The sequence below is a fragment of the Tardiphaga sp. GW821-FHT12E02 genome (assembly GCF_058807155.1).
Genome location: NZ_JBXAQK010000001.1, coordinates 2,526,350 through 2,584,020 on the forward strand (window position 1 = coordinate 2,526,350; position 57,671 = coordinate 2,584,020).

Genomic DNA, 57,671 nt, shown 5'->3' on the forward strand with positions numbered 1-57,671 from the left:
CGGATCGCAGCACCTTCGCGCAGGAATTCGGGGTTGGAGGCGACGGCGACATCGGCGGCCGGATTGGCCTCGTTGATGATGCGCTCGACCTCGTCGCCGGTGCCGACCGGGACGGTGGATTTGGTGATGACGACGGTGAAACCGGTCAGGTTCTGCGCGATCTCGTGCGCGGCGGCATGGACGTAGGACAGGTCCGCATGGCCGTCGCCGCGGCGGGACGGGGTGCCGACGGCGATGAAGATCGCATCGGCCTTGGCGACGGGATCGGCGAGATCGGTGGTGAATGCAAGCCGGCCGGCCTTCACATTGGCGGCGACCAGGGCGTCGAGGCCGGGTTCATAGATCGGGATTTCACCGCGTTTGAGCGCCTCGATCTTGTTGGCCGCTTTGTCCACGCAGGTCACGTGATGGCCGAAATCGGCAAAACAAGCGCCCGATACCAGTCCGACGTAGCCCGTGCCGATCATCGCAATACGCATCAGTCGCTCCAGCCTCTTCAAATGCCCCAACGATGCTGCATCGCACCGATGGGTATCCATCTATCACGCGGTTCCGACAGGAGCGAGACAGGCTGCCCCCATAGTTGCGGGTCGGCCGGGCGAATGGACCATGTTCTCGCATTAATCGTGAATCCCGACGACGAAAATGAAGACCATTTCGTCAGTGGGCAGCGTATGTTACAGAGTGGGCAGGGGGTGTGTCTGCCCACTCCTCGCCGCCAGGCTGCCGCAAGCCTGCCACATGTTCTGCCGCTAGAAAGCCGCAAGAAATTCAATGAAGAACGACCAGATCCTCGGAATCATCTCGGATTTCTGTCGCCAGGCGGAGATGGCGGAATCGACCTTCGGCCGCCGCGCGGTAAATGACGGCAAGCTGGTCGCGCGCCTGCGCGAGGGCAAGCGGATCACCATCGATACGCTGGAGCGGATCCAGGCGTTCATTGCCCAGTCGATGCCGGAAGGCGTGCCGCCGCCGCCAGGCCTGGAGGCGCCGATCGAGCGCCGCGATCCGCGCAGCAATTTTCGATTCTTCGAAAACCGGCAGAAATACCTGCTTTTTGTGCATACCTGCTCGGAAAAGCGGGTAATCGCCGATCGCGTCGCGCTGGAGCTCGCCAACATCCATCCGCGCCCGCCGGCGCTGCGCGTGTTCGATGCCGGCGTCGGCGATGGCACCGTGCTGTCGCGCGTGATGCGGTCGATGCACGGCCGTTTTCCGCATATGCCGTTCTATATCGCGGGCAAGGAACTCAGCCTTGAAGATGCCCGCCTGACCCTCGACAAGATCCCGGATCGCCTGTTCGAGCATCCAGCCACGGTGTTTGTGCTCACGAACATGCACTATGCCGAAGCCCCAAGCCTGACCCCCGCATCGCCGACTGCCGCCGCCGCCATGATCTGGCACGAGGTTCCGCTGCGCGGCGGTTCCTCGGGCGAATTCGCCGACCAGATCGCCGGTCTTGGAGCTTTTCTAGAGGACAATTGGCGCGCCAGCATCAATCCGCGCTCGGGCATGCCGACCTATGAGCGCCCCGTCGCCCTGATGGTCTACCGCGAAGATCACCGTTTTTTGCTCGACAGTATCATCCCCCGCGCAGGGCGTACCGAGGCCAATTTCGACCTGATTATCGCGTCCCAGCCCTATCGCGCGAAAAGTTCTGTCCAATTTCGCGCCCGCCGCATCATAGCTCCACTGGCCCGGGCGCTGCGGGCAGGTGGGCGGCTGATTGGCATCCATTCGCATGGGCAGGACCCCGGTATGGAGATCGTCCAAGCCGTCTGGCCCAAAGAAAATCCTTTCGCCGTCTCGCGGCATGAGCTATTGCGGGCAGTGAAATACGAGCTGGGCTCCGCCGGCCGCGATCTGAACTTCAATGCCTATTCCGACCAGCGGTCGATCTTTCGCTACGCCATGGAGGCGCTGCCGAACGAGGTCACCGGTTCGATCGGAACCTCGACGGCATTCGCAGCCTGGAACGCGGCGGTCTATGTGGCCCAAATCGAGGATGACCGTTTGACGGAAGTGACGCAGAGCGGCCGTTATCTGGATGCCACGAGAGAGGTTTTGCGCAAGCACAACGGTCTCTGGTTCTACGACGAATCCTACGTCATCTCGCGGCGTCGCGACTGACACATCGAACAAGCCGAAACATCCAACGAACTGCCGTCCCCGGCGCAAACACAGAGGATCAGTTGATGCGCGCGTCTTATCTCTTCACCAGTGAATCCGTTTCCGAAGGCCATCCCGACAAGATCTGCGATCGCATCTCGGACGAGATCGTCGATCTGTTCTTCCGTGAAGGCCCGAAGGCGGGCATCGATCCCTGGGACATCCGCGCCGCCTGCGAAACCCTCGCCACCACCAACAAGGTCGTGATCGCCGGCGAAACCCGCGGTCCCTCGACCGTCACCAATGATCACATCGAAGCCGTCGTTCGCGCCGCCATCAAGGATATCGGCTACGAGCAGGACGGTTTCCACTGGCAGAAGGCCGATGTGCAGATCCTGCTGCATCCGCAGTCGGCCGACATCGCGCAGGGCGTCGATGCCAAGCAGCCGACCAATGCCGAAGAAGGCGCCGGCGACCAGGGCATCATGTTCGGCTACGCGTCGAACGAAACCCCGGAACTGATGCCGGCCCCGATCTTCTATGCGCACAAGATCCTGCGTCTGATCTCGGAAGCCCGTCATGCCGGTACCGAAAAGGTGCTCGGTCCTGACTCCAAGAGCCAGGTCACCGTTCAGTATGAAAACGGCAAGCCGGTCGGCGTGCGCGAGATCGTCGTGTCGCATCAGCATCTCGTCGAGGACATGACCTCGAACCAGGTGCGCGAGCGCGTCGAGCCTTACGTCCGCAAGGCGCTGCCGGACGGCTGGATCACCGACAAGACGATCTGGCACATCAACCCTACCGGCAAGTTCTTCATCGGCGGTCCCGATGGCGACGCAGGTCTGACCGGCCGCAAGATCATCGTCGACACCTACGGTGGCGCAGCGCCGCATGGCGGCGGCGCGTTCTCGGGCAAGGATTCGACCAAGGTCGATCGCTCGGCTGCCTACGCTGCCCGTTATGTCGCGAAGAACATCGTCGCTGCCGGCCTCGCCGACAAGGCGACGCTGCAGCTCGCTTACGCCATCGGCGTGGCGCGTCCGCTGTCGATCTATGTGGACACCCACGGCACCGGCAAGGTCGCTGACGATGTGATCGAGAAGTCGGTCGCCGCGTCGATGGATCTGACGCCGCGTGGCATCCGCAAGCATCTCGATCTCAACAAGCCGATCTATGCCCGCACCGCGGCTTACGGCCATTTCGGCCGCACGCCCGATGCCGATGGTGGCTTCTCCTGGGAGAAGACCGACCTCGTCGATGCGCTGAAGCGCAACGTCTAACAACACCCTCGTCGTTCCGGGGCACATGCGCATCTTCGCGCATGTGAACCCGGAACCTAGCAGTGACTATCACATCGGGATTCCGGGTTCGCTCGCGAAGGCGCGAGCGCCCCGGAATGACGACATCAGCAAGGATTTGAACATGACCGCTCCCGCCGGTTTCACCGACTACATCGTCAAGGACATTTCGCTGGCACCCTTCGGCCGCAAGGAGCTCTCGATCGCCGAGACCGAAATGCCCGGCCTTATCGCCACCCGCGAAGAATTCGGCCCGAAGCAGGTGCTGAAGGGTGCCCGCATTGCCGGCTCGCTGCACATGACCATCCAGACCGGCGTGCTCATCGAGACGCTGAAGGCGCTCGGCGCCGACATCCGCTGGGTCTCGTGCAACATCTATTCGACCCAGGATCACGCCGCTGCCGCGATCGCCGCTGCTGGCATCCCGGTGTTCGCGGTCAAGGGCGAATCCCTCACTGAATACTGGGACTACACCGCAAAGCTGTTCGACTGGCATGGCGGCGGTCACCCGAACATGATCCTCGACGACGGTGGCGACGCCACCATGTATGTCCATCTCGGCCTGCGCGCCGAAAACGGCGACACGGCGTTCCTGGACAAGCCGGGTTCGGAAGAAGAGGAAGTGTTCTTCGCGCTGCTGAAGAAGCAGCTCAAGGAAAAGCCGAAGGGCTACTTCAAGGCGATCGCCGAGAGCATCAAGGGCGTGTCGGAAGAAACCACCACGGGCGTGCATCGCCTGTACGACATGCAGAAGGCCGGCACGCTGCTGTGGCCTGCCATCAACGTCAATGACTCCGTCACCAAGTCGAAGTTCGACAACCTCTATGGCTGCCGTGAATCGCTGGTCGACGGCATCCGTCGCGGCACCGACGTCATGATGTCGGGCAAGGTCGCCATGGTTGCCGGTTTCGGTGACGTCGGCAAGGGCTCGGCCGCGTCGCTCCGCCAGGCCGGCTGCCGCGTGCTGGTGTCCGAAATCGATCCGATCTGCGCGCTGCAGGCGGCGATGGAAGGCTATGAAGTCGTGACGATGGAAGATGCAGCACCGCGCGCCGACATCTTCGTGACCGCCACGGGTAACAAGGACATCATCACCATCGAGCACATGCGCGCGATGAAGGATCGTGCGATTGTTTGTAACATCGGTCACTTCGACAACGAGATCCAGATCGCGACGTTGAAGAACCTGAAGTGGGACAATATCAAGCCGCAGGTGGACGAAATCACGTTCCCGGATGGCAAGCGCATGATCCTGCTATCGGAAGGCCGCCTGGTGAATCTCGGTAACGCGACCGGCCATCCGTCCTTCGTGATGTCGGCGTCCTTCACCAATCAAACGCTGGCGCAGATCGAACTGTTCGCGAACAACAAGGACAGCAAGTACAAGAAGGAAGTGTACGTGCTGCCGAAGTCGCTGGACGAGAAGGTGGCGCGCCTGCATCTGGCGAAGATTGGCGTGAAGCTGAGCACGCTCAGCACCGAGCAGGCCGCTTACATCGGCGTGAAGCAGGAAGGCCCGTTCAAGGCCGAGCACTATCGCTACTGAGTTCGGCTTGACCGATTGAATAAGAAAAGCCCCGGAGCGATCCGGGGCTTTTTGTTTTTCACTCCAACTGTCGTCACCCGGCTCGACCGGGTGACCCAGTAGACTCAAACGGTAGCGTGTACTGGATCGCCCGGTCAGGCCGGGCGATGACAGTAGGCGTGTTACTTCAGCATCTCCCGCACCATCGGAATGACCTTGGTCCCGTAGAGTTCGATGCAGCTCATCAGCTTCTCATGCGGCAAAGGGCCTGCGCTGTATTTCATGTCGAAGCGCGACAGGCCGAGCGCCTTCGCTGTCTTCGCGATCTTCTTCGCCACGGTCTCCGGCGATCCCACATAGAGCGAGCCGTGATCGACCTCCTGGTCGAATTCGCGCCGTTCCATCGGCGGCCAGCCCCGCTCCTTGCCGATGCGGTCGCGCATCTGCTTGTAGTCGCCCCAGATGTCCTCCCGCGCCTGCTCGTCGCTGGCGGCGACATAGCCGGGTGAATGCACGCCGATCGGCTTCACGGGGCGCTTAATCTCGGCATAGGCGCGGTGATAGAGATCGACATAGGGTTTGAAACGCTCGGGATCGCCTCCGATGATGGCGAGCATCAATGGCATGTCGTAGCGCACGGCGCGCACCACGGATTGCGGGCTGCCCCCGACGCCGATCCAGGTCACGAGGTTGCCGGTCTCGATCGGCGGATAAACGTGCTGATTGGCCAGAGGAGGGCGGGTGGTGCCGCTCCAGGTGACTTCATCGCTATTCACCAGCTCCGCAAACAGATCGAGCTTGTCCTCGAACAGCGTCTCATACTGATCGAGCTTGAAGCCGAAGAGCGGGAAGGACTCGGTGAACGAGCCGCGGCCAAGGATCACTTCGGCGCGGCCGTTGGATGCAGCATCGACTGTCGCAAAGCGCTGGAAGACACGGATTGGATCGTCCGAGCTCAGTACCGTTACGGCTGATCCCAAACGTATGCGTTTCGTGCGCGCAGCAATGGCGGCAAGCACGACTTCAGGTGCGGACACCGCGAAGTCGGCGCGGTGATGTTCGCCGACGCCGAAGAAATCAACGCCGAGTTGATCGGCCAATACGGCTTCGTCGATGACGTTGCGGATGACCTGTGCATGCGACAGCATCTGGCCGTCAGCGCCGCGCGTGACGTCGCCAAACGTGTCGAGGCCGAGTTCGAGTCTCATGTGATGTATCCCGGGCTGAAAACGACAAAGGCCGCGCAGGATGCGCGGCCTTTTTGATTTTTCTTGGCTCGTCCAGCTTTGCTGGCGCTTACTTGGGTTCGCTGATCGCGAAGTTCAAGGTGCCGATGCCGTCCACGCCGCACTCGACCTTGTCGCCGGGATTGAGCGCAGCGACACCTGCCGGCGTGCCGGTGAGGATGACGTCGCCGGCGCCGAGTTCGACCTGCAGCGACAGCTTCGAGATGATCTCTGCGATGTTCCAGATCATTTCCGACAGGTCGCCCTTCTGGCGCTCGGTGCCATTCACCGACAGCCAGATCTTGCCCTTGGAGGGATGACCGGACTTCGAGGCCGGGATCAGCGCACCCGTCGGGGCCGACTGGTCGAACGACTTGCCGATCTCCCAGGGCTGCTCTTTCTTGCGCGAGATCGTCTGCAGGTCGCGGCGGGTGAGATCGACGCTGACGCCGTAGCCCCAGACGTGATCGAGGGCCTGTTCGGGCGAGATGTTGAGACCGCCGCTCTTCAGCGCGACCAGCAGCTCGACTTCGTGCTGCATGTCCTTGGTGAGCGTCGGATAAGGGATCACGCTTCCATCGGCCGCGGTCATGTCGGCGTGCTTGGCGAAGAAGAAGGGAGGGTTGCGCTCGTCATTGCCGAGTTCGCGGATGTGCTCGAGATAGTTGCGGCCGACGCACCAGACGCGGCGGACCGGAAATTTGGCGGTCTCGCCCTGAACGGCGATAGCGGCCTGCGGCGGCGGAGTAATCACGTAGGAAGCGGTCATGAAAGGTGTCTCAGACTGGTTGCAAGTGACATTGATCCGCTGCGAGGCGGCCGGAGAGGTTCTTACGCCGATGCGTCGAGCGGCGCCAGCGGGGAGGCTTCACGATGCTGCAAGCGGAAGAAGGACGCATAGCGGCCATCCCGGCGCAGCAGGTCATCGTGGCGGCCGCGCTCGACGATCTCGCCGCCTTCGACCACCAGGATCGCGTCAGCATGCATGATGGTGTGCAGGCGATGGGCGATGACGATGGTGGTGCGGTTCTGGCAGAGATGCTCGATGGCTTCCTGCACCGATTTCTCGGATTCGGAATCCAGCGCTGCGGTGGCCTCGTCGAGCAGGATCAGTGGCGCATTCTTCACCAGCGCGCGGGCGATGGCGATGCGCTGGCGCTGGCCGCCCGACAGTGTGGTGCCATGTTCGCCAACCGGCGTGTCATAGCCCAGCGGGAAGCTGAGGATGAAGTCATGGGCGCAGGCGGCCTTGGCCGCAGCAACGATCTCGTCCTCGGTCGCGCCTGGCTTGCCGAAGGCTATGTTCTCGCGAATGGTGCCGCGGAACATATAGACGTCCTGGCCGACATAGGCGGCCTGGCTGCGCAGCGAGTGGCGAGAGACATCGGCGATGTTCTGGCCGTCGATCACGACCTGGCCTTCACTGACGTCATACATGCGCAGCAGCAGTGCCAGCACCGTGGACTTGCCGCCGCCGGAGGGGCCGACAAGGGCGGTCATCTTGCCGGGCTCGGCGACAAAACTCATCCGATTCAGCACGATCTCGCTGGGGCGATAGCGGAAAGTGACGTCGCGCAATTCAACGCGAGCGTCGGTCAGCTTTAGCGGAGGCTTGTGATCGTCATTGGGCTCGGTGGCCGGGCTATCGACGATCTCCAGCAGCGTGTGCGCGCCGATCAACTGGCTGTTGAGATCGATGTTCAGCCGCGCGAGGCGCTTGGCCGGCTCATAAGCGAGCAGGAAAGCGGTGATGAAGGAGAAGAACTGGCCGGGCGTCGCGCCCATCGCCACCACGCGGTAGCCGCCATACATCAGCGCGCCGGCAATGGCGAAGCCGCCAAGGCTTTCCATCAGCGGCGAGGAGCGGCTGGAGACGCGCGCCATCTTGTTGGCGTTCTGCTCGACGGAGGTGATGCTGGCTTCCATGCGCGCCTGCATCGTCTGTTCGAGCGTGAAGGCCTTGACGGTGCGGATGCCCTGCAGCGACTCCTGCATCACTTCGAGAATTTCGGCCGTGCCGGTGAACTGGTTGCGCGCGAGGCCTTTGATGCGGCGGACCAGCTTGCGCAGCACCAGGATCGCCGGTGGCGCCACCAGGAAGCCGGTGATCGCCATATAGGGATCCTGCATCACCATTACGCCGACCAGCGCGATGAGCGACAGCAGATCGCGGCCGACGGCATTGATCAGCAGGTTCAGCACCTGCGTCACCGAATTGGCGCCGGCGGTGAGGCGCTGCAGGAATTCGGAGGAGTGGCGCTCGGAGAAGAAGCCGATGCTCTCGCTCATCAGCTTGGCGAACAGCCGGCGCTGATTATTGGCGACGATGGCGTTGGAAATCTTGGACAGGATAACGGTGTGGCCGTAGGTCGCCGCACCCTTGACCAGGAAGATGATGACCACGAAGCCGGAGAACAGCGCGATGCGCTCAATGCTACGGTCCACATAGGCCTGGTTGATGACCTCGCCGAGCATATAGGCGGAGGAGGCGGTGGCGCCGGCGGAAAGGGCCATCAGCAGGAAGGCGGCGAGGTAGCGGCGCCAATAGGTGGCGGCCTGTTCAGTGACCAGGCGGCGGATCAGCGCCCAGGCGCCCGAGGGATCGTCGGTAACTTTGCGTGTAACTTTGGCCATCCGCGGTCCAGAGGCGCTGAACGGAACCGCCCGCGGCAGTGTGCCGGGCGCCCGGTCGGCGTTGCGAAACAGCCGCCTGATTGCCTGTTAAACCAAGGATTTTCAAGCCAAAATAGGGCTTGTCAGGACTTTGTTAACCCGTACGTCGAACCGTGGCTCGGGCCTGAATCAGGCCGATTGTGCCATCAGTTCGACCCCGAAGCGCTCCCGGGCGAGTTTCTCCTCCCATGCGAGCGCGTGGCGGGCGATGGTTTCAAGGTCGTCGTAAACAGGTGTCCAGTTAAGGGTGGCTTGGATGCGGGATGTATTGGCGATCATGGTCATGATGTCGCCGTCACGGCGTGGGGCGTATTGAACCGCGAAGTTGCGGCCGGATGCACGGCGCACGGCCTCGATCGTCTCCAGCACCGAATAGCCGCGGCCATAGCCGCAATTCAGCGTTGTCGAGGTGCCGCCCTCGCGCAGATAGCCGAGGGCGGCGCGATGCGCCTGGACGAGATCACTGACATGGATGAAATCGCGGATGCAGCTGCCGTCCGGGGTCGGATAATCGGTGCCATAGACGTCGATCTTGCTGCGCTGGCCGGTGGCGGCCTCGACGGCGATCTTGAGCAGGTGTGTTGCGCCCATGGTGGCGAGGCCGGTGCGTCCTTGCGGATCGGCGCCGGCGACATTGAAGTAGCGCAGCACGACGAATTCCATGCCATAGGCCGGCGCGATGTCGTGCAGCATGATTTCGGTCATCAGCTTCGATGAGCCGTAGGGCGAGAGCGGGCGCGTCGGCGCATCTTCAGCAACCGGTGTGAAGTCAGGATTGCCATAGACCGCGGCCGTCGATGAGAAGATGAACCGTTTGACGCCGCACTTTACCGCTGCATTGAGCAGGTTGCGTGAGGTCGCGGTGTTGTTGCGATAGTAGGCGAGCGGATCGCGCATGGATTCCGGTACGACGACGGAGCCCGCGAAATGGATGATGGCATCGACGCCGTGGGCATTGATCACGCCCTCGACGAGATTCTCGTCAGCGACATCGCCGATGAACAGCGGAACGCCTTCGGGCAGATAGGTGGAGAAGCCGGTGGACAGATTGTCGATGACAACGACATTCTCGCCGGCTTCCACCAGCGCATGCACCATGTGACTTCCGATGTAACCAGCGCCGCCGGTGACCAGAACCGTCATGTGGATTGTCTCACTCTCCCGTTTGGAGAGACGATAGACGTTTTGCGGTGAAGGGCGGGTTTCGGCGTGTGGTTACTGGTCTCTATGCTTAATGTTGCGTATAGGAACCGGGGCGAAATGGAGTTCTCTGTGCCGATTGCGGGCAAAACAGCCGGAAAATTGCAGGTGATCATCACCAATCTGCATTGGCGCTACTCCGGTGTGACGGCGACCAACCGCATGGTGGCGCCGAAACTTGCCGACATGATCGATGCTGCGTGGCTCGGTTCGGATAAGCCTACCGGCATCGCACGCCTGAGCTTCGCTGGACTTCCGAAATTATGGATGCGGCGAGAGCCGATCATCTGGCATGCGCGCCGCAACAACGAGATGATCGTCGGGGTTCTTCTCCGCGCGCTGGGCTGGCCGCTGAAGCTGCTGTTCACCTCGGCCGCGCAGCGTCATCACAGCTGGATCACGCGCTGGCTGATCCGCCGCATGGACGCGATCATCGCGACGTCGGATGCGTCCGCGTCTTATCTCAGGCGCGCGGCGACCGTGGTGACGCATGGCGTCGATACCGATCGCTATATGCCGCCTGTTGATCGCGCGACTGCTTTCGCCGAGGCCGGGTTGCCGGGACGTTACGCGATCGGCTGCTTCGGCCGCGTCCGCGCGCAGAAGGGCACCGATCTGTTCGTCGATGCGATGTGCGCTCTGCTGCCGCGCTATCCGGATTTCTCCGCGGTGATCGTCGGCGCCATCACGCCGGATCAGATCGTGTTCGCCAATGAGCTGCGGAAGAAGATTGCAGAGGCGGGCCTGCAAAATCGCATCATCATCACCGGCGAACTGCCGATCGCGGAAGTCGAGCGCTGGTATCGTCGCCTGACGATTTATGCATTCACCTCAAGGAATGAGGGCTTTGGCCTGACGCTGATCGAGGCGATGTCGGTGGGGGCTGCACTCGTTGCGACGCGCGCCGGTGCGGCCGAGATTGCGGTTGAGGACGGCGTCACCGGAACGCTGGTGCCGACGGGCGATGCAAAAGCTCTGGCAGATGCCATCGCGCCGCTGATGCGCGATCCGGATATTGCGCGGACCATGGGCGAGCGGGGACGCCAGCGTGTGCTCGACAAATTCAGCCTGGATGCTGAAGCGAGCAACATCGCGGACGTCTATCGCAAGCTTGTCTGACCTTTCAGGATATCGGCTACAAACGCATCGAGATCGCCGCCGGCAAACAGGAAGCCCGGGAGATGCGCAGCTTTTGCCGCCTCGATATCGCTGTCGCGATCGCCGATGACAAAGCTGCCTTTTGATATCACCGGCCAGTGCTGCATCAGGTCGAGGATCATGCCGGGCTTTGGCTTTCGCCAGGGGTGATCCTCGCGATAGGCCTCGACCGTGGCGGTCGGATGATACGGGCAGTAACGGACGTCATCGATACGAGCGCCGTCTTTTGCGAGTTCGCTGCGCATCCAGTCCAGCAATGTAATGAGCTCGGCTTCGCTGAAATAGCCGCGCGCCACGCCGGACTGATTGGTGAAGAGGAAGACGTGATAGCCGGCATCGTTGAGCCGCTTCACTGCCTTGGCCGCATTCGGCATCCAGCGGATTTTCTCGGGCTGGCCGACATAGTTGTCGTCATAGTTCAGCACGCCATCGCGATCGAGAATGGCGGCGGGCTTTGGCTGCTTGATCAAAGTCATGAGGACACGCTGTTGGCTTCGGCTTTCGCCATCAAATTCTGGATGATGTCAGCCACATCCTGAGCCGGGATGTCGCGCATGCAGGCATGGTTGTTCATATGGCAGACCGGCGTGTGGCACGGCTGGCACGGCACAATCGTCTTGGTCTGCACGGTGGCTGCGAGGGGATTGAGCGGTCCCCACAATTGCGGGCTGGTCGGGCCGAAAATGCCGATGGTCGGCGCGCCCACTGCGGCGGCGATATGCATCAGGCCGGAATCATTGGCGACGGCCACTTTGGCGGCGGCCATGCCGATCACGCCGTTGCGCAGATCGTTGGTGGTGAGGTCCTTTGCCTTGGGGCCTGCTGCAGCGATGATCTCGTTGGCGAGATTTTTTTCGCCGGGGCCGCCGATCACCCAGACATCGTAGCCGCGTTCCACCAGAAGCTTCGCCGCCTCCGGGTAATAGGTCCAGCGCTTGGACGAGCCGACGGAGCCGGGGCCAAGGGCGACCGCGGGGCCGGTGCCAAGCCCATTAGCCTGCCGCCAGCGGGCGATCTCCTCGGCGGGAACGCGGAAATCCGGCACGGGCCAGTCGGTCGGCAGTTCCGTGCCCGGCGGCAGTGCGAGTGCGCATTTGCGATCGATCATGCGCGAAAGCTTCTTTTCGCCCCAGCGCCAGTCAGTGAGCAGGCCGAAGCGAACCTCGCCGACAAATCCGACACGCTCGGGGATGCCCGCAAGGGCCGGGGCGAGGGCGGATTTCCATGTCCGTGGCATGATCAGCGCCGTGCCGTAGTGGCGCTCGCGCAGCTGGGCGGCCAGATCGCGCTGTTTTGCGATCGCCAGCGCCCCGCGCGGCAGGTCCCAGACGATCCCGGAGCGCACGCCGGGCATGTAATCCACCAGCGGCGCCACCAGTTTTGTCACCAGCAGATCGATCGGCCGGTTCGGCCAGCGCTCTTTCAGCACCCGCACCACCGAATGACCGCGCACGAAGTCGCCGATCCACATATAGGGCACGATCAGGATCGGCCGGGTATCCGCCGCATCCACCGTCACGCCCGGGTATGGGGTATTTTGGATCATGGTTTCAAAGGCTTCGCGTATGGCTCGAGGCCAGTCGGTAGCCGGTCCGTCGGGGCCAGACAAGCGGTTTGGAAATGTGTCCGCCGATGTCCCCATGCGGTTTACGACATCTCGGCGCCCAAGTTGCCTGTCGGGCAGGAGTGGGGCAAAGGTGGCGCTGTAGGATGAAAATGGGGAATCCATGCTGCTGGTGACCGGAGGAGCCGGTTTTATCGGATCGAACGTGGTTGCGGCGCTGAATGACGCCGGCCGCGCCGACGTCGTCGTGTCCGATTTCCTCGGCCATGACGGCAAATGGCGGAACCTGGCCAAGCGGCAGCTGGCCGATGTGGTGCCCCCCGGTGAGCTGATGCACTGGCTCAAGGACCGCCGGCTCGATGCCGTCATCCACATGGGCGCAATTTCTGAGACAACGGCGACGGACGGCGATCTGGTCATCGAGACCAATTTCCGCCTGTCCATGCGACTGCTCGACTGGTGCACGACCCATGGTGTGCCGTTGATCTATGCCTCCTCGGCGGCGACCTATGGCGATGGCGAGCAAGGGTTCCGCGATGCCGACACCGTACCGGAGCTGAAGACGCTGCGGCCGATGAATCTCTATGGCTGGAGCAAGCACCTGTTCGATCTGGCGGTCGCCGAGCGCGTCGCCAAGGGCGAGCCGATGCCGCCGCAATGGGCCGGGCTGAAATTCTTCAACGTGTTCGGGCCGAACGAATATCACAAGGGCGGCATGATGAGCGTGCTGACCAAGCGCTTCGACGACATCAAGGCCGGCCGTGGCATCCAGCTATTCAAGTCGCATCGCGAGGGCATCGCCGATGGCGATCAGCGACGCGACTTCATCTATGTGGAAGACGTCATTCGCGTCATCCTGTGGCTGCTGGCGACGCCGCGTGTCAGCGGCATCTACAATGTCGGCACCGGTACTGCGCGCAGCTTCAAGGATATGATGCTGGCGACCTATGCGGCGCTCGGCACCACACCGAACATAGAATATATCGATATGCCCGAGCAGATTCGCGGCAGCTATCAATATTTCACGCAAAGTGAGGCCGATCGGCTGCGCGCGGCCGGCTATAATGGCGGCTTCACGCGTCTGGAGGATGCGGTGACGCAGTACGTGACGCATTATCTCGATACGCCCGATCGCTTTCGCTGACGTCCAGGTTCCGGTGTGATGTTCGACTTTGACACTTTGTCCCATGCGTTTCCGAAGCAGACGGTGCTCTGCATCGGCGATCTCATGCTGGACGAATTCGTCTATGGCGAGGTGTCGCGGATTTCGCCGGAGGCACCGGCACCGGTGATCGCCGCGCAGCGCAGCGAGATCGTGGTCGGAGGTGCCGGCAATGTCGCTCGCAATATCGCAGCGCTGGGCGCCAAGTGCATTTTCATCGGCCTGATCGGTGCAGACGACGCGGCGGCGACGCTGCAGCGGCATCTCGCGCAGGAGAACGGCATCGAAGCGCTTCTGGTGACCGATGCATCGCGGCCGACGACGCGAAAAGTGCGTTTCGTCTCCGAACATTTCGCGACGCATATGCTGCGTGCCGACTGGGAGGTTGCGGCGCCGGCCTCGGCCGAGGTCGAAAAGCAACTGCTCGACACCATCCTGCCGCAGATTGCGCGCGCCGACATCGTGCTGTTGTCGGACTACGCCAAAGGCGTGCTCACCGCGCGGGTGATCCGCAATGTGATCGACAGCGCGAAGACGCTCGGCAAACGCGTGATCGTCGATCCCAAGAGCGCGAACTTCGCAATCTATCGCGGTGCCACGCTGCTGACGCCGAACCGCAAGGAATTCACCGAGGCGACACGCAGTCGTGCCGATCGCGACATCAATATCGCCGCTGCACAAGAGGCAATGATCCTGGCCGATTGCGCCGCGATGCTGGTGACGCAGAGCGAACACGGCATGACCCTGGTGGTGCGTGATGGCGACGCTATTCATGTGCCGGCGCTGCCGGTGAAGGTTCGCGACGTCTCCGGCGCCGGCGACACGGTGGCGGCGATGCTGGCCGTGGCGCTGGCGGCCGGTGCGGAATGGGAAGTTGTTCTTCGCCTGGCATCAGCCGCCGCTGCCGTGGCTGTCGGCAAGAAGGGCACCGCCGTGGTGCTGCCGGACGAGTTGCGCCGCAAGATGCTGCCGGACGCGACGCTTGCGGCCGAAGATAAAATCGCCGTTGCCGGCGATCTCGCAGCCCGGCTCGACGAATGGCGTCATGAACAGCTGCGGGTCGGTTTCACCAATGGCTGCTTCGACATCCTGCATCCAGGCCATGTGAAGGTGCTCACCGCGGCGCGGGCGACCTGTGATCGCCTGATCGTCGGTCTCAATAGCGACGCTTCGGTGAAGCGCCTCAAGGGGCCAGAGCGGCCCGTACAGGACGAGCGCGCGCGTGCCGAAGTGCTGGCAGCGCTCGAGGCCGTGGATCTCGTCGTCATCTTCGAGGAGGACACGCCGATCAAGCTGATCGAAGCGATCCGGCCATCGACGTTGGTCAAGGGAGGCGACTACACCCGCGACCAGGTGGTCGGCCATGAGGTCGTTGCCGCGAATGGTGGCGAGGTTGTCATCGTCGATATTCTGCAGGGGCACAGCACGACGTCGCTGATCGAGCGGTCGCGTAACAGGCAGCCATGACGCGTATTCTGAATTTCACCATCCGCAATTGGATCATTGCGGTCCATGATGCCATTGTCACAGCCGCGGCGGTGATCCTGGCTTTCTTGCTGCGCTTCGACGGTGAGAACCTGTGGGATCGCCTGCCGCTGCTGTTGACGATCCTGCCATACTTCGTGCTGTTCAGCTTCCTCGTCTGCTACATCTTCAATCTGACGACGACGAAATGGCGCTTCATTTCGCTGCCGGATCTCCTTAACATCATCAAGGCGGCGACGGTGTTAACCGGCGCGCTGCTGGTGCTCGACTACATTTTCCTCGCGCCGAACGTCTACGGCACCTTCTTTCTCGGCAAAACCACCATCATTATTTACTGGTTTATCGAGATCTTCTTTCTTAGCGGCTCGCGCCTAGCCTATCGCTATTTCCGCTACACGCGGACGCGCAACAAGGCACGGGCAACAGATGCATCGCCAGCACTGCTGATCGGGCGTGCCGCCGATTCCGAAGTGTTTTTGCGCGGTATCGAGAGCGGTGCGGTGAAGCGGATGTGGCCGGTCGGCATTCTCTCGCCGTCGGTGTCGGACCGCGGACAGACGATCCGGGGCGTGCCCGTGCTGGGCAACCTCGACGATCTCGACAATGTCATTGATGACTTCAAAAATCGCCAGCGTCCGATCGAACGGGTGGTGATGACGCCGTCCGCCTTCGAGGATGAGGCGCATCCGGAATCGATCCTGATGCAGGCGCGCAAGCTTGGTCTTACCGTCAGCCGGATTCCGACGCTGGAAGAAAGCCGCGACACGCCACAACTGGCCCCGGTGGCGGTGGAAGATTTGCTGCTGCGGCCGAGCGTCAAGATCGACTATGCGCGGTTGGAGAATTTCGTCCGCGGCAAGGCGGTGGTTGTCACCGGCGGTGGCGGCTCGATCGGTTTCGAGATCTGCGACCGTGTCACCACATTCGGCGCGGGACGATTGCTCATCATCGAAAATTCGGAGCCCGCACTCCATGCGGCAATCGAGAAATTGTCGGCGAAAGTCACGAGTGCGACGATCGAAGGCCGCATCGCCGATGTGCGGGACCGCGAGCGCATCCGCCAGCTCATGAGTGCCTTCAAGCCCGACGTCGTGTTCCACGCCGCGGCGCTGAAGCATGTGCCGATCCTGGAGCGTGATTGGGGCGAGGGCGTCAAGACCAACATCTTCGGCTCGGTGAATGTCGCCGATGCGGCGCTGGCGTCGGGCGCCGAAGCGATGGTGATGATCTCCACTGACAAGGCGATCGAGCCTGTCTCGATGCTCGGCCTCACCAAGCGCTTTGCTGAAATGTATTGCCAGGCCCTCGACGGTGATGTCGCAGCCGGCACGACAGGCAAGCCACGCATGCGGCTGATCTCGGTGCGGTTCGGCAATGTGCTGGCGTCCAACGGTTCTGTGGTGCCGAAGTTCAAGGCGCAGATCGAGGCCGGTGGCCCGGTGACGGTGACGCATCCGGATATGGTGCGTTATTTCATGACGATCCGCGAAGCGTGCGACCTGGTGGTGACGGCCGGAACGCACGCCATGAACGCGCAGCATTCCGATGCGTCGGTCTATGTACTGAGCATGGGGCAGCCGGTGAAGATCGTCGATCTCGCCGACCGCATGATCCGGCTGTCCGGCCTGCAGCCGGGTTACGACATCGACATCGTGTTCACCGGCGTGCGTCCGGGCGAGCGCATGCATGAAATCCTGTTTGCCGAGCAGGAGCCGACCGCCGAGATCGGCCTCGCCGGGATCATGGCTGCGAAGCCGAAGGAATTGCCGCTGGATGTGCTTAATGCATGGCTGGCCACGTTGCGGACGGCGATCGAGGCCGATCAACACGAGGTGGCGGTGGCGATACTGAAGGACGCCGTGCCGGAATATCGCGTTCCGGCCGAGTAGAATGTCAGCTCTGCGGTGTTGAGAACCGCCGCAGCACCAGCGCCGTGGCGCCGATGCCGGCAATGAGCACAGCGATGCTGATCGGAGCGGATTTGAGATAGATCGACAATCCCGCCAGTCCAGCGAGAATGATGTTCAACCCAAACACATGTCGCACGACCTCGATCACTGAAAAGCCGTTGTCGGTCGCGCGCTGGTAGAAATGCGAGCGATGGGCGAGCCAGAACGGCTCGCGCCGCGCCATGCGTCGTAGCAGCGTCACGGTGGCGTCAGCGAGATAGTAGAGCGGCAGCAGGATGGCTGCTGCAAGATGTTCGGCGAAGGCGAGCTGCAGCAGGCACCAGGCAATCAGGAGGCCGATGGGCAGGCTGCCCACGTCGCCGAGAAACATTTTGGCCACCGGCTTGTTGAACGGCGCGAAGCCCAGCATGGCGCCGCAAAGCGCGGCAGCAATGAGCGCTGCTGGAAGAGAGAACGCGCCGCTCAGGCACAGCAGTGCCAAACTCGCCGTCACCGGTACGACCTCGGCCACGGTGATCCAGTCGAGGCCATCCATGAAGTTGGTGAGATTGACGAACCACAGCATGCCGACCAGCAACACGACACGTTCGAGCCACAGCGGCACAGCCGGTGCGATCTGAAGGTCGGCCGGCAATGCGACGAGCGCGGCAGCAACGCACAAAGCTTGCAGCGCGAAGCGCGGCGCGACCGGCAGCGGCCGCAGATCGTCCACTGCGCCGACCATGGCGATCACGCAGGTCGCTGCGAATAACACCCAGAGCGAGATGGTGATGGTTGCGAACCAGGCGATTGCAATGGCTGCCACCAGCAATGTCGTTGCGATCACCGCGATGCCAGCCCCCTGCGGTGTTGGCACCTTGTGCGACGACCGCGCGTTCGGCCGCGCCAATGCGTAGCGGATCAGCAACGGGCGGATGGCCCGGATGCAGAGCGCGGAGAGGGCGGCGGCAGCGACCAGCGCAAGGAGCAGGGCGATCAGTTCGGTTGACGACATCGGAATGACAAGGTGACCAGTTTTTTGGACGGTTCAAGCGAGCTATGCGTGGCCGCCTTCATAGCGGGTTTCTCCGGCATGGCCACGCCGCGAGGTCGCGGTTCTGACGCAATCGGGTGCTGCGATACCGGACTATTGCAGCATTCGCGGCCTCATGGCTAATAGACTTCGGCCCACTGGGCCAGCAATGCGGTCCGCGCGGCAAATCTGGGGACATGATGTCTGAACCTTCCATCCTCGTCACTGGCGCCGCTGGCTTCATTGGCTTTCATGTCACGCGCCAATTGCTGGAAGAGGGCCGCACCGTGGTCGGCCTCGACAGCGTCAATGACTATTACGATCCCGCGTTGAAAGAGGCTCGGCTCGCCGAACTGGCAGGCCGGCCGAATTTCACCTTCGTCAAAGCCAATCTGGCCGATCGCCCGGCATTGCTGGCGCTGATGGCCGAGCACAAGTTTCCGGTGGTGATCCATCTCGCGGCTCAGGCCGGCGTACGCTATTCCATCGATAATCCGCATGCCTATGCCGACGCCAATCTCGAAGGATTCCTGAATATCCTCGAAGGCTGCCGCCACAATGGCTGCAAGCATCTGCTTTATGCCTCGTCGTCCTCGGTCTATGGCGCGAACAAGAAGAAGCCGTTCTCTGTCAGCGATCGGGTCGATAATCCCATCAGCCTCTATGCCGCGACCAAGAAGGCGAACGAGCTGATGGCGCATTCCTACAGCCATCTCTACCGGCTGCCGACCACGGGACTGCGCTTCTTTACGGTTTACGGCCCCTGGGGCCGGCCGGACATGGCGATCTTCCTGTTCACCAAGGCGATCATCGATAAGCAGCCGATCAAGCTGTTCAATCATGGCGACATGCGGCGCGACTTTACCTATGTGGACGATGTCGTCGGTGCTATCAGCCGGTTGATCGATCATGTTCCTGCTGGCAGCGCCGACGAGGCGCCGGCGCGGATCTACAATGTCGGTAACCACAAGCCGGAAGAGCTTTTGCATGTGGTGCAGGTTCTTGAGAAAGAACTTGGACTGGACGCGATCAAGACCATGCTGCCGATGCAGCCCGGCGATGTGCCCGAGACCTTTGCGGATGTGGATGACCTCATGCGCGATGTCGGATTCAAGCCGGATACCAGCATCGAGGAGGGCATTCGGCAATTCGTGGCCTGGTATCGCAGCCATTACGGCAATCTCGGCGCAAGCCGCTAAGTTAGCTTCCGGACGAAAGAGAGCGAGCAGCCATGAGCAAGCGCATCATTCCCCTGATCATGTGCGGCGGCGCGGGTACACGCTTGTGGCCGTCGTCGCGCGAGGGGCGGCCAAAGCAATTCCTGCCGCTGTTCGGGCCGCGCTCGACGTTTCAGGATACGATTCTGCGGATCGCCGATCCCGCTCTGTTCGATCGGCCGATCGTCATCACCAGCGAGGCCTATCGCTTCATGGTGCGCGAACAACTCGCCGAGATCGGCCACGAGGCTGATATTCTGCTGGAGCCGGCGCGCCGTGATTCCGGGCCGGCCATTGCCGCGGGCGCGGCCTTTGCCCTGACGCGCGATAGCGATGCGGTGGTGCTGGCTCTGGCGGCGGACCACGTCGTGCGCGACGTGCCGGCATTTGTTGCGGCCTGCCGCGCCGGACTTGTCGAAGCCGGTAACGATCACATCGTTACGTTCGGTGTCACACCGGAACGTCCCGCCGTCGAATATGGCTACATCTCTCCGGGCGATGGGCTTTCGGGCGATGTGAAGCGTGTCGCCAAATTCGTCGAGAAGCCGGATCTGCCGACGGCCACACGTTATGTCGAGGCTGGCTATCTCTGGAACAGCGGCAACTTCATGTTCCGCGCAACCACGCTGCTCGATGAGTACCGTTCCGTGGACGCGGACAGCGTCACGACCATTTCGGATGCCGTCACCAAAGCCGGTCGCGATCTCGGCTTTTTCACCCTAGACGCCGACGCTTTCAAGCAGGCGCGGGCCATCTCGGTGGACTACGCTGTGATGGAGAAGACCGCCAAAGCCGCCGTGGTGCCGGTCTCTTGCGGCTGGTCAGATGTCGGCTCCTGGCTCGCCGTGTGGGAACTGTCCGCCAAGGATGCCCACGGCAATGCCGCACAGGGAGTTGCGGTGTTCGAGGATACCCGCAATTGCCACGTCGCCAGCGACGGCCCGACGGTCGCGCTGGAAGGCGTCGATGATCTCGTTGTCGTGGCGACGCAGGATGCCGTATTGGTGTCGCGGCAGAAGGACCCCAACAATCTGAAGCGTCTCGTGACCAAGCTGAAAGTTGCAGCTCCGCGCGTCACCGAAGATCATCTCAAGACCCATCGTCCATGGGGATCGGTGCAGGCGCTGGAGACCGGCGAGCGCTACCAGGTGAAGCGCCTGGTGGTGAAGGCGGGCGAGCGGATTTCTCTGCAGATGCATCACCACCGTTCCGAACACTGGATCGTCGTTCGTGGCACGGCCAAGGTGACGTTGAACGACCAGGTGAAGGTGATGCAGGAGAACGAGTCGATCTACATTCCGATCGGCGTCTCGCATCGCCTGGAAAATCCTGGCAAGATTCCGCTGGAATTGATCGAGGTGCAGACCGGCAGCTATCTCGGCGAGGACGACATCGTGCGCATCGAGGACGACTACAAGCGAACCTAAGCCGAGCGCCGTCCGTCGTTTGAGGGCTTGGCCATGTTGTCGAACTTCTTGTAGATCCAGCGGCGGCCATCGTGCCGCCGCCAGACTTGTCCGCGGACCAGGCGTCCGGTGATCGATCGCCGCGGGATCAGCACCGTCCAGAGGTGCCACACCGCGGCCCAGTCGGTACGTGGCCTGAGTTTCAAAATACGCAGATGGTTAGGGCTATCGATCAACATGGCGACCTCGATGCGTGTGCCGTCATGTTAAGTGGGTCGAGCCAAATTCCTCAATCGCAACTTGGGCTTAACCTAACCTATCAAGGTTACCGTCGCGCTGTGCACGACTGATCGTCCAGATTTCCGCAATTTAATGGATAACCGGCTGCGCGCCGCGTAAACTTGTCTGACCCGATCCATTGCCGCCTGAGCAATTCCCGTGAAAGTTTTTACCCTCGAAATCGACGGACAGCCGACCATGGTCTTCGATGCCGACAGTATCGAAGAGGCCCGCGGCATTTGCGGGCTGCCCGAGTTTCGCGCCGACCTCAGTGATTTGAAGCGACATGGCAAGCCGCTATTCGGCGAGGTCGCAGTCTTCGCGGCGCGTGATGCGACGGACATCGAAGTTGTCGCCTTCAAGCACGCCATGACCGGTGCAGGTCCATCGGAAGGGCCGACTATGGCGTTTCTCGTCCCTGTCGATGGCATGCTCGTCACGATCGTCCAGCCGGAATAGATCGTTTGTTTGCGTAACCCAAAGACAGGAATTTCGCAGGATGGATTCGCGGCAGGCCGTTCTGGTCACTGGCGGTGCAGGCTATATCGGCGCGCATTGCTGCAAGGCCCTGTATGCGGCCGGCTATCTGCCGGTCTGCTACGATAACCTGTCGAGCGGCCACGAAGCCTTCGTGAAATGGGGGCCACTGGTCGTCGGCGACATCGCCGATAGCCGCAAAGTGGCTGAGACCATCGCTGCCCATGGCGTCATTGCGGTGATGCATTTCGCCGCCTTCAGCGCGGTCGGCGAGTCCGTGATCGATCCGCAGAAATATTATCAGAACAATCTCGCCGGCACGCTTGGTCTGCTGCAGGCCATGCGCGAAACGAATGTGCTGAAGCTCGTTTTCTCCAGCACCGGCGCGGTCTATGGGCAGGCCGATAGCAAGCCGATCGCCGAGGCAGCTGCGGGCCGGCCCATCAATCCCTATGGCATGAGCAAATGGATGATCGAGCAGGCGCTGGCGGATTATCGCCGCGCCTACGGGCTCAACTCATTCAGCCTGCGTTACTTCAATGCCTGTGGCGATGATCCCGATGGCGATATCGGTGAACTGCGCGATCCGGAAACGCATCTGATTCCGCGCGCCATGATGGCGCTGCAGGGGCATGTGGATTTCTCGGTGTTCGGCGACGATTACGCGACTCCCGACGGCACCGCGATTCGCGACTATATCCATGTTGCCGATCTCGCCGCCGCGCATATCCTGGCGCTGAAGCATCTGCTGGATGGGCACCAGGGCGGGGCGTTCAATCTCGGCACGGGCAGCGGCTTCTCGGTCCTGCAGATTCTCAAGGCGATCGAGCAGGAGGCCGGCAGGGCCGTCCCTCACGTCGTCCGCGAGCGCCGCGCCGGTGATCCCGAATTCCTGGTGGCCGATTCGTCAGCGGCCTTCGATGTGCTGGGTTTCCGCGCTGTGTCGTCCGATCTCACCACTATCGTCCGCACGGCCTGGGCATGGCATCGGAAGGCCCACCCGCTTCGCACTGCCTGACCGGGAAGGCCGTAAAACGGCCCGGAATCGCAGGTTCCGCCGCCCGGTTTTCATGTAATTCTCTGAATCAAAACGTGTTTGGATCATTGGTTTGCTGCATCGCCACAATTGTGGCGTCATGTTAGGACACCCGCACGCGCTGGGATGGGCGTGCGTTTGGTGGGATTAAGTATGGTTTCGAGCGGTTCCAAAGTAGTTGGCAGGGATCAGTCACGCGTGCTGCGCGTCGGCGTGGTTGGCGCAGGCGTCATGGGCACGAATCACGGCCGCGTTCTGGCCGGGCTGCCCGGCATTGAAATGGTCGGCATCGTCGATCCCCTGGCCGAGCATCGGACCCGTGCCGAGAACCTGATTGGCTGCAAGACCTTCACCACGCTTGATGAACTGTTGGCGACCGGCGTCGATGCGATGACCATCGCTGCGCCGACCCATCTGCATCACGAGGTTGCGCTCGCCTGCATCGCCAGGGGCGTTCACGTCCTCGTCGAGAAGCCCGTGGCGTCCACGGTGGAAGAGGGACGCGAGATCGTCGCCGCCGCCAAGAAGGCCGGCGTCACGCTGATGATCGGCCATGTGGAACGCTTCAACCCTGCCGTCGCCACCATCAAGAAGGCGATCGCCGGTGAGGATATTCTCTCCATCGGCATCACCCGCGTGGGGCCGTTCCCGCCGCGCATGTCCAATGTCGGCGTGGTCATCGATCTCGCCGTGCATGACATCGATCTGATCCGCTGGTTCACCGAAAGCGATATCGTCGAAGTACAGCCGCAGCTCGCCTCCGCCATCGCCGAGCGCGAGGACATCGCGCTGCTGCAATTCCGCACCGCGTCGGGCGTGCTCGCCCATATCAACACCAACTGGCTGACGCCGTTCAAGGCGCGCACGGTGACGGTGGCGACGCGCGGCAAATACGTGACCGGCGATCTGCTCACCCGTCAGGTCACCGAATGCTTCGGCTTCAAGACCGATGGCAGCTATTCCATGCGCCATCTGCCGGTCGGCCAGGATGAGCCGCTGCGCGCCGAACTCAATGCCTTCCTCGATGCCGTGCGCACCGGCGGCGTGCCGGCGGTCACCGGCGAGGAGGGCGTCGCCTCGCTCGAGATCGCGATCCAGTGCCTGGAAGCGCCGAAGACCCAGGCGGCGACGGCGCCGCGCTCCGCACCGCGCAAGGTCGTGGGCTGACGCTGCACCCATCTCCGGCGCCTCATGGGGCGCCGGCTTCGATTCAACGATATCTTCTTCGCAGGCCTCGCAATGAACCAGCACACTCCCGTTCCCTTCATCGATCTCAATGCCCAGCGCCAGCGCCTGGGATCAATGGTCGATGAAGCCGTCAGCCGCGTGCTCAATCACTGCCAGTTCATCAACGGCCCTGAAGTCGCCAAGCTTGAAGCCGAACTCGCAAAATATTGCGGCGCCAAGCATGTGATCAGCTGCGCCAGCGGCACCGATGCGCTGGTGATGGTGCTGATGGCCAAGAATATCGGCCCCGGCGACGCGGTGCTGTGCCCGTCCTTCACCTTCTGTGCGACGGGTGAAGCCGCTGCGCTGGTCGGTGCATCGCCCGTCTTCGTCGATGTCGACGAGGTGACCTTCAACATCAGCCCGGAATCGGTGAAGCGCGGCATCATCGCGGCGAAGGCGGCCGGCCTCACGCCGAAGGCGATCATCCCGGTGGACCTGTTCGGCCAGCCCGCCGATCTCGATGCCATCGGCGCGATCGCCGAGGCTGAAGGCTTGTTCGTGCTCTCAGACTGCGCGCAGGGCTTTGGCGCAACGTATAAGGGCAAGCGCGTCGGCACCTCGGCGCTCGCCACCACCACCAGCTTCTTCCCCGCCAAGCCGCTCGGCTGCTTCGGCGATGGCGGCGCGATCTTCACCGATGACGATGAACTGGCCGACATCCTGCGCAGCATCCGCATCCACGGGCAGGGCGGTGACAAATACGACAATATCCGTCTTGGCATCACCGGCCGACTTGATACGATTCAGGCCGCGGTGCTGCTCGAGAAACTCAAGATCTTTGACGACGAGATCGTCGCCCGAAACAAGGTCGCCGAGCGCTATGCCCGCAGCCTCGGCAATCTTGTCACGGTGCCGCGCGTGGCCGAGGGCAATACGTCGATCTGGGCCTGTTACACCATCCGCCTGCCCAAGGGCACGGACCGTGATGCCTTCGCCAATGCGCTGAAGGCGCAGGGCGTGCCGAGCGCGATCTATTATGCGAAGTCGATGCATATGCAGACCGCCTACAAACACTATCCGGTCGTCGATGGCGGCCTGCCGGTCTCTGAAGCCCTGTCAGCAGACGTAATCAGCCTGCCGGTCCACGCCTATCTCGACGAAGCCGCGCAGGATCGCGTGATCCAGGCTGTGCGCGACGCGCTGGCATAAAACGCTTCCGCGGGTACATTGTCATCGCCCGCGAAAGCGGGCGATCCAGTATCCGGCACAGCCAATGTGAAACATCTGCGCCTGTGTATACTGGGTCACCCGGTCGAGCCGGGTGACGACAGCTGAGTCGGGGCAATAAGTCGATCTGATGCTGGGACGCATTTTCACCGTTGGTGGCTACACGCTGCTCTCGCGGATCACCGGATTCGCGCGCGACATCATGCTCGCCGCAATTCTCGGTGCCGGTCCCATTGCGGATGCGTTCTTTGTCGCGCTCCGCCTGCCCAATCATTTCCGCGCCATTTTCGCCGAGGGCGCTTTCAACGCGGCCTTCGTGCCGGCCTATGCCCATGTGAGCGGGAAGGGCGGCCAGGATGCCGCGCATCTGTTCGCCGATCGGATTTTCACGCTGCTGTTCGCCTCGCAGGTGGTGCTGCTGGTGTTGGCCATCGTGTTCATGCCGCAAGCCATGACGATCCTGGCGCCGGGCTTCACCGACGATCCCGCCCAGCGCCACCTCGCCATCGAACTGACGCGCATCACCTTTCCCTATCTGCTGCTGATCACGCTGGTGACGCTGTATGGCGGCATGCTCAACGTGATGCAGCGCTTCGCCAGCGCTGCGGCGGCATCCATCTTTCTCAACATCTCGATGATGGCGACGCTGGCGCTCGCCGCATTCTTCCCGAGCGCCGGCCATGCCGCTGCCTGGGGCGTCTTGATTTCCGGCGTCCTGCAATATCTGCTGCTGGCCGGCGACCTGCAGCGCCATGGCGGCCTGCCGCGCTTTGCGCCGTTGCGGCTCGACGAGGATATTCGCGGCTTCTTCCGTGCGCTCGGTCCGGCGACATTGGGCTCTATGGGCACGCAGGTCGCGCTGTTTGCAGACACGATCATCGCCACCTTCCTGCCGGTCGGTGCGCTGTCGGCGCTGTATTACGCTGATCGCCTGAACCAGCTGCCCATCGGCGTCATCGGCATCGCCATCGGCACGGTGCTGCTGCCGGAAATGTCGCGGCGCATGGCGGCGAACGATCATGTCGGCGCCATGGGCGCGCAGCGCCGCGCCTTCCTGTTCACGCTGCTGTTCTCTCTGCCCTTCGTCGCGGCCTTCCTCACCGTGCCGGATGTCATCATGCGCGCGATGTTTGCGCGTGGCGCCTTCAGCAAGGCCGATGCGGCCGTGGCCGCCGCGACGCTCGCCGCCTACGCCATCGCGCTGATCCCCTTCGTGATGATCCGCAGCGCGGTTGCAACCTTCAACGCGCGCAAGGACACGACCACGCCGATGATCGCGGCACTCACCGGCATCGCCGTCAATGTGGCGCTGAAGGTCCTGCTGATGGGCTCGCTGGCCCAGATCGGCCTCGCGCTCGGCACCGCGGCGGGGGCGTGGATCAATCTTCTGCTGGTGATCTTCTTTGCGACACGCGCAGGCTATCTGGAGTTCGATCGCGCGTTCCTGATTGCACTCGGGAAATTTGCCGTGGCTGGAATCGTCCTCGCCGCGGTGCTCTGGGGCACCGCGCAATATGCGGCGCTGCAATTTGCCGAGATGACGACCCTCCGCGACGAAGCGACGTTGGGCATTCTCATCCTGGTGACCGTGGTCGTTTATTGCGTCTTGATTCTTGCGCTTTTCGGCAAGAGCTGGCTGCGCAATCTCGTGCGCCCAAGATAGCCGTATCCGTAGGGCGGACGAGCGCAGCGTAATCCGCTGCGGTCCTCCCACATCAACTCCGCCGGCGGATGACGGCTTCGCCTCATCCGCCCTACGGCATCGTGTTCACGATGTTGCGCCGCCCACTTGCCGCCCTCCCGTCGCTGTGTAGACTGTTTCTAAATTACAGTCGGAGGACCAATGGCACCCATCAAGTTCGGCGTCGGACAAAGCGTCCTGCGCAAGGAAGACGATGCCCTGATCCGCGGCCGTGGCCGCTATACCGACGATCACGCACCCGCCACCCTCCATGCCCTGGTACTGCGCTCGCCGCATGCCCATGCGACCTTCACGCTCGATGCCGCCAAGGCACGCGCGATGCCCGGCGTCGCGGCGATCCTGACGGCTGACGACACCAAGGATCTTGGCGGGCTGCCCTGCCTGTTCAATCTCGAGGACCATCCCTTCACCGGCCCGGATTATCCGATCCTCGCGGCCAAGGAGGTGCGCCATGTCGGCGACGCCATCGCTTTCATCGTCGCAGAGACCGTGGAGCAGGCGCGCGACGCCATCGAAGCGATCGAGGTCGCATGGAAGCCGCTGCCATCGGTGAATGGTCTCAACAATGCCGTCGCCAAGGGCGCGCCTGTGGTCTGGGACAAGCATCCCGGCAATGTGCTGTTCGACGTACCGATCGGCGACAAGAAAAAGGTCGATGAGGTCTTCGCCAAGGCGCCTGTCATTGCCGAAGTAAAAATCGTCAATCCGCGCGTCGTCATCAATTACATGGAGACCCGCGCGGCGATCTGCGAATACGACGCCAAGCGCGATCACATGACGCTGACCATCGGCAGCCAGGGCAGCCATCGCCTGCGCGATATCCTCTGCGACAATGTGCTGAAGATGCCGAAGGACAAGATGCGCGTGATCTGCCCCGATGTCGGCGGCGGTTTCGGCACCCGGCTGTTTCCCTATCGCGAATATGCGCTGGTGGCCTTTGCCGCCAGGAAGCTCGGCAAGAACGTCAAATGGGCTGCCGATCGCTCGGACCATTTCCTCGGCGATGCGCAGGGCCGTGACAATGTCACCCATGCCCGCATGGCGCTCAGCGAGGACGGCAAGTTTCTCGCCATGGATGTCGACCTGATGGCCGATATGGGGGCCTATCTCTCGACCTTCGGGCCGTACATTCCCCATGGCGGCGCCGGCATGCTGCCGGGGCTCTACGACATCCAGGCCTTCCACTGCCGCGTCCGCACGGTATTCACGAACAGCGTGCCGGTGGACGCCTATCGCGGTGCGGGCCGTCCCGAAGCCGCTTACGTCGTCGAACGCCTGGTCGATCAATGCGCGCGAAAACTCGGCATGTCGCCCGATGCGATCCGCCGCAAGAATTTCATCGCGCCGAAGGCGATGCCGTACAAGACGGCGACCGGCAAGGTCTATGACTCCGGCGATTTCACCGCGCATATGAAGCGCGCGATGGATGTCGCCGGCTGGAAGGACTTTCCGAAGCGCGCCAAGGCCGCCAAGAAGGACGGTCTCGTCCGCGGCATCGGCATGGCCACCTATGTGGAGGTCTGCGGCACCATGGGCGACGAGACCGCCAATGTGGCCCTCGGCGCCGATGGCGATATCACCATCCTGATCGGCACCCAGTCGACCGGGCAGGGCCATCACACGGCCTATGCGCAGATCGTCGCTGAGCAGTTCGGCGTGGCACCAGAGCGGGTGCATATCATCCAGGGCGACACCGCGAAGGTTGCGACCGGCCTCGGCACCGGCGGCTCGGCCTCGATCCCCACTGGTGGCGTCAGCGTGCAGCGCGCGACGAAGCAACTCGGCATCAATCTGAAGGAGCTTGCCGCCGACGCGCTGGAAACGAGCGTGGCCGATCTGGAGATCGACGGCGGCGTCGTGCGCATCGCCGGCACCGATCGCTCGGTGTCCTTCGCCGATCTCGCCAAGAAGGCCGATCCATCAAAGCTCAATGCAAGCGAGACCTTCAGCAGCGCCGATGGCACATTCCCCAACGGGACGCATTCGGTGGAGGTCGAGATCGATCCATCCACCGGCAAGATCCGTATTGTCAATTACGTCATCGTCGATGATTTTGGCGTCACGCTGAATCCGCTGCTGCTGGCCGGTCAGGTCCATGGCGGCACCATGCAGGGCATCGGCCAGGCGCTGATGGAGCAGGCGGTCTATGACCCCAAGGATGGCCAGCTGGTCACCGCCACCTTCATGGATTACGCGCTGCCGCGTGCGGAAGACGGCGCCGCGTTCTCGTTCGAGACCCACAACATTCCCTGCACCACCAATCCGCTGGGGGTGAAGGGCGCGGGCGAGGCGGGGGCGATCGGCTCCTGCCCGGCGATCATGAACGCGATCATCGAAGGCCTGCATCGCGAATACAGGATCGAGCACATCGACATGCCCGCAACCCCGGAGCGCGTCTGGATGGCGATCCGCGAGCACGAAAGGCTGCACCGGCTCTAGCCCGTAGGATGGGTTGAGCGCAGCGAAAACCCATCACCCCAGCGCCGGCCGTGATGGGTTTCGCTGTGCTCAACCCATCCTGCGACACCACTTTTGGAATACCCGTCGTCAGCCGGGGTTCATGCCTTTGTTGCACATTAGTCCTAGTCGAATTCTAGAAAAGGAAGGTCTTGATGAAATACGCATTTCTCGTCGCCGGTGTCCTGGCGCTCGGTATCGGTGCCGTTTCGGCCCAGCAGGACATCGTCAAGGACCGCCAGGCCCAGATGAAGGCCACCGGCCGCGCCCTGGGCGGCACGCTCAGCGCCATGGCCAAGGGCGACAAGCCTTATGATCAGGCCGCCGTGGATGCCGCCTTCGCGACCCTGACCGAGACCGCGACCAAGCTGCCGGCGCTGTTTGCGGACAGCACCAAGGGCCTGAAGGAAGGCACCGAATATTCGACCTCGCCGAAGGTGTGGGACGACAAGGCCGGCTTCGCCGCGCATGTCGCGGATTTCAGCAAGGCGGTGTCCGAGACCAAGGGCAAGGTGAAGGATCTCGACAGCCTCAAGGCGAATGTCGGCGCCATTGGCAAGCAATGCGGCAGCTGCCACGAGACGTATCGGCTGAAGAGCTAAAGCTCTGCCCTCATCCTGAGGAGCGGCCATCGACCGCGTCACGAAGGATGGTCGTGCACGCAACTCATGGTTCGAGACGGCGTTCTCAAGAGCGAACGCCTCCTCACCATGAGGGCGGAGTTTCAGCGCAGTGGTTTTATCTTCCAGAGTGACAGGCTTTCGCGTGCTGAAACGCTTTCTCATCCTCTTCGCATTCTTCTTCGCCATCGGCCTAAGCGTCTATTGGTGGCTGACGATCCCGGCAACCGTCGCGGCCAGCACCTTGCCGGCGCACACGCCTGACGTCGCCAATGGCAAGACCGTCTTCAATGCCGGGGGCTGTGCGTCATGTCATGCGACGCCCAAGCAGGATGACAAGCTCGTACTCGGTGGCGGACTGCCGTTGACCTCGCCATTCGGCACCTTCTACGCCCCGAATATCTCGCCCGATCCGACTGCCGGCATCGGCCGCTGGAGCGAGGCGGATTTCGTCACGGCGCTGCTGAAGGGCACTTCGCCAAAGGGCGAGCACTACTTTCCTGCTTTTCCCTACACGTCCTATCAGCGGATGACCTCCGCCGATGCACGCGATCTGTTCGCCTATATCAAGACTCTGGTGCCGGTGACGACAAAGGCGCCGGATCACGCAGTCGGCTTTCCGTTCGATCTGCGCCGCAATCTCGGCGTCTGGAAATTCCTGTTCCTCGACGGCAAACCCTTCGTCGCGGACAGCGCAAAATCCCCGCAATGGAATCGCGGCGCCTATCTGGTGAATGCGCTCGGTCATTGTGCCGAGTGCCACAGCCCGCGCAACGAAATCGGCGGCATCGTCGAGAAGCAGCGCTTTGCCGGCGGGCCAAATCCCGAAGGGCAGGGCTGGGTGCCCAACATCACCCAGAAGGGCCTCAAGGACTGGAGCGAGAAGGATCTCGCTTATTTCCTCAAAACCGGCGAGACGCCGGAAGGCGACACCGCGGGCGGCTCCATGGCCCCGGTGATCCGCAACACGGCGCAGCTCAGCGACGAGGATCGGGCGGCGATGGCGGCCTATCTGAAGTTACTGCCGGCGGTGGAAGGGCCTCCGAAGCCCGCGAAGAAGGGCTGAGGCTCAACCGGGCGCACGCGATTGTCATCCTCCGCGAAAGCGGAGGATCCAGTAAACGGCGGCCTCTTGGCCCTATCGCCAGCGGCGTTGTCTACTGGACCACCCGCTTTCGCGGGTGGTGACAGCCAGAGAAGGGGAGTCGTTCCCACCGTGCTCTCCCACGCATGGAAACCCGCCAAGCCATGTCCCCGTGGTGGTTTTCGTGCGTCCGCTCACGTGATTGTGTGCTGCAGCATTTGCCGACCGGCGATTCCCTGCAATTTTGATCTCCTGCTCCCCCATGAACATCTTCAAAGCCGTGTCGCTGAAAGTCGCCAGCACCATGGCCTTTGCCCTCATGGGCGCGCAGGGGCGTTATCTCGGCAGCGCCATTCCGCTCGGCGAAATCGTGTTCTGCCGCGGCCTGTTCGCTCTGATCCCTATCGTGCTGTTCTTCGGCTGGCGCGGCCAGCTGCGCGGCGCGTTGCAGACCGATCGGTTCTCCGCCCATCTGGTGCGCGGCTCGTTCAGCGTGATCGGGACCTTTTGCACATTCGGTGCTCTGGCCCGCCTGCCGATTGCGGATGTCACTGCCATCGCCTTCATTGCGCCGCTGATCACCGTGGTGTTCGCCGCGCTGTTCCTGAAGGAGAAAGTACATGTCTATCGCTGGTCGGCGGTGGGTGTGGGCTTTTCAGGCGTCATCCTGATGCTGTCGCCGTATTTCCACAATCACGCAGCGCTCGATGGCGCGATGATAGTTGGCCTGTTCCTGGCACTGATGAATGCCTTCACGGCTGGTGGTGCCACCATCCAGATCCGCCGTCTCACGGCAACCGAGTCGTCGGCCTCGATCGTGATCATCATGACGCTGATCGTGATGGCTGCATCGCTGGTGACGGCGCCGTTCGGCTGGCGCTGGCCGACGGGCTTCGAGCTTGCCTTGCTCATCGGCATCGGCATTGCCGGTGGCCTCGGCCAGATGCTGTTCACCGAAAGCTATCGCTATGCGCCGGCATCTTTTCTCGCACCGTTCGATTACACGGCGATGCTGTGGGCCTTCATGCTCGGCTTCTGGATGTTCGGCGAAGTGCCGACCATCTATGTCGTCATCGGCGCGGTGATCGTTGCCGCGGCCGGCATCTTCGTGATCCTGCGCGAGCGGCATCTCGGCCTCAAGCGTCTGCGTGACACGCCGATGTCACCGATATCGGCCATGGCCGATGAAGAAGCCGATCCCGACGCGCCCGTGACGGTGCTCGGCAAGAAGCGCTAGCTTCGCCGAAATGCTGCGGTGCACACTCGCCGCGAGCTGCGGCATTTTTGAATTTGGAACATGCACAAACTGGCGGGCCTTGCTCCTGCCATGCGACTGCACTTAAATGCAGGTCGTCGCAACACGCGACATCCCGTGCATGGCGGGCCCGATTGGCGGAATGATCGCGCAAGGATGCTTGCCGCGCAGGCCGCTGTCCCACACGACCTGTCTGTACTGGCGCTCAACAAAAACGCTTCCGCAATTCAAAGAGGTTACCAATGGTCAACCGCCTGCAATTCTACATCGACGGCGCTTGGGTCGATCCCGCCGTCAAGAAGTCGACGCCCGTCGTCAATCCGGCGACCGAAGAGGCGATGTATGAAGTTGCGCTCGGCTCCAAGGCCGATGTGGACAAGGCCGTCGCCGCCGCCAAGCGCGCCTTCGAGACCTTCTCGCAGACCACCCGCGAAGAGCGCATCGCGCTGCTCGAAAAGATCATCACCGCCTACAAGGCCCGCATCAAGGATATCGGTGCATCCGTGTCCGACGAGATGGGCGCACCGCTGCCGATGGCCGAGCGCCTGCAGGCCGGCGCCGGCCTCGGCCATCTGACCGCGACCCTCGACGTGCTCAAGACCTATGCGTTCGACGAGAAGCACAACCAGGCCGTCATCACCAAGGAGCCGATCGGCGTCGTTGGCATGATCACGCCGTGGAATTGGCCGCTCAACCAGATCGCCTGTAAGGTTGCGCCTGCGATCGCTGCCGGCTGCACAATGATCTTGAAGCCGTCGGAATTCACCCCGACCTCGGCGCTGATCTTCGCTGAAGTCATGCACGAAGCTGGCGTGCCGAAGGGCGTGTTCAACCTCGTCAACGGCCTCGGCCCAGAGGTCGGCGTCGCCATGAGCGAGCACCCGGATATCGACATGGTGTCGTTCACCGGCTCGACCCGCGCCGGCATCGACGTTGCCAAGCGCGCTGCCAACACCGTCAAGCGCGTCAGCCAGGAGCTCGGCGGCAAGTCGCCGAACGTGATCCTCGAAGGCGCCGACTACGTGAAGGCCGTCACCGGCGGTGTCGCGCACATGTTCAACAATTCCGGACAGTCGTGCAACGCGCCGAGCCGCATGATCGTGCCGCAGGGCGCGATGAAGGAAATCGCCGCCATCGCCAAGGCCCAGGCCGACAAGACCAAAGCCGGCGATCCGCGTGCCGATGGCACCGTGATTGGTCCGGTGGTCAATCGTGGCCAGTGGGACAAGATCCAGGGCCTGATCCAGAAGGGCATCGACGAAGGTGCCACGCTGGTCGCCGGCGGCCCCGGCCTGCCGGAAGGCGTCAACAAGGGCTTCTATGTCCGCCCGACGATCTTCGCTGACGTCACCGAGAACATGACCATCGCGCGCGAGGAAATCTTCGGGCCGGTGCTCGTGATCATGGGCTCCAAGGACGAAGCCGATGCACTCCGCATCGCCAATGACACGCCCTATGGTCTCGCCGGCTACGTCTCGGCCGACACGATCGAGAGCGCCCGCAAGTTCGGTCGCCGCATCCGTGCCGGTAACGTCAATCTGCAGGGCGCCCCGAACGACCGCACCGCGCCGTTCGGTGGCTACAAGCAGTCCGGCAACGGCCGTGAATGGGGTAAGCATGGCCTCGAGGACTTCCTCGAAGTAAAGGCCATCGCAGGCTACGACGCGGCGTAAGACCGCGTTTCGAAGCGCAAGCTTCGTGACTGAAAACGCCGGGGCGCAAGCTCCGGCGTTTTTGTTTGTAGGATGGGTAGAGCGGAAGCGCGAAGCGCTGGAGCGAAACCCATCGGCGGAGCTTGCCGCAATCGACGGAATGATGGGTTTCGCTGCGCTCAACCCATCCTACAATTCCGCGCTATCCTCCCAGCGCCCCCTGCGTGTTCACATACACCGCATAGATCGACTGGCTCGCCGCCATGAACAGCCGGTTGCGCTTGCGCCCGCCGAACGCGACATTGGCGCAGCGTTCCGGCAGGGCGATGCGCCCGATCGGCTTGCCGTCCGGGGCGAACACCATCACGCCGTCGAGCTCGGGCGTGCCCATGCCCCAGCCGCACCACAGATTGCCGTCGATGTCGCAGCGCATGCCGTCCGGCGTGCCGGGGCCGGCATCGATGGCGACACGCTTGTTCTTCAGTGATTTGCCATCCGGCGCCACATCGTAAGCAAGGATTTTCCGCGTCGGCACGCCGCGGGACTCGACGATGTAAAGAATTGTCTCATCCGGCGAGAAGCACAGCCCGTTCGGCGCGAGAATGTCGTCGGCAACGATGCTCGCCTGCAGCGTCTCACCATCGATGCGATAGACGTTCTGCCCGATCTCCGACGGCGCCTTGTCGCCTTCGTAATCGCTCATGATGCCGAACGCTGGATCAGTGAACCAGATCGAATTGTCGGACTTCACCACCACGTCATTCGGTGAGTTGAGCCGCTTGCCCTCGAAGCGATCCATCAGCACCGTGATGCTGCCGTCATATTCGGTGCGGATCAGGCGGCGGCCATGCTCGCAGGTGATCAGCCGTCCCTGCCGGTCGCGCGTATTGCCATTGGCATAGTTCGACGGCCTGCGGAAATCGCTGACGGCACCGGTCTCTTCATCCCAGCGGATGATGCGGTTGTTGGGAATGTCCGAGCACAACAGATAGCGGCCATCGCCGAACCAGACCGGCCCTTCCGCCCAGCGCAGGCCGGTGGCGATGCGCTCCACGGCGCCGAGCTTGATCCAGTATTTCTCGAAGCGGGGATCGAGCGCGGTGATGGCGGGGTCGGGATAGTGGGAGGCAGGCTGCCAGCCGCGGGATGACGTGTCGGACATTGGTGTCTCGTTTGCTGTCGTTTCCTCTGGTGTGTTTGCTAGCATCCACCGCAGAGGCGAGCAACGCCGGTGCACAGACACACGATTGTCGTCACCCGGCTTGACCGGGTGACCCAGTACACACTGAGGCTACAGAGTAGACTGGATCGCCCGGTCAAGCCGGACGACGACAATGTGAGGATGTGATGGCTTGTCCCCGTATCTTCATCAAGTCATACTCCCTGCAACGAACGATCAAAGTTGCGAGGGACGGGAATGCCAAGGATCTTGATGACAGGCGCATCGGGCGGCATCGGCACACGCTTGCGCGAATTGCTGCCACCGATCTATCCGGATCTTGTTCTGAGCGATCTCAACACGCCGCCAAATCTGAAATCCACTGAAACCTTCAAGCAAGCCGATCTCGCCGATCTCTCGGCTGTGGAAGCCATCTGCGAAGGCGTCGATGGCATTCTGCATTTCGGCGGCTTCTCGGTGGAAGGGCCGTGGGACACCATCCTGCAGGCCAATATCATCGGTTGCTTCAATCTGTTCGAAGCCGCACGGAGAAAGGGCGTCAAGCGCATCGTGTTCGCCTCGTCGAACCATGCGGTCGGCTTCTATCCGCGCCACAGCAAAATCCCCCCCGATGTCACCGCGCGCCCGGATAGCCGTTATGGTGTCAGCAAGGTGTTCGGCGAGGCGCTCGGCGCGCTTTATGCCGACAAGCACGGGCTGTCGGTGACATGCCTCCGCATCGGCAATTTCGGCGACGCGCCGCTCGACAAGCGCCGGCTCTCGATCTGGCTGAAGCCGGAGGATCTGGTGCAGCTCTGCCAGATCGGGCTCGCACATCCCGACATTCATTTCGAGGTGCTTTACGGCGCTTCCTATAACGAACGCGCCTGGTGGGATAACTCGCGCGCCTATGAGCTCGGCTATCGGCCGACGGGGAAGGGCGAGGATCATCTCGAACATGCCTTGGCGGAACAGGCGAAGTTGAAGCCCGATCCGGTCGGCGATTTCTATCAGGGCGGGGCGTTTTGCAGTGCCGAATTCTCGGGTGATTTCAGCAAGGTCTGGGCGCCGAAATCGTAGGATGGGTTGAGCGCAGGCGCGGAGCGCCGGAGAGATAACCCATCGGCGGAGCTTGCGGCGTAGTTCGGCTGATGGGTTTTCGCTCCGCTCAACCCATCCTGCGGACGCGTGCCCCGCATTGACATCCTTCCCAGTCGCTCCATAAGAACCATTCAAAACAAGTGACGGGAATGCGACCATGGCCGACGGATTGCGCAAGGGGCTCACGAGTTATGGCGATGCCGGCTTTTCGCTGTTCCTGCGAAAGGCCTTCATCAAGGCCATGGGCTATTCCGATGATGCGCTGGATCGCCCGATCGTCGGCATCACCAACACGCACAGCGACTACAATCCCTGCCACGGCAATTCGCCCCAGATCATCGAGGCGGTGAAGCGCGGCGTCATGCTGGCCGGTGCGCTGCCGATGGTGTTTCCGACGATCTCCATCGGCGAGAGCTTTGCACATCCGACCTCGATGTATCTGCGCAACCTGATGGCGATGGACACCGAGGAAATGATCCGCGCCCAGCCGATGGATGCGGTGGTCGTGATTGGCGGTTGCGACAAGACGCTGCCGGCGCAGATCATGGCCGCGCTCTCCGTCGATCTGCCGACGGTGGTGATCCCGGTAGGTCCGATGGTGGTCGGCCATCACAAGGGCGAAGTGCTCGGCGCCTGCACCGATTGCCGCCGCATGTGGGGCAAGTTCCGCGCGGGCGAGATCGACCAGCAGGAGATCGACGCGGTCAATGCGCGTCTTGCGCCGTCCGTCGGCACCTGCATGGTGATGGGCACGGCGTCCACCATGGCCTGCATCACCGAAGCCATGGGCCTGTCGTTGCCCATGAGCGCGACGATTCCCGCGCCGCATGCCGAGCGCTTCCGTTCGGCCGAAGCCAGTGGCAAGGTCGCCGCCGAGCTTGCCAAGAACAAGGGGCCGAAGCCGAGTGAATTCCTCACACCCGGCTCGTTCCGCAATGCGCAGGTGGTGCTGCAGGCGATCGGTGGCTCCACCAATGGCCTGATCCATCTCACCGCCATGGCCAATCGCACGCCGAACCGTATCGATCTTGCCGCCTTCGACGATCTTGGTCGCGACGTGCCGGTGCTGGTCGATCTGAAGCCGTCCGGCGATCATTATATGGAGCACTTCCACCATGCCGGTGGCGTGCCCAAGCTGATGGAGCAACTCGGCGATCTCATCGATCTCGACGCGAAGTCGGTGAATGGCGAGACACTGCGCGAGATCGTTGCCAGGGCCGAGGACGTGCCGGGGCAGGACGTGATCCGCACCAAGGATAATCCGATCAAGCGCGAAGGCGGCCTCGCGATCCTGCACGGCAATCTCGCCCCGCGCAGTGCCGTCATCAAGCATGCGGCTGCGTCGCCGAAACTGCTGCAGCACACCGGCCGCGCCGTGGTATTCGAGTCGGTCGAGGACATGACCAATCGCGTCGATGATCCCGATCTCGACGTGACCGCCGACGACGTGCTGGTGCTGCGCAATGCCGGCCCCAAGGGCGCCCCGGGCATGCCCGAGGCGGGCTATCTGCCGATCCCCATGAAGCTCGCGCGCGCAGGCGTGAAGGACATGGTGCGCATCTCTGACGCCCGCATGAGCGGCACGGCGTTCGGCACCATCGTGCTGCACATCACGCCGGAGAGCGCGGTGGGCGGCCCATTGGCGCTGGTGAAGAATGGTGACATGATCCGGCTCGATGTGGCGAAGCGCAGCATCGATCTTCTGGTGGATGAGGCCGAGCTCGCCAAGCGCCAGGCGGCGCTGCCGAAACCGGTGACGCCGGATTGGGCCAAGCGCGGTTACGCGCATCTGTTTCACACCACCATCACGCAGGCCGATGAAGGCTGCGATTTCGATTTTATGACGGGGGAGGGGAAGGCGTAGTTCCAGCTGTCGTCACCCGGCTTGACCGGGTGACCCAGTACACGCCGACGCCGTTGCGTTTACTGGATCGCCCGGTCAAGCCGGGCGACGACAAGTGAAGTGTGCGGCGAACTAAACCTTCGCCTCATATTCCTGCTTCACTGCGGCAATATCCGCCAGCGTCGGCAATCCGCTTTCATTGCCGAGTTTCTGGATCTTGAACGTCGAAGCCGCGCGCGCGAACTGGAAATGCTCCGACCAGCTCGCACCGGGATTAGCGAGATACGAATACACATAGGCCCCGTGAAACACGTCGCCGGCGCCGTTGGTGTCGATCACCTTGTCGCGCGGAATTTTATAGGCGGGCTGTGTATGCACCGTGCCAGCTTCGTCATACCAGAGCAGTCCGCGCTCACCGAGCGTGATGCCGCCGACACGGCAGCCGCGGCCCTTGAGATAGTCCAGCATCTTGTCCGGCGTGAGATCCATCTGCTCGCACAGCCGTTCGGCGACGATGGCGACGTCGATATATTCCAGGAGCTCATGCGTATTGGTGCGCAAGCCGCCGCCATCCAGCGAGGTCAGGATGCCCGCCTCACGGCAAAGCTTTGCATAATGGATCGCCGCATCCGGCTGATGCCCGTCCACATGCAGCGCACGGCAGGCGCCGAGATTGAGCAGCGGGAAGGGATGGATATGCTCGTCGTCGCGGCAACGGACGATGGCGCGCTTGCCGTCTTTTGGCATGATGAAGGACAGCGAGGATGACGCCACCTTGCGCGGATGAATCTCGATATTGTATTTCGCGCTCATGTCCATGAACATGCGCCCGAGCCAGTCATTGGCGATGGTGGCGATCAGGTCGGGCACGACGCCGAGCTTGGCGCAGCAGAAGGCCGCGGTCACGGCATTGCCGCCGAACGATACCGCATAGTCGGAAGCGACATGCTTCTCGTCGCCGGTCGGCATATGGTCGGTGATGAAGGTGACGTCGATATAGGTCTGTCCGATAAAGAGCGCTTTCATGAATCCGTCCGTCGCGTCAGAGTGATGGCGGTGCGGTCGCCGGCATCGGCCGCGTCGACCAGCTTAGCAGCGCCGCGGCCGCCCGCCATCGAAATTGTGCGGTGCCGCAAGATCGTCCCGCGACTCCTGTCTGTGCCTCCGTCATGGCCACACTGGGGCAAATCGCGCATTGAGACTGCGTCGTCTTGACCGGTCCGCCGGAAAAGCTGCCATAGTGGCGGGATAAGAAACGGGAAGGAGCAAGCGATGATCACCGGGCTCGATCATGTCGTCATTCTGCTGGACGATCTGGAGGCAGGCATCGCCACCTACCAGACGCTGTTTGCGCGAAAACCGTCCTGGCGCAGCACCAGCGAGGGCGCAGAGCTCGCGATCTTCACGCTTGCCAATATGTCCATCGAGCTGATGGCGCCGCATGGCGAGGGCACGGCCGCGACCCGCATCCGCGCCGTGCTGCCGGAAAGCGGCGCGTCGCTGGCGAGTATCTGTTTCGCCACGTCCGATATCGGCAAGATGCATCGCCGCCTCGATCGCGTGGCGCTGAAGCCCGATCCGATCTCGGAGGTCGAGAGCAAGGATCGCGACACCGGCGCCGTGCTGTCGTGGAAGCGCACCCGCGCAGCCACTGAGCACACCCGCGGCGTCCGGCAGTTCTTCCTCGAACTGAACGGCGAGCGCGAGGTGTCCACAGCGACCGCCGAGACGCCGATCATCGGCCTCGATCACATCGTCGTCGCCACGCAGGATCCGGAGCGCGCCGCCGCACTCTATGGCGCGCGGCTCGGCCTCGATCTCGCACTCGATCGCTCCAACCCCGATTGGGGCCACCTGATGTTCTTCCGCTGTGGCGATCTCATCGTCGAAGTGGTCAAGCGCCCGCACGATCAGGGCGACGTCAATCGCGACCAACTGTGGGGCATGACCTGGCGCGTCGCCGATATCGATGCCACGCGCGAGCGCCTGCTCGCTGCCCATGTCACGGTCTCCGAGGTACGCAACGGCCGCAAACCCGGCACCCGCGTCGCCAGCTTGAAAGACGGAACGCTCGGCATTCCGACGCTGCTGATCGAGCGGACAGAGAGGGAGGGCTGAGATCGTAGGATGGGTTGAGCGCAGCGATACCCATCACCGCAAGCGCCTGTCGCGATGGGTATCGCTTCGCTCAACCCATCCTACAGCCTAGCGCCGTGGCTTGCGGGCGTCGTGGCGGATGGCGTGAATAACGATCTCCGTCGCGTCGGCCCGATAGAGGATCGCGTAAGGATGAGGGTGCAGGTTGACGCGGCGAAAGCCGGGGCGATTGGTCGCTCGGCCGACACCGGGCTGCGCCGCAATCAGCGCAAGCATTTCATCGATCCGGTCGAGTACGTTGCTGGCGCCTGAGGGGAGTGGCCCGCAATATAGTCGAGGATCGCGTCAAGCTGCTTTGCGGCGGGTTTGGTGTAGCGGACGATCACCGGCCATGCTTCGCCCGGATCGCGCGGATCTCCTCATCCGTCGCGAATTCGCCGCGTGCCTCGGCTGCGATCGAGGCGTCGAGTTCGACTTCTTCCTCAGGCGTGAGCAGGTAGGGCGGCTGCTCCTGACCGGCGAGTTGCAGTAGCACGCGCGCAAGCGCGTCCTGCTCTTCATCGGGGAGCTGCGCAACTTTCTCCACGGCTTGGTCAAACAAGCGTGTCATGCCGTCGTCCTTACCATCATCGGTTATGATGCACCCGCACCAAGAAAGTCGTCAAGCTCGTACAGGTTCAAGCTTCTGCGCTACCGCACGAAATGCGACACGCCCTGCCACAACAGCACCAGCGAGATCACCAGCAGCATGGCATAGGCGATGTTGTAGAACAGGTTGGTCGGCGTGCGCTTCACCAGCCAGATGCCGGCGAAATTGGTTGCCACGGCGGCGGGCAACAGCAGCAGCGATGTCGCGAAATTGGCGGTGTTGAACTGGCCGAGCGCGAGATACGGCACGATCTTCAGCGCGTTCACGATGGCGAAGAAGATGGTCATGGTGCCGACCAGCACGAGCTTCGGCAATCGCTGCGGCAGCACATAGACCTGGAACGGTGGTCCGCCGGCCTGCGTCATGAACGAGGTAAAGCCCGACACCGCGCCCCAGAAAACACCGGCCGCAGGTCCCATGCGACGCGGTTCGAGTTGCGCGCGTTTGCGCCAGACATCGATGACAAAGATGAGCCCGATCAGGCCGACGGTAATGCGCACCGCATTGTCCGAAATGATCGATGCGAACAGCCATGCGATCGCCATGCCGATGATGGCACCGGGCAGCATGATCTTGAGGTTCGACGCGTCCCATTCGCGCCGATAGACATAGAGCGAGATCAGATCCTGCGTGATCAGCACCGGCAGCAAAAGCGCGGCAGCCTCCAGCGGCGGCAAATACAGCGCCAGCAGCGGCGTGGCTGCGATACCGACGCCGGCAAAGCCGCCCTTGGACAGGCCAAGGAACAGCACCGCCGGGATGGCGACGACGTAGAAAAACGGGTCGGTGATGATGGTGGGCACGGCGGGATCCGGTTGGGTCGCGCTGTGATAGCGATGCGATCGTTAAAAGGCGATGGATGTTTGTGCATACGCGCCAGACCGTGCCATTCTCAATGCTGCAACCTCATGCTACAGGCGATGAGGTTGCCGGCGTGATCGATCATGCCGGTCGGCGACAGGGACGACGTTTGGCCAAGAAACAAACAACCACACCAACAACCAGACAGCCGATCAAGAAAAGATCGACCAAGGGCAAGGCCGCGCGGTGGCAGCGCGACCCCGAAGGTATGCGCCTGCGCATCCTCGAGGCCGCCACCAAGGAATTCGCGACGCGGGGCCTCGCCGGCGCGCGTGTCGATCGCATTGCGGCCGCGGCCGGCGCCAACAAGCGCATGCTGTATTACCATGTCGGCAAGAAGGACGATCTCTATCTGGCGGTGCTGGAAGGCACCTATGCCAAGATCCGCGCCGAGGAGCGCACGCTCGATCTCGAACATCTCGATCCGCCGGACGCGATCGAGAGCCTGATCACCTTCACCTGGAACTACTTCATCCGTAATCCGGAATTTCTGGCGCTGCTCAACACCGAGAATCTGGAGCGCGCCAAACACATCAAGCGCTCCGACAAGGTGAAGTCGATGCATTCACCCTTCGTGGAGATGATCCGCCAGGTGGTGCTGCGCGGCGTGGCGTCCGGCGACTTCAAGGTCGCGATCGACCCGGTGCAGCTCTACATTTCCATCGCCGGTCTCAGCTTCTTCTACATCGGCAACAATGCCACGCTCAGCGTGATCTTCGGCCGCGATCTGCTGGCCAAGGATGCCAAGGACGAGCGTCTAGCGCATATGGTGGCGCTCATTCTTGGCGCGTTGACCGGGCGCTCCGCGGCGGAAATGCCCATGGCAAAATCTCAGCCTGTCATCCCCGCGAAAGCGGGGATCCAGTAGACACCGTCGCCCTCATTTACGCACATCCGCTGTCGCATACTGGATCGCCCGGTCGAGCCGGGCGATGACACATGGGCGGGTTTCCAACGGTCTATCTGACTGAATTCACTGCATAAAAATTTGTAATTAATCGCCCAATTGACAACGCAACCCGTCTGGCTAGTATTTATCCAACAAGTTAATTGCGACCGCGAAGCCGGCACAGGGAGACGAAACGCGTGAGTGAGAAGAAAGCGCCGGGTGCAGTGACCAGACTGCTGAATGCTGCCTGGCTGCGGCCGTTCATTTTCCTGCTGTTCATCATCGCCGCATGGGATCTCTCGATCCGCATCTTCGGCATTCCCGCCTATCAGATCCCGGCGCCGTTCGACGTGGTGAAGGTGCTCTATACCGACTGGCCCGAACTGCTGGCGCAGTCCTGGCCGACGACCTATGCGACGCTGCTCGGCTTTCTCGCCTCCGCCGTGTTCGGCATTCCGATCGCCATGCTGATCGCCGGCTCGCGCACGGTGGAGAGCTATGTCTATCCGCTGCTGGTGTTCTCGCAGTCGATTCCGAAGGTCGCCATCGCGCCGCTCTTCGTCGTCTGGTTCGGCTTCGGCATCATTCCGAAAATCATCTCGGCCTTCCTGCTCGGCTTCTTCCCGGTGGTCGTCTCGGCCGTGCAGGGGTTCAAATCGGTCGATCCCGACATGGTCGATCTCGCCCGCGCCATGAAGGGCAGCCGTGTCCGCGTGTTCTGCGCCGTGAACCTGCCGCATGCGCTGCCGGCGATCTTCTCGGGCCTCAAGGTGTCGGTCACGCTCGCCGTCGTCGGTGCTGTCGTCGGCGAGTTCGTCGGCTCCAATTCCGGTATCGGCTATGTGCTGCAGCGCTCCATCGGCACCTTCGATCTGCCGACCATGTTTGCAGCCCTTGTCATTCTCGCACTGCTCGGCGTGATCCTGTTCTGGATCGTCGATCGTATCGAGCGGATCGCGATTCCGTGGCACGTCAGCCAGCGCGCTGATGTCTTCGTCGCGTCTTGATCAAGACGCCAAATTCCAAATGCGGCCGGACAAACCGGCCGCCTTCACCTGCTTCAATGGGAGGCTGACTATGCTGAAATGGGTTACTGCCGTGTCCACTGCCGCGATCGCCGCGACGATCGCCTTCACTGCGCCGGCCGCTGCCGCCGACAAGGTGACGCTGATGCTCAACTGGTATGTCTATGGCGAGCACGCGCCGTTCTATTACGGCAAGGCCAAGGGCATCTTCGCCGCTGAAGGCATCGATCTCGATATCCAGGAAGGCCGCGGCTCGGCCAACACCGTGCAGGCCGTCGCCGCCAAGACCGTCAATTTCGGCTATGCCGATGTCCCCACCATGATGCGCGCCGCCGTCAAGGGCGCTCCGGTGATCGCCACCGGCGTGCTGCTGCAGACCACGGCCATGTCGGCCATGGGCTTTGTCGAGAAGAACATCAAGAAGGCCGAAGACCTCAAGGGCAAGACCGTCGCCGTCACCCCGGCCGACGCGCTGAGCCAGATCTGGCCGCTGTTCCTCAAGAAGGCCGGCCTCAAGGAAAGCGATCTCAAGACGGTTGCCGGCGACGCGCAGACCAAGCTGAACGCCGTCATCAACGGCCAGGCCGACGTGCTGCTCGGCTACGTCATGGATCAGTCCATGAAGATCAAGGACGCCACCGGCAAGGACGTCAACACGATCAAGTTCGCCGATTACGGCATTCATCTCGTGTCGTCGGGCATCATCGCCAACACCGATTGGGCCAAGGCCAATCCGGATCTCGTCAAGCGCTTCATGAAGGCCTCCACCAAGGCTGTCGAGGAAGCCCAGAAGGATCCGAAGGCCGCCGCACAGGCGATCCTCGATGCCAATCCGAAGGGCGGCAAGATCGACACCCTGACCCAGGGCTTTGAGCTGACCACCCAGTTCTACAAGACGCCGGAAACCAAGGACAAGCCGGTGTTCCGCGTCACCGACCAGAACATGAAGGAGTCGGTGGAGCTGATGGTTGAGTACGGTGGTCTGGAAGCCAAGGCCAAGGACAATCCGAAAGCCTTCTACACCAACGACTACCTGAACTAAGCCCACCCCGTCATTGCCAGCCCTGACGAATTGCGAAGCAATTCGTTTGGGCGAAGCAATCCAGAAGCAACAAGCGACCACTGGATTGCTTCGTCGCAAGGGCTCCTCGCAATGACGAACTTGAATACGGACCAGGGACTTTTGCGATGACTGCAACGATGAAAGCCACGAGCCACATGAGCGTCGATCAACCCAGCGCGCATCTTCGTGTCGTGTCGGAGCAGCCGCAAAACACGACGTCGGGGATCAATCTCTCCGGCGTCTCCAAGACCTACGGGACCGGCGACGGCAAGGTGCAGTCGCTGCGTCCCCTGGACTTTCACATCAATGACGGCGAGTTCTTCGTCGTGGTCGGCCCCTCCGGCTGCGGCAAGTCAACGCTGCTCAAGATGATCTCGGGCCTTCTCGCGCCCACCACCGGCGAAATCCGCGTCGATGGCAAGAAGGTCACCGAGCCCCATGGCGATGTCGGCATCGTGTTCCAGAACGCGCTGCTGCTGCCGTGGCGCAACATTCTCAAGAACGTGTTGATGCCCATCGATATGAAGGGCGAGTCGCGCGAGAAATATACGCCGCGCGCAAAAGAGCTGCTGAAGATGGTCGGCCTCGAAGGTTTCGAGAAGAAGCTGCCCTGGCAGCTCTCCGGCGGCATGCAGCAGCGCGCCTCGATCTGCCGCGCACTGGTGCATGATCCCAAGATCATGATGATGGACGAGCCGTTTGGCGCGCTCGATGCCATGACGCGCGAGAAGATGAATGTCGAGCTGTCGCGCATCCAGCGCACCACCGGCAAGACGATCCTCTTGATCACGCATTCGATCCCGGAAGCGGTATTCCTCGCCGACAAGGTGCTGGTCATGACCGAGCGCCCCGGCGGCATCGCGGCCATCTATGACGTGCCGCTCGGCCGCGAGCGCAATCTCGATGTGATGTCGAACCCGATCTTCACCGATCTGGTCGCCCGCATCCGCAAGCACTTCATGACCAACAGCACGCTGGACTGATGATGCGCACCAACCCATTCCCGTCATTGCGAGCGCAGCGACGAAGCAATCCAGCTCTTGGCTTTCTGGATTGCTTCGCTGCGCTCGCAATGATGGCTGAGAGGTCGTAGCTTCCCATGACTGCCCCACGCATCGCTCTGCGGGACATCACGCTCTTCGAGCGCCCGACGGCGTTCGTGCGGCCGTTTCGCTTTGGCAGCGTGACGGTGCATGCAGCACCGCAGGCTTTTGTGCGTGTCGAACTCGACGTCGAGGGCCGGGGCGTCTTCGTCGGTGCCTCCGCCGAGCTGATGGTGCCAAAGTGGTTCGACAAGCGGCCGCATCTGTCGATCGACGACACGGTGAACGAACTGCGCCAGTCGCTGGCGATTGCGAAGGATCTCTATCGCGCACAGTCCGGTTTCATCACGGCCTTCGGCCTGCATGCCGCCTGTATCGGCGCGCAGATGCAAGCTTGCGCCGAGCACGATATCCCGCCGCTGGCCGCCGCTTTCGGCCCGGCCGAAATCGACAAGGCCGTGCTCGACGCCTTGCTGCGCGGTCTCGGCACCGATTTCTTTTCTGGCATGAAGGCCAATGTCGCCGGTCTCACATCGCGGCTCGCGCCCGATCTCGACGCCGATGACATCGCGACTTTCCTTGCTAGCCGAGAACGCCTTCCGCGCGTCGCGCTGCGCCACACCGTTGGCCTCGATGATCTGATCGAAGGCGAGGGCGGTGTCGCCGATCCCGCGGAGAACAGCGGCGCGCGCTACTTCAAACTGAAGATGAATGGCGATCCCGAAGCGGATGCCAGGCGCCTGACACGTATCGGCAACGCGCTGGCGACGCTGCCCTACGATTATCAGGTCACGCTCGACGCCAACGAACAATATGCCGATCTCGAAGCGCTCTGCACGCTCGTCGATCGCCTCGACAAGGATGCCGCGCTTACGCCGATCGCCTCAAAATTGCTCTATATCGAGCAGCCGATGCCGCGTGACATCACGCGCGAACAGCCGCTTGGTCTGCTCAGCTCGCGCTCCTTCATCATCGACGAAGCCGATGACAGCTGGGACGCATTCCCTGCCGCAAAGGCCCTCGGCTATCGCGGCATTTCCTCAAAATCCTGCAAGGGCTTTTACAAGTCCATCGCCAATGCCACGCGTGCCGCCGCATGGAGCGCGCAGGGCGTGCCGCATGTCATCACCGGCGAGGATCTGACCTGCCAGGCTGGCCTTGGCGTGCAGCAGGATCTCGCTTTGGGCGCGCTGATTGGCGTGACGCATGCCGAACGCAACGGCCATCACTATGTCGATGGCTTTGGTTTGGCGCCCGCAGGCGAGGCCGAAGCCTTCCTCGCAGCCCATCCCGATCTCTACAGCCGCGATGAGGATTTCATCCGGCTGCAGGTCACCAACGGCGATCTCGTCACGGGATCGCTCACCGCTCCCGGATTCGCATCCGGCGCACATCCGGACTGGACGGCGCTTGCGCCGCTCGCAGTCCCCCAAACTAAAGTCCTCCAGGAGTCCTGACTATGGCTGTCCACCGCCTCGGCATTATCATGAACGGCATCACCGGCCGTATGGGTCTCAACCAGCACCTGATCCGCTCGATCGTCGCGATCCGCGCCCAGGGCGGCGTCACGCTCAAGAACGGCGACCGCATGATGCCGGATCCGATCCTGGTCGGCCGCAATGCCGAGAAGATCGAAGGTCTCGCAAAACGCTTCGGCATCGAGCGCTGGACCACCGATCTCGACAAGGCGCTGCAGGATCCGAACGACACCATCTTCTTCGACGCCGCGACGACCCAGGCGCGCCCCGGCCTGCTGCAGAAAGCGATTGCCGCCGGCAAGCACATCTATTGCGAGAAGCCGATCGCGACCAACCTTGCCGAGGCCATCGACGTCATCAAGGTCGCTAACGCAAAAGGCCTCAAGCACGGCACCGTGCAGGACAAACTGTTCCTGCCGGGCCTCAAGAAACTCGCGATGCTGCGTGACTCCGGCTTCTTCGGCCGCATGCTCTCGGTGCGTGGCGAGTTCGGCTACTGGGTGTTCGAAGGCGACTGGCAGGAAGCCCAGCGCCCGTCCTGGAACTACCGCGCCGAAGACGGCGGCGGCATGATCCTCGATATGGTCTGCCACTGGCGCTATGTGCTCGACAATCTGTTCGGCGAAGTCGAGAGCCTCACCTGCCTCGGCACCACCGATATCCCGGCGCGCTGGGACGAGCAGGGCAAGGAATACAAGGCGACCGCCGACGATTCCGCTTATGCCACCTTCAAGCTCAAGGGCGGCGTCATCGCGCACATGAACATGTCCTGGGCGACCCGCGTGTATCGCGATGACCTCGTCACCTTCCAGGTCGATGGCACCCATGGCTCGGCCGTGGCCGGTCTCACCGAATGCATGATCCAGGCCCGTCAGGCGACGCCGCGTCCGGTCTGGAATCCCGACGAGAAGCGCACCCACGATTTCTACGGTGACTGGCAGAAGGTCCCGGACAATGCCGTCTATGACAACGGCTTCAAGGAACAGTGGGAAATGTTCATCCGCCACGTCTGCGAGGACGCGCCGTATAAATACACGCTGCTCGAAGGCGCCAAGGGCGTGCAGACGGTGGAAGCCGCGTTGCAGAGCTGGAAGGAGCGTCGCTGGGTCGACGTTCCCGCACTCAAGGTCTGAGGTCTCGTCATGAACAAGCCAGTCCAGTCCACCACCGGCTCGTCGCTGTCGCTCAGGCTGCCGACCGCCGATCGCAGCATCGAGACCTATCGTCTTGCCGCCTCGCGTTCGTTCCCGGCAAAACTCAGCGGCACGCTCAACCGCGTCGCCTTCTCGGCGGCGCATGTGGTGGCCGATCCGCTCGCCGAATGCGATCCGTGGCTCAATCAGGCCATCGATTGGGACAAGACCATCGCGTTCCGTGAGCATGTCTGGGATCTCGGCCTCGGCGTCGCCGAAGCCATGGACACCGCGCAGCGCGGCATGGGTCTGGACTGGCCGACCTCGCTCGAACTCATCACGCGTTCCGTTGCTGCCGCGAAGCCGCGCAACGGCCTCGTGTTCTCCGGCGCCGGCACCGATCACCTCGCGGTGGAAGATGCTAAATCCATCGACGATGTCATCAAGGCTTACGAGCAGCAGTTCGAAGCCATCGAGAAAGTCGGCGGTCGCATCATCCTGATGGCGTCGCGCGCGCTCGCCAAGATCGGCAAGAATGCCGATGACTACGCCAAGGTCTATGACCGCATCCTGTCGCAGTCCAAGAACCCGGTGATCATCCACTGGCTCGGCGACATGTTCGATCCGGCGCTCACCGGTTACTGGGGCACGTCGGATCTGGGTCTGGCGATGGACACCGCCACCGATGTCATCAATCGCAACGCCGCCAAGGTCGATGGCGTCAAGATCTCGCTGCTCGATGCGCAGCGCGAGATCGACATGCGTCGCCGCCTCGTGCCCGACGTGAAGATGTATACCGGCGACGACTTCAACTATGCCGAACTGATCGCCGGCGACGACAAGGGCTATTCCCACGCGCTGCTCGGCATCTTCGATGCCATCGCACCGGCCGCATCCTACGCGCTTTCGCGTCTCGCAGCGGGCGACGAAGTCGGCTTCCACGATGTGCTCGGCCCCACGGTGCCGCTGTCGCGTCACATCTTCAAGGCGCCGACGCGCTTCTACAAGACCGGCATCGTCTTCATGGCCTATCTCAACGGCCATCAGGATCACTTCACCATGATCGGCGGCCAGGAGAGCACGCGCTCGACCCAGCATCTCGCCGAACTGTTCCGTCTCGCCGACAAGGCCGGCCTGCTCGCCAATCCTGAGCTGGCCGTTGCGCGCATGAAGTCGGTGATGGTCACGCGCGGGATCGACGCCTGATCATGCGTGACTTTTCCAAGGACCATCGCTGGCTGTCGCTGAATACGGCGACCGTCCGCAAGCAGGGCGACTTCGTGGCGATTGCCGAGGCCTGTGCCCGCCACAAGATCCGCGGCGTCTCGCCCTGGCGCGATCAGGTCGCCCATGTCGGCCTCGACCGCGCCGTGAAGGCGGTGAAGGACCACGATCTCGAACTGTCCGGCTATTGCCGCGGCGGCATGTTCGTGGCCGACGCCGCGCATCGCCAGGCCGAGCGTGACGACAACAAGCGTTGCGTCGATGAAGCCGTAGCGCTGGGCTCGCCCTGCATCGTGCTCGTCGTGGGTGGCCTGCCGCAATATTCGCGGCCGGGCAGCGTGACGTCGAAGGACATCATCGATGCCCGCAACCAGGTCGATGACGGCATCGCCGCCATGTTGGACTATGCGAAGCAGGCCAAGATGCCGCTCGCCATCGAGCCGCTGCATCCCGCTTACGCCGCCGACCGCGCCTGCGTGAACACCACGGAGCAGGCGCTCGACATCTGCGACCGCCTCGATCCCAACCGCACCGGCATGCTCGGCGTTGCTCTCGATGTCTATCACATCTGGTGGGACCCGCAGATGCTCGGCCAAATCGAACGGGCAGGGCAGGATCGCCTCCACGCATTTCACGTCTGCGACTGGCTGGTGCCGACCAAGGACATCCTCAACGACCGCGGCATGATGGGCGACGGCGTGATCGACATCCGCGCCGCGCGTGCCGCTGTGGAAGCGCAGGGTTTTGCCGGTTACTCCGAGATCGAGATCTTTTCGGAGTACTGGTGGAGCAAGCCGATAGACGAGGTGCTGCAGACCTGCATCGAACGGCACAAGACGGTGGTATAGGACACGTGCTCTTTCCTCTCCCGCTTGCGGGGGAGGGCAATCGCATATGGTTTCTGAGCGATAAAGATAGTGCTCGGCTTGCATGGTTCGAGACGCCCGCTTCGCGGGCTCCTCACCATGAGGGTCGTCTATAGCGCCATACTCTTCCCTCATCCTGAGGAGCGGCCTTCTGAGGCCGCGTCTCGAAGGATGGCCGCAAGCTGTTTGCGCAGCCATATGCGCTTCGCCTGCGCTTGCTGGAGACGGGACGTGACCGCCGACGAAGGCGGGACGACAAGCCGATACCGGTTGCTGCTTACTGATGCACCGCTATAGTCTCGCTTTGATCCTTCCCCTCGCGCGAGACTGTTCATGACCATGCCAATTCCGGTCTTCGATGGCCATAACGACGTCCTGCTGCGTCTCTACCAGTCGTCATCGGCCGATCCCGTCGCCGATTTTCTAGCCGGCGAGCGGGCAGGGCATATCGATCTGGTCAAGGCCAAAGCGGGATCATTCGCCGGCGGACTGTTCGCAATGTATTCGCCGGCCGCCGAAAAGACCGATGGTTTCTTCGACGCCATGAAGGGCGGCGCATATGCCGTACCGCTGCCAATGCCCTTGACGCTCGAACAGGCGCGGAAATCGGTGGAAGGCGAACTGGCCATCCTGCTCCGGCTGGCGCGCGCGTCGCAAGGCGCGGTGGCGATCTGCACGACCACCGCCGAGATCCGCGCTGCTATGGCGCGCGGTGCGCTCGCGGTGGTGCTCCATCTCGAGGGCGCGGAAGCCATCGATACTGATTTCAGGTTTCTCGAAATCCTGTATGCGGCCGGCCTGCGTTCGATCGGGCCGGTGTGGAGCCGAACCAACATTTTTGGCCACGGCGTCCCATTTCATTTTCCGGCCGGCCCTGATCTTGGCGACGGTCTTACCGCGGCCGGCGAACGGTTGATCGCGGCCTGCAACGACATGAAGATCATGGTCGATCTGTCGCATATCACCGAAAAAGGGTTCTGGGACGTTGCGCGCCTGAGCAAGGCGCCGCTGGTCGCCACGCATTCCAATGCGCATGCGCTGTGTCCGTCGCCGCGCAATCTGACCGACCGGCAACTTGCTGCGATCCGCGATACGCAAGGCATGGTCGGCCTCAACTTCGCCACCTGCTTTCTGCGGCCGGACGGCAGCATGAGCGCCGATACGGATATCGGGCTGATGGTCGCGCAGATCGATTATCTGATGACGAAGGTGGGCGAGGATCACGTCGGTTTGGGATCGGACTTCGACGGCGCCGTCGTGCCGCAGGCGATCGGTTCGGCCGCAGGGTTACAGACACTGTTCGCAGCCTTGCGGAGCAGGGGATATTCCGATGCCCTCCTGACCAAGCTTGGATCGACCAACTGGCTTGATCTGCTGCAGCGGACGATCGGTTGAGGGCGCTCCCGTCGCTGCGGGGAGGCGCGGTGCCGTAGGGCGGATGAGCCGAAGGCGTAATCCGCCAGCCGAGCGCATGTGGCTAAGAATGGCGGATGACGCTGCGCTCATCCGCCCTACGACACACATAAAGATGTTCTTCGTTTGTTCTTGACAATTCTCCGTTCAGGAATATCCTCCGTCCCGCTTCATTCGTGAGGGGCGCTTCATGAGGCGTCATTGAGCGGGATGAAGCGCGGCGCCTGCGGGCAGGGGAGGACGTACCTCCTGCACTCGGGTGGTTGAGGGTCACCGTCCGACCCCACTACGGGGGTCTGCCGCTAGCGCGGCTGGACGCGGTGCGGGTGAAGGCAGGGAAACCTGTCGGATGGCTCCAATGGGAGCGCCCAGTACCCGGAAGAACGGTCCTTCGGCCAATAGAACGTCGCGGTGGCACGCCGTAAGGCGTTGCGCGGTCGCGGTTTTGTCGGCGATCCGGCAAGACGGGCTGCGTCAGTCCCACCACCTCGCGCCTTGCGGCGTGCTGCCTCCCCTCATGTCGCGAGGGGAGGAATACCTCACCCCTCGGACGCTTCGGCGCCGCGAGATCGCTGCACTGTGTCTCCTCCGCTACCACCCCCGGTAATTCCCCTGACGCGACGCACCAATTCATTGACAGGAACCAAGGTGAGCGCTTACTCACGCCGCTATGACGACTCTCCGCATGACCCATGATCTCCGGCGCGAACTGATCCTCTCAGCCGCGAAGCGCTGCTTTGCGCATAACGGTTTTGCCGGCACCACAACCAAGAGCGTGGCCGCGGCGGCGTCGATTTCGGAGGGGCTGCTGTTCAAGCATTTCCCCACCAAGTCGGCGCTCTATGCCGAGATCCTGGCCGAGGAGTGCAAGGCCGATCCGGGGCTGAACCAGTTGCTGGATCTGCCGCCGTCGACAGAGACGCTGGTGATCCTGATCCGCGAAATGGTGCGGCACTTTCTCGATATCGCGCGCGAGCGCGACGATGATGAGGAAGCGCAGCGCCTGCGCCTGGTCACCATCAGCTATCTCAATGACGGCGAATTCGCGCGCCTGATGCATGAGAAAATCGAGGGCATCATCGGCTCGGCTTTCGTCGCGGCTTACGCGCAGGCGGTGAAAACCGGCGATGCACGCGCCTCCTCGCAGGCGCCGATGAATCTCTTCTGGTTCGCGCATCACGCGGCGATGACCACGTCGCTGTCGCTGCTGCCGACCGTGCCTTCGCTGTCTTACGGCAAGGCCGAAAGCCTCGATCTGCAACTCACCGAATTCATCCTTCGCGGGATCGGACTGAACGACGATGCCATCGCATCGCATATACACCGCGCGCTGCCGCCAGAACTGATGCAGGCCGCTGCGACCACGACAGAAAGCGCATAAGATGACCATGACTCAAAATCCGCACACCGCGCAGCAACAGCCGATCGGCGACAAGCCGCGCAAGAAGCCGCGTACGCTGAAGTGGTTCATCATCATCGGCGGCCTGCTGGTGCTGCTCGTTGTCGCCATTGTCGGCTTCAACGCGTTCCGCAATCACATGATCAAGCAGTTCTTCGCCACCATGAAGCAGCCGCCGATCAATGTGAGCATTGCGGAAGCGAAGTCCGAAGTGGTGCCGAACCTGATCGGCGCCGTCGGCGATCTCGCCGCCGTGCATCAGGTCAATGTCTCCTCCGACGTCAATGGCCGCGTCACCGAGATCATGTTCGAGGCAGGTGCGACCGTGAAGAAGGGCCAGCCGCTGGTGCAGCTGTTCGATGGTCCGGATCAGGGTGACCTCGCCAATTTCAAGGCGCAGGCCAATGTGGCCAAGCTTAATCTCGATCGCGCGCGTCAGTTGCTGGAGCGTCAGGTCGGGCCGCAATCCACCGTGGACAGCGCGCAGGGCATCTATGACCAGGCACAGGCCGGCATCGCCAAGACCGAAGCGACGATCTCGCAGAAGCTGGTGCGCGCCGCCTTCGACGGCGTGCTCGGTACGCGCCGCATCGAAGTCGGCCAGTATCTCACCGCCGGCACGCAGATCGTGTCGCTGACGGATCTGTCGGCTGTCTATGCCAATTTCACCGTGACCGAAAAGGATTCCGGCAAGCTCAAGGTCGGACAGATCGTGCGCATCAAGGTCGATGCCTATCCGGGCCGCACGTTTGAAGGCAAGCTGACGACGATCGAGCCGCAGATCTCGGCCGATACGCGCAATATCCGCGTGCAGGCGACGATCCAGAATCCCGAAGGCATCCTGAAGCCGGGCATGTTCGCGACGACGACGGTCGTGCTGCCGGAGAAGCCGGCTGTCGTGACCGTGCCGGAAACCGCGGTCGACTACACGCTCTATGGCGACAGCGTCTATGTGATCCAGGAAAAGAAGCTCGACGACGGCAAGACCGAACTGCACGCCATCCGCACCTTCGTGCGCACCGGCGACCGCATCGATGGCCGCGCGGTCATCACGCAGGGCGTGAAGGCGGGCGACCGCGTCGTCGCCGTCGGCCAGCTCAAGCTGCAGTCGGGCGCTTTGGTGCAGATCTCGTCGGATCCGCCGCCGAAGATTCCCGCGCAGCCGCCGCTGAATTAAGACCGGGAGCACACACGCATGTCCTTCACGGATATCTTCATCAAGCGCCCCGTGCTCGCGGTGGTGGTTTCGCTGCTGATCCTGCTGATCGGCTTCAAGGCGGCCACCAGCCTGCCGATCCGGCAATATCCAAAACTGACCAACACCGTGATCACCATCACCACGGTGTATCCCGGCGCGTCGCCGGACCTGATGCAGGGCTTCATCACCACGCCCATCGAGCAGGCCGTCGCGGCTTCCGAAGGCATCGACTACATGACCTCGGCCTCGACCCAGGGCCAGAGCCTGATCTCGGTCTACATCAAGCTCAACGTCGATCCGAACGCCGCGCTCACCGAAGTGCTGTCGAAGGTCAACTCGGTCAAATATCTGATCCCGCGTGAAGCGAACGACCCGGTGATCCTGAAGTCCACCGGCGAAACCACCGCGATCATGTATCTCGGCTTCTCCAGCGATGAACTCTCGGGCTCGGCGATCTCCGACTATCTGACGCGCGCGGTGCAGCCCGTGCTCTCGACGGTGGACGGCGTGGCCAATGCCGAAATCCTCGGCGGCCAGACCTTTGCCATGCGCCTGTGGCTCGATCCGCTGCGCATGAACGGCCGCGGCGTGTCGTCCGATGACGTCGTCGCCGCCATCCGCGCCAACAATTTTCAGGCGGCAGCGGGGCAGACGAAGGGTTACTACATCGTCTCCAACGTCGCCGCGAACACCGACTTGCAGAATGTCGGCGAATTCAAGCGGATGATCATCAAGGCGAAGGATGGTGGTTTCGTCCGCATGGAGGACATCGCCACCGTCGAACTGGCCGCGCAGAGCACCGATGCATCGGTGGCCTTCTCGGGCGAGCGCGCCATTTTCATCGGCGTGAAATCGACGCCGCTCGGCAATCCCTTGAACATCGTCAAGGGCGTGCGCGAGCTGTTCCCCGAACTCGAGCGCAACCTGCCGCCGTCGCTGAAGATGAAGGTGGCCTACGACTCGACCAAGTTCATCACCTCGTCCATCGAGGAGGTGCGCAATACGCTGATCGAAGCGGTGGTCATCGTCGTGGTCGTCATCTTCCTGTTCCTGGCGTCGCTGCGTTCGGTCATCATTCCGGTGGTGACGATCCCGCTGTCGCTGATCGGCGTCTGCAGTCTCATGCTGATGGCCGGCTTCAGCTTCAACCTGTTGACGCTGCTGGCCATGGTGCTCGCCATCGGCCTCGTGGTGGACGACGCCATCGTGGTGGTGGAGAACATCCACCGCCATCTGGAGGAGGGCAAATCGCCGGTGCAGGCGTCGCTGGAAGGCGCGCGCGAAATCATCGGCCCGGTCATCTCCATGACCATCACGCTCGCGGCGGTCTATGCGCCGATCGGCTTCATCGGCGGTCTCACCGGCGCGCTGTTCCGCGAATTCGCCTTCACGCTCGCGGGATCCGTGATCGTGTCGGGCGTCATCGCACTGACGCTGTCGCCGATGATGTGTTCGGTGCTGCTGAAGCAGGAAGAGCCTGGCTGGTTCGCCAAGAAGGTCGACAAGGTGTTCGGCGCGGTGACGCGCTGGTATGGCCGCCAGCTTGACCGCTCGCTGGATTATCGCCCGATCACCGCATTGTTCGCGGTGGTCATCCTCGGCCTTGTCGCCTTCATGTATGTGAATACGAAGAAGGAGCTGGCGCCTGAGGAGGATCAGGGCATCCTGTTCGCCATCACCAAGGGGCCGAAATACGCCAATATCGACTACTCCGACTATTACGGAGAGAAGATGGACAAGGTGTTCGCCAAGTTCCCCGAGACGGACCTGCGCTTCATCATCAACGGCATCAACGGCCCGAACAACGGCATCGCCGGCATGCTGCTGAAACCGTGGGACGAGCGCAAGCGCTCGACCAACCAGCTCAAGCAGCCGGTGCAGGACGAACTGAGCAAGATCGAGGGCGTCAACGCTTTCGCCTTCAATCTTCCGGCTCTGCCGGGCGGTCCTGGCGGTCTGCCGATCCAGATGGTGATCAACACCGTCGGCAGCTTCCAGTCCGTCTATGAGGAGATGGTGAAGCTGAAGGCGTCCGCGCAGAAGAGCGGCATGTTCATCGTCACCGACAGCGATCTCGACTTCAATCAGCCGGTGGTGCGCGTGAGCGTGGACCGGTCGAAGGCGAATGATCTCGGCGTCACCATGCAGAGCATCGGCAATTCGCTGGCGGTGCTGCTGGGTGGCAACTACATCAACCGCTTCAATCTCGAAGGGCGTTCCTATCAGGTGATCCCGCAGGTCCCGCGCGCCATGCGCATCTCGCAGGATTCACTGGCCAACTACTATGTACCGACCGCGACGGGCCAGCAGGTTCCGCTGTCCACACTGGTGAAGGTGGAAACGGGGACCAATCCGAACGCGCTGTCGCATTTCAACCAGCTCAATTCGGCGACCTTCCAGGCCGTGCCGATGCCGGGCGTGACTGTCGGTCAGGCGGTGGATTTCCTCGAGGCGGAGGCCAAGAAGCTGCCGGCGGGCTTCAATCACGACTATCTCGCCGATAGCCGTCAATATGTGCAGGAAGGCAACCAGCTCGCGGTGGCGTTCGGCTTCGCGCTGATCATCATCTTCCTGGTGCTGGCGGCGCAGTTCGAGTCGATCCGCGATCCCCTGGTCATCATGATCTCGGTGCCGATGGCGATTTCGGGTGCGCTGATCCCGCTGTTCTTCGGCGTGGCGACGATCAATATCTACACCCAGGTCGGTCTGTTGACGCTGGTCGGCCTGATCTCGAAGCACGGCATCCTGATGGTGGAGTTCGCCAATGAACTGCAGCTCAAGGAAGGTCTCGATCGCCGCTCGGCCATCGAAATGGCGGCCCGCGTGCGTCTGCGTCCGATCCTGATGACGACGGCGGCGATGGTCACCGGCCTGCTGCCGCTGCTCACCGCATCGGGCGCCGGTGCGGCAAGCCGCTTCTCCATCGGTCTCGTGGTCGTGGCCGGCATGCTGATCGGCACGCTGTTCACGCTGTTCGTGCTGCCCGCGGTCTATGTGGCCATCGCCACGGACCACCGCGCCGGCAAGGAAAGCGAACGTGCCAAAGAGATCGCGGACTTCGACATGAAGCACGCAAAGACGACGTGACGCATTGGGCCTTGCAACGCTGAGCTTGCAGGGCCAGATGGATTGAGGTTGGATGGCGGATCGGCAATGTCGATCCGCCATTCCCTTTTGAGGCGGATGCCCCCCGGAGGAGCCCCCTCGATGACGCGCGATTTCACCGCCGGCAACTATCGTTACATTCCCGCGCTATTTCAGTATTCGAGCGGCGCTGCAGCACTGCCCGATTATGAGATCGAGCGCGTCCGCTTCGATACATGGTT

49 protein-coding genes (2 of these 49 running past the window's edge) are annotated in these 57,671 nt (G+C 62.4%); 35 read left to right on the forward strand and 14 right to left on the reverse strand.

Annotated features, from left to right (window positions below; all coding sequences use genetic code 11):
• Positions 1-479, reverse strand: partial view of a UDP-glucose dehydrogenase family protein gene (locus tag AC1RQ5_RS11915; RefSeq protein ID WP_493199148.1) — the beginning only. The gene continues 835 nt to the left of window position 1, outside the view; the window shows 479 of its 1,314 coding nt (coding positions 1-479); it begins with the start codon at positions 477-479; the stop codon falls past the left edge of the window.
• 295 nt (positions 480-774) lie between these two features.
• On the opposite strand from AC1RQ5_RS11915, the gene AC1RQ5_RS11920 reads away from it, so the two are divergent.
• From AC1RQ5_RS11920 to ahcY, 3 genes are all read left to right on the forward strand, one after another.
• A complete protein-coding gene (locus tag AC1RQ5_RS11920; protein WP_493199150.1) occupies positions 775-2,130 on the forward strand; it encodes a hypothetical protein in 1,356 nt (451 codons plus the stop codon).
• A gap of 65 nt (positions 2,131-2,195) precedes the next feature.
• Positions 2,196-3,389, forward strand: a complete 1,194-nt coding sequence (metK, locus tag AC1RQ5_RS11925; RefSeq protein WP_398484079.1) for a methionine adenosyltransferase — start codon at positions 2,196-2,198, stop codon at positions 3,387-3,389.
• A gap of 142 nt (positions 3,390-3,531) precedes the next feature.
• Positions 3,532-4,953: an adenosylhomocysteinase gene (gene ahcY / locus AC1RQ5_RS11930; RefSeq protein ID WP_493199152.1), complete on the forward strand. Its 1,422-nt coding sequence runs from the start codon at positions 3,532-3,534 to the stop codon at positions 4,951-4,953.
• Positions 4,954-5,114: 161 nt separating this feature from the next.
• On the opposite strand, the gene AC1RQ5_RS11935 is transcribed toward ahcY, so the two are convergent.
• The 4 genes from AC1RQ5_RS11935 to galE (AC1RQ5_RS11950) form a co-directional block, all read right to left on the reverse strand.
• Positions 5,115-6,140 carry an LLM class flavin-dependent oxidoreductase gene (locus tag AC1RQ5_RS11935; RefSeq protein WP_493199154.1) on the reverse strand — a complete coding sequence of 342 codons (1,026 nt, stop codon included), beginning with the start codon at positions 6,138-6,140 and terminating at the stop codon, positions 5,115-5,117.
• A gap of 88 nt (positions 6,141-6,228) precedes the next feature.
• A complete protein-coding gene (locus AC1RQ5_RS11940) occupies positions 6,229-6,927 on the reverse strand; it encodes a fumarylacetoacetate hydrolase family protein (RefSeq protein ID WP_493199155.1) in 699 nt (232 codons plus the stop codon).
• 62 nt (positions 6,928-6,989) lie between these two features.
• Positions 6,990-8,792, reverse strand: a complete 1,803-nt coding sequence (locus AC1RQ5_RS11945) for an ABC transporter ATP-binding protein (RefSeq protein ID WP_493199157.1) — start codon at positions 8,790-8,792, stop codon at positions 6,990-6,992.
• A gap of 168 nt (positions 8,793-8,960) precedes the next feature.
• Positions 8,961-9,974 (reverse strand): UDP-glucose 4-epimerase GalE, encoded by a 1,014-nt coding sequence (galE, locus tag AC1RQ5_RS11950; protein ID WP_398484068.1) that lies wholly within the window; start codon positions 9,972-9,974, stop codon positions 8,961-8,963.
• 117 nt (positions 9,975-10,091) lie between these two features.
• On the opposite strand from galE (AC1RQ5_RS11950), the gene AC1RQ5_RS11955 reads away from it, so the two are divergent.
• Positions 10,092-11,150: a glycosyltransferase gene (locus tag AC1RQ5_RS11955; protein WP_493199159.1), complete on the forward strand. Its 1,059-nt coding sequence runs from the start codon at positions 10,092-10,094 to the stop codon at positions 11,148-11,150.
• Here AC1RQ5_RS11955 and AC1RQ5_RS11960 read toward each other — a convergent pair.
• Entirely contained in the window at positions 11,132-11,665 is a 534-nt protein-coding gene (locus tag AC1RQ5_RS11960; protein ID WP_493199161.1) for an HAD family hydrolase, read from the reverse strand. The genes AC1RQ5_RS11955 and AC1RQ5_RS11960 overlap by 19 nt on opposite strands.
• Complete coding sequence (gene waaF / locus AC1RQ5_RS11965) at positions 11,662-12,735, reverse strand: lipopolysaccharide heptosyltransferase II (protein WP_493199163.1); 1,074 nt, start codon at positions 12,733-12,735, stop codon at positions 11,662-11,664. The genes AC1RQ5_RS11960 and waaF overlap by 4 nt, the downstream gene beginning before the upstream one ends.
• Positions 12,736-12,916: 181 nt before the next feature.
• Here waaF and rfaD point away from each other — a divergent pair, with 181 nt between their 5' ends.
• From rfaD to AC1RQ5_RS11980, 3 genes are read left to right on the forward strand one after another with little or no spacing between them, the layout of a single operon-like run.
• Positions 12,917-13,897, forward strand: a complete 981-nt coding sequence (gene rfaD, locus AC1RQ5_RS11970; RefSeq protein WP_493199165.1) for an ADP-glyceromanno-heptose 6-epimerase — start codon at positions 12,917-12,919, stop codon at positions 13,895-13,897.
• 18 nt (positions 13,898-13,915) lie between these two features.
• Entirely contained in the window at positions 13,916-15,382 is a 1,467-nt protein-coding gene (gene rfaE1, locus AC1RQ5_RS11975) for a D-glycero-beta-D-manno-heptose-7-phosphate kinase (protein WP_493199166.1), read from the forward strand.
• On the forward strand, positions 15,379-17,289 hold the full coding sequence (locus AC1RQ5_RS11980; protein WP_493199167.1) for a polysaccharide biosynthesis protein: 1,911 nt from the start codon (positions 15,379-15,381) through the stop codon (positions 17,287-17,289). The genes rfaE1 and AC1RQ5_RS11980 overlap by 4 nt, the downstream gene beginning before the upstream one ends.
• Positions 17,290-17,293: 4 nt before the next feature.
• Here the strand turns inward: AC1RQ5_RS11980 and AC1RQ5_RS11985 are convergent, their stop codons facing one another.
• Entirely contained in the window at positions 17,294-18,304 is a 1,011-nt protein-coding gene (locus tag AC1RQ5_RS11985; protein ID WP_493199169.1) for an MraY family glycosyltransferase, read from the reverse strand.
• Positions 18,305-18,522: 218 nt separating this feature from the next.
• Here AC1RQ5_RS11985 and AC1RQ5_RS11990 point away from each other — a divergent pair, with 218 nt between their 5' ends.
• Positions 18,523-19,521, forward strand: a complete 999-nt coding sequence (locus AC1RQ5_RS11990; RefSeq protein ID WP_493199171.1) for an NAD-dependent epimerase — start codon at positions 18,523-18,525, stop codon at positions 19,519-19,521.
• 32 nt (positions 19,522-19,553) lie between these two features.
• The gene (locus AC1RQ5_RS11995) at positions 19,554-20,966 is read left to right on the forward strand and encodes a mannose-1-phosphate guanylyltransferase/mannose-6-phosphate isomerase (RefSeq protein WP_398483118.1); all 1,413 of its coding nucleotides are present in this window, start codon (positions 19,554-19,556) and stop codon (positions 20,964-20,966) included.
• Here the strand turns inward: AC1RQ5_RS11995 and AC1RQ5_RS12000 are convergent.
• On the reverse strand, positions 20,963-21,184 hold the full coding sequence (locus AC1RQ5_RS12000; RefSeq protein ID WP_493199173.1) for a hypothetical protein: 222 nt from the start codon (positions 21,182-21,184) through the stop codon (positions 20,963-20,965). The two genes, AC1RQ5_RS11995 and AC1RQ5_RS12000, sit on opposite strands and share 4 nt — an antisense overlap.
• 199 nt (positions 21,185-21,383) lie before the next feature.
• Here AC1RQ5_RS12000 and AC1RQ5_RS12005 point away from each other — a divergent pair, with 199 nt between their 5' ends.
• The 10 genes from AC1RQ5_RS12005 (at position 21,384) to AC1RQ5_RS12050 (ending at position 33,925) form a co-directional block, all read left to right on the forward strand.
• Positions 21,384-21,683 carry a hypothetical protein gene (locus AC1RQ5_RS12005; protein ID WP_398483122.1) on the forward strand — a complete coding sequence of 100 codons (300 nt, stop codon included), beginning with the start codon at positions 21,384-21,386 and terminating at the stop codon, positions 21,681-21,683.
• Positions 21,684-21,723: 40 nt separating this feature from the next.
• Entirely contained in the window at positions 21,724-22,719 is a 996-nt protein-coding gene (gene galE, locus AC1RQ5_RS12010) for a UDP-glucose 4-epimerase GalE (RefSeq protein ID WP_493199175.1), read from the forward strand.
• A 171-nt stretch (positions 22,720-22,890) separates the two neighbouring features.
• Positions 22,891-23,904 carry a Gfo/Idh/MocA family protein gene (locus AC1RQ5_RS12015; protein WP_493199176.1) on the forward strand — a complete coding sequence of 338 codons (1,014 nt, stop codon included), beginning with the start codon at positions 22,891-22,893 and terminating at the stop codon, positions 23,902-23,904.
• Positions 23,905-23,976: 72 nt separating this feature from the next.
• Positions 23,977-25,116: a DegT/DnrJ/EryC1/StrS family aminotransferase gene (locus AC1RQ5_RS12020; protein WP_493199177.1), complete on the forward strand. Its 1,140-nt coding sequence runs from the start codon at positions 23,977-23,979 to the stop codon at positions 25,114-25,116.
• A gap of 148 nt (positions 25,117-25,264) precedes the next feature.
• Positions 25,265-26,797 (forward strand): murein biosynthesis integral membrane protein MurJ, encoded by a 1,533-nt coding sequence (gene murJ / locus AC1RQ5_RS12025; RefSeq protein ID WP_493199179.1) that lies wholly within the window; start codon positions 25,265-25,267, stop codon positions 26,795-26,797.
• 180 nt (positions 26,798-26,977) lie between these two features.
• Entirely contained in the window at positions 26,978-29,275 is a 2,298-nt protein-coding gene (locus AC1RQ5_RS12030) for a xanthine dehydrogenase family protein molybdopterin-binding subunit (RefSeq protein WP_493199181.1), read from the forward strand.
• A gap of 173 nt (positions 29,276-29,448) precedes the next feature.
• Positions 29,449-29,895 carry a c-type cytochrome gene (locus AC1RQ5_RS12035; protein WP_398484723.1) on the forward strand — a complete coding sequence of 149 codons (447 nt, stop codon included), beginning with the start codon at positions 29,449-29,451 and terminating at the stop codon, positions 29,893-29,895.
• A gap of 163 nt (positions 29,896-30,058) precedes the next feature.
• The gene (locus AC1RQ5_RS12040) at positions 30,059-30,979 is read left to right on the forward strand and encodes a c-type cytochrome (RefSeq protein ID WP_493199183.1); all 921 of its coding nucleotides are present in this window, start codon (positions 30,059-30,061) and stop codon (positions 30,977-30,979) included.
• Positions 30,980-31,259: 280 nt separating this feature from the next.
• Positions 31,260-32,234 carry a DMT family transporter gene (locus tag AC1RQ5_RS12045; protein WP_493199185.1) on the forward strand — a complete coding sequence of 325 codons (975 nt, stop codon included), beginning with the start codon at positions 31,260-31,262 and terminating at the stop codon, positions 32,232-32,234.
• Between the two features lie 260 nt (positions 32,235-32,494).
• Positions 32,495-33,925 (forward strand): aldehyde dehydrogenase family protein, encoded by a 1,431-nt coding sequence (locus AC1RQ5_RS12050; RefSeq protein WP_398484717.1) that lies wholly within the window; start codon positions 32,495-32,497, stop codon positions 33,923-33,925.
• Positions 33,926-34,106: 181 nt separating this feature from the next.
• On the opposite strand, the gene AC1RQ5_RS12055 is transcribed toward AC1RQ5_RS12050, so the two are convergent.
• Positions 34,107-35,066, reverse strand: a complete 960-nt coding sequence (locus AC1RQ5_RS12055; protein ID WP_493199187.1) for an SMP-30/gluconolactonase/LRE family protein — start codon at positions 35,064-35,066, stop codon at positions 34,107-34,109.
• Between the two features lie 255 nt (positions 35,067-35,321).
• On the opposite strand from AC1RQ5_RS12055, the gene AC1RQ5_RS12060 reads away from it, so the two are divergent.
• Complete coding sequence (locus AC1RQ5_RS12060; protein WP_493199189.1) at positions 35,322-36,143, forward strand: NAD-dependent epimerase/dehydratase family protein; 822 nt, start codon at positions 35,322-35,324, stop codon at positions 36,141-36,143.
• A gap of 178 nt (positions 36,144-36,321) precedes the next feature.
• A complete protein-coding gene (locus tag AC1RQ5_RS12065; protein WP_493199190.1) occupies positions 36,322-38,028 on the forward strand; it encodes an IlvD/Edd family dehydratase in 1,707 nt (568 codons plus the stop codon).
• A gap of 111 nt (positions 38,029-38,139) precedes the next feature.
• Here the strand turns inward: AC1RQ5_RS12065 and AC1RQ5_RS12070 are convergent, their stop codons facing one another.
• Complete coding sequence (locus AC1RQ5_RS12070) at positions 38,140-39,033, reverse strand: sugar kinase (protein WP_493199191.1); 894 nt, start codon at positions 39,031-39,033, stop codon at positions 38,140-38,142.
• Positions 39,034-39,279: 246 nt separating this feature from the next.
• Here AC1RQ5_RS12070 and AC1RQ5_RS12075 point away from each other — a divergent pair, with 246 nt between their 5' ends.
• Entirely contained in the window at positions 39,280-40,125 is an 846-nt protein-coding gene (locus AC1RQ5_RS12075; protein WP_493199192.1) for a VOC family protein, read from the forward strand.
• Positions 40,126-40,212: 87 nt separating this feature from the next.
• Here the strand turns inward: AC1RQ5_RS12075 and AC1RQ5_RS12080 are convergent, their stop codons facing one another.
• The 3 genes from AC1RQ5_RS12080 to AC1RQ5_RS12090 form a co-directional block, all read right to left on the reverse strand.
• Positions 40,213-40,380, reverse strand: a complete 168-nt coding sequence (locus AC1RQ5_RS12080) for a type II toxin-antitoxin system RelE/ParE family toxin (protein ID WP_493199193.1) — start codon at positions 40,378-40,380, stop codon at positions 40,213-40,215.
• A 106-nt stretch (positions 40,381-40,486) separates the two neighbouring features.
• Complete coding sequence (locus tag AC1RQ5_RS12085) at positions 40,487-40,714, reverse strand: hypothetical protein (RefSeq protein WP_398477338.1); 228 nt, start codon at positions 40,712-40,714, stop codon at positions 40,487-40,489.
• An 80-nt stretch (positions 40,715-40,794) separates the two neighbouring features.
• Positions 40,795-41,556, reverse strand: a complete 762-nt coding sequence (locus AC1RQ5_RS12090) for a sulfite exporter TauE/SafE family protein (RefSeq protein WP_398477340.1) — start codon at positions 41,554-41,556, stop codon at positions 40,795-40,797.
• Between the two features lie 266 nt (positions 41,557-41,822).
• On the opposite strand from AC1RQ5_RS12090, the gene AC1RQ5_RS12095 reads away from it, so the two are divergent.
• From AC1RQ5_RS12095 to cnbZ, 13 genes are all read left to right on the forward strand, one after another.
• A complete protein-coding gene (locus AC1RQ5_RS12095; RefSeq protein ID WP_398477453.1) occupies positions 41,823-42,482 on the forward strand; it encodes a TetR/AcrR family transcriptional regulator in 660 nt (219 codons plus the stop codon).
• A gap of 218 nt (positions 42,483-42,700) precedes the next feature.
• A complete protein-coding gene (locus AC1RQ5_RS12100) occupies positions 42,701-43,510 on the forward strand; it encodes an ABC transporter permease (RefSeq protein ID WP_493199195.1) in 810 nt (269 codons plus the stop codon).
• Between the two features lie 70 nt (positions 43,511-43,580).
• The gene (locus AC1RQ5_RS12105; RefSeq protein WP_493199197.1) at positions 43,581-44,570 is read left to right on the forward strand and encodes an ABC transporter substrate-binding protein; all 990 of its coding nucleotides are present in this window, start codon (positions 43,581-43,583) and stop codon (positions 44,568-44,570) included.
• Positions 44,571-44,716: 146 nt separating this feature from the next.
• Entirely contained in the window at positions 44,717-45,574 is an 858-nt protein-coding gene (locus AC1RQ5_RS12110) for an ABC transporter ATP-binding protein (RefSeq protein WP_493199199.1), read from the forward strand.
• Between the two features lie 116 nt (positions 45,575-45,690).
• A complete protein-coding gene (locus AC1RQ5_RS12115) occupies positions 45,691-47,091 on the forward strand; it encodes a hypothetical protein (RefSeq protein ID WP_493199200.1) in 1,401 nt (466 codons plus the stop codon).
• A gap of 2 nt (positions 47,092-47,093) precedes the next feature.
• Positions 47,094-48,245 carry a Gfo/Idh/MocA family protein gene (locus tag AC1RQ5_RS12120; RefSeq protein ID WP_493199202.1) on the forward strand — a complete coding sequence of 384 codons (1,152 nt, stop codon included), beginning with the start codon at positions 47,094-47,096 and terminating at the stop codon, positions 48,243-48,245.
• Positions 48,246-48,254: 9 nt separating this feature from the next.
• Complete coding sequence (locus AC1RQ5_RS12125; protein WP_493199204.1) at positions 48,255-49,451, forward strand: dihydrodipicolinate synthase family protein; 1,197 nt, start codon at positions 48,255-48,257, stop codon at positions 49,449-49,451.
• Positions 49,452-49,453: 2 nt separating this feature from the next.
• Positions 49,454-50,317 (forward strand): sugar phosphate isomerase/epimerase family protein, encoded by an 864-nt coding sequence (locus AC1RQ5_RS12130; RefSeq protein ID WP_493199206.1) that lies wholly within the window; start codon positions 49,454-49,456, stop codon positions 50,315-50,317.
• A gap of 351 nt (positions 50,318-50,668) precedes the next feature.
• Positions 50,669-51,730 carry a dipeptidase gene (locus tag AC1RQ5_RS12135; protein WP_493199208.1) on the forward strand — a complete coding sequence of 354 codons (1,062 nt, stop codon included), beginning with the start codon at positions 50,669-50,671 and terminating at the stop codon, positions 51,728-51,730.
• Between the two features lie 688 nt (positions 51,731-52,418).
• On the forward strand, positions 52,419-53,129 hold the full coding sequence (locus AC1RQ5_RS12140; RefSeq protein WP_398477361.1) for a TetR/AcrR family transcriptional regulator: 711 nt from the start codon (positions 52,419-52,421) through the stop codon (positions 53,127-53,129).
• Position 53,130: 1 nt separating this feature from the next.
• Positions 53,131-54,324 carry an efflux RND transporter periplasmic adaptor subunit gene (locus AC1RQ5_RS12145; protein WP_398477363.1) on the forward strand — a complete coding sequence of 398 codons (1,194 nt, stop codon included), beginning with the start codon at positions 53,131-53,133 and terminating at the stop codon, positions 54,322-54,324.
• An 18-nt stretch (positions 54,325-54,342) separates the two neighbouring features.
• Positions 54,343-57,432 (forward strand): MexW/MexI family multidrug efflux RND transporter permease subunit, encoded by a 3,090-nt coding sequence (locus AC1RQ5_RS12150; protein ID WP_493199210.1) that lies wholly within the window; start codon positions 54,343-54,345, stop codon positions 57,430-57,432.
• A gap of 120 nt (positions 57,433-57,552) precedes the next feature.
• A protein-coding gene (cnbZ, locus tag AC1RQ5_RS12155; RefSeq protein ID WP_493199211.1) for a 2-amino-5-chloromuconate deaminase CnbZ crosses the window boundary here: on the forward strand, positions 57,553-57,671 show its beginning. Its footprint extends 625 nt past the window's final position; 119 of the gene's 744 nt are visible here — the first part of the coding sequence; the start codon lies at positions 57,553-57,555; the stop codon falls past the right edge of the window.

Excerpts from the sequence above, each read along its gene's own strand:
- AC1RQ5_RS11920 (WP_493199150.1), top strand. The coding sequence starts at position 775 with ATGAAGAACGACCAGATCCTCGGAATCATCTCGGATTTCTGTCGCCAG.
- metK (WP_398484079.1), top strand. The coding sequence starts at position 2,196 with ATGCGCGCGTCTTATCTCTTCACCAGTGAATCCGTTTCCGAAGGCCAT.
- ahcY (WP_493199152.1), top strand. The coding sequence starts at position 3,532 with ATGACCGCTCCCGCCGGTTTCACCGACTACATCGTCAAGGACATTTCG.
- AC1RQ5_RS11935 (WP_493199154.1), bottom strand. The coding sequence starts at position 6,140 with ATGAGACTCGAACTCGGCCTCGACACGTTTGGCGACGTCACGCGCGGC.
- AC1RQ5_RS11940 (WP_493199155.1), bottom strand. The coding sequence starts at position 6,927 with ATGACCGCTTCCTACGTGATTACTCCGCCGCCGCAGGCCGCTATCGCC.
- AC1RQ5_RS11945 (WP_493199157.1), bottom strand. The coding sequence starts at position 8,792 with ATGGCCAAAGTTACACGCAAAGTTACCGACGATCCCTCGGGCGCCTGG.
- galE (WP_398484068.1), bottom strand. The coding sequence starts at position 9,974 with ATGACGGTTCTGGTCACCGGCGGCGCTGGTTACATCGGAAGTCACATG.
- AC1RQ5_RS11955 (WP_493199159.1), top strand. The coding sequence starts at position 10,092 with ATGGAGTTCTCTGTGCCGATTGCGGGCAAAACAGCCGGAAAATTGCAG.
- AC1RQ5_RS11960 (WP_493199161.1), bottom strand. The coding sequence starts at position 11,665 with ATGACTTTGATCAAGCAGCCAAAGCCCGCCGCCATTCTCGATCGCGAT.
- waaF (WP_493199163.1), bottom strand. The coding sequence starts at position 12,735 with ATGATCCAAAATACCCCATACCCGGGCGTGACGGTGGATGCGGCGGAT.
- rfaD (WP_493199165.1), top strand. The coding sequence starts at position 12,917 with ATGCTGCTGGTGACCGGAGGAGCCGGTTTTATCGGATCGAACGTGGTT.
- rfaE1 (WP_493199166.1), top strand. The coding sequence starts at position 13,916 with ATGTTCGACTTTGACACTTTGTCCCATGCGTTTCCGAAGCAGACGGTG.
- AC1RQ5_RS11980 (WP_493199167.1), top strand. The coding sequence starts at position 15,379 with ATGACGCGTATTCTGAATTTCACCATCCGCAATTGGATCATTGCGGTC.
- AC1RQ5_RS11985 (WP_493199169.1), bottom strand. The coding sequence starts at position 18,304 with ATGTCGTCAACCGAACTGATCGCCCTGCTCCTTGCGCTGGTCGCTGCC.
- AC1RQ5_RS11990 (WP_493199171.1), top strand. The coding sequence starts at position 18,523 with ATGTCTGAACCTTCCATCCTCGTCACTGGCGCCGCTGGCTTCATTGGC.
- AC1RQ5_RS11995 (WP_398483118.1), top strand. The coding sequence starts at position 19,554 with ATGAGCAAGCGCATCATTCCCCTGATCATGTGCGGCGGCGCGGGTACA.
- AC1RQ5_RS12000 (WP_493199173.1), bottom strand. The coding sequence starts at position 21,184 with ATGTTGATCGATAGCCCTAACCATCTGCGTATTTTGAAACTCAGGCCA.
- galE (WP_493199175.1), top strand. The coding sequence starts at position 21,724 with ATGGATTCGCGGCAGGCCGTTCTGGTCACTGGCGGTGCAGGCTATATC.
- AC1RQ5_RS12015 (WP_493199176.1), top strand. The coding sequence starts at position 22,891 with ATGGTTTCGAGCGGTTCCAAAGTAGTTGGCAGGGATCAGTCACGCGTG.
- AC1RQ5_RS12020 (WP_493199177.1), top strand. The coding sequence starts at position 23,977 with ATGAACCAGCACACTCCCGTTCCCTTCATCGATCTCAATGCCCAGCGC.
- murJ (WP_493199179.1), top strand. The coding sequence starts at position 25,265 with ATGCTGGGACGCATTTTCACCGTTGGTGGCTACACGCTGCTCTCGCGG.
- AC1RQ5_RS12030 (WP_493199181.1), top strand. The coding sequence starts at position 26,978 with ATGGCACCCATCAAGTTCGGCGTCGGACAAAGCGTCCTGCGCAAGGAA.
- AC1RQ5_RS12035 (WP_398484723.1), top strand. The coding sequence starts at position 29,449 with ATGAAATACGCATTTCTCGTCGCCGGTGTCCTGGCGCTCGGTATCGGT.
- AC1RQ5_RS12045 (WP_493199185.1), top strand. The coding sequence starts at position 31,260 with ATGAACATCTTCAAAGCCGTGTCGCTGAAAGTCGCCAGCACCATGGCC.
- AC1RQ5_RS12050 (WP_398484717.1), top strand. The coding sequence starts at position 32,495 with ATGGTCAACCGCCTGCAATTCTACATCGACGGCGCTTGGGTCGATCCC.
- AC1RQ5_RS12055 (WP_493199187.1), bottom strand. The coding sequence starts at position 35,066 with ATGTCCGACACGTCATCCCGCGGCTGGCAGCCTGCCTCCCACTATCCC.
- AC1RQ5_RS12060 (WP_493199189.1), top strand. The coding sequence starts at position 35,322 with ATGCCAAGGATCTTGATGACAGGCGCATCGGGCGGCATCGGCACACGC.
- AC1RQ5_RS12065 (WP_493199190.1), top strand. The coding sequence starts at position 36,322 with ATGGCCGACGGATTGCGCAAGGGGCTCACGAGTTATGGCGATGCCGGC.
- AC1RQ5_RS12070 (WP_493199191.1), bottom strand. The coding sequence starts at position 39,033 with ATGAAAGCGCTCTTTATCGGACAGACCTATATCGACGTCACCTTCATC.
- AC1RQ5_RS12075 (WP_493199192.1), top strand. The coding sequence starts at position 39,280 with ATGATCACCGGGCTCGATCATGTCGTCATTCTGCTGGACGATCTGGAG.
- AC1RQ5_RS12080 (WP_493199193.1), bottom strand. The coding sequence starts at position 40,380 with ATGCTTGCGCTGATTGCGGCGCAGCCCGGTGTCGGCCGAGCGACCAAT.
- AC1RQ5_RS12085 (WP_398477338.1), bottom strand. The coding sequence starts at position 40,714 with ATGACACGCTTGTTTGACCAAGCCGTGGAGAAAGTTGCGCAGCTCCCC.
- AC1RQ5_RS12095 (WP_398477453.1), top strand. The coding sequence starts at position 41,823 with ATGCGCCTGCGCATCCTCGAGGCCGCCACCAAGGAATTCGCGACGCGG.
- AC1RQ5_RS12105 (WP_493199197.1), top strand. The coding sequence starts at position 43,581 with ATGCTGAAATGGGTTACTGCCGTGTCCACTGCCGCGATCGCCGCGACG.
- AC1RQ5_RS12110 (WP_493199199.1), top strand. The coding sequence starts at position 44,717 with ATGACTGCAACGATGAAAGCCACGAGCCACATGAGCGTCGATCAACCC.
- AC1RQ5_RS12115 (WP_493199200.1), top strand. The coding sequence starts at position 45,691 with ATGACTGCCCCACGCATCGCTCTGCGGGACATCACGCTCTTCGAGCGC.
- AC1RQ5_RS12120 (WP_493199202.1), top strand. The coding sequence starts at position 47,094 with ATGGCTGTCCACCGCCTCGGCATTATCATGAACGGCATCACCGGCCGT.
- AC1RQ5_RS12125 (WP_493199204.1), top strand. The coding sequence starts at position 48,255 with ATGAACAAGCCAGTCCAGTCCACCACCGGCTCGTCGCTGTCGCTCAGG.
- AC1RQ5_RS12130 (WP_493199206.1), top strand. The coding sequence starts at position 49,454 with ATGCGTGACTTTTCCAAGGACCATCGCTGGCTGTCGCTGAATACGGCG.
- AC1RQ5_RS12135 (WP_493199208.1), top strand. The coding sequence starts at position 50,669 with ATGACCATGCCAATTCCGGTCTTCGATGGCCATAACGACGTCCTGCTG.
- AC1RQ5_RS12140 (WP_398477361.1), top strand. The coding sequence starts at position 52,419 with ATGACGACTCTCCGCATGACCCATGATCTCCGGCGCGAACTGATCCTC.
- AC1RQ5_RS12145 (WP_398477363.1), top strand. The coding sequence starts at position 53,131 with ATGACCATGACTCAAAATCCGCACACCGCGCAGCAACAGCCGATCGGC.
- AC1RQ5_RS12150 (WP_493199210.1), top strand. The coding sequence starts at position 54,343 with ATGTCCTTCACGGATATCTTCATCAAGCGCCCCGTGCTCGCGGTGGTG.